Origin of the sequence: uncultured Limimaricola sp. (genome assembly GCF_964022235.1) — a bacterium.
Taxonomy (GTDB): domain Bacteria; phylum Pseudomonadota; class Alphaproteobacteria; order Rhodobacterales; family Rhodobacteraceae; genus Limimaricola.
Genome location: NZ_CAXHZL010000017.1, coordinates 1 through 55,829, shown reverse-complemented (window position 1 = coordinate 55,829; position 55,829 = coordinate 1). Strand labels below are relative to the sequence as shown.

The following is a 55,829-nucleotide window of genomic DNA, read 5'->3' as shown; positions in this document are numbered from 1 at the left end:
GGGCTATCAACCGGCGGCAGGGCTGATGGCCGACCGGATCATTCACGACTGGGCCGGGCTCGCGCCCGCGCTCGACGAGCTGACGGAGACGACCTCATGAGCGAATGGAAAGCCAAGCGCTTCTGGAAAGAGGCCACCACGGCCCCCGCGGATGGCGGCTGGCAGGTGTTGCTCGATGGGCGGCCGGTGCGCACACCCGCCAAGGCGCCGCTGATCCTGCCGACACAGGCGCTGGCGCAGGCCCTCGCCGCCGAATGGCAGGCGCAGGAAGAGCGGATCGATCCCGGCACCATGCCGATCACCCGCACCGCCAACTCCGCGCTCGACAAGGTGGCGGGGCAGCGCGCCGAGGTGGCGGCGATGCTGGCGGAATATGGCGGCTCGGAGCTGTTGTGCTACCGCGCCGAACGCCCGGTCGAGCTGATCGCACGTCAGGCGAGCGAATGGGACCCTTTGCTCGATTGGGCCGAGGAGCGCTATGGCGCGCGTCTCGTCACCGTGCAGGGCGTCATGCCCATCGCACAGGATGCGGCGGCGCTGGAGCGGTTGTCGGCCCCCGTCCATGCCATGGATCCCTTCGCGCTCGCGGCCTTCCACGATCTCGTGGCGCTCTCGGGCTCGCTGGTGTTGGCGCTGGCCGTCATCGAGGGCCGGATCGAGGCACAGGAGGCGTGGCGGCTGTCGCGCCTCGACGAGGATTGGCAGATCGAGCAATGGGGGGCCGACGAAGAGGCCGAGGCCATGGCCCGCGTCAAGCGCGCAGCCTTCGACGACGCGGCGCGGTTCTGGGCGCTGCTCGGCTGAGCGGGCGGGCAAAGGCGGTAATGATCGGGCAGCCTCTCGCGGGGCTGCCCTTTTTTTGTGTCGCGCTGCCTCTTTACCCGGCGTCCGCGCCGCTACGTGACGGGGACCGACCCTTGACCTGAAGTGAAATCATTGCCCAACTGCCTGCGTCGGGATCAATGATCCCTGCATACTGCCGCACCGCACCGCGGTCGGCCACAAGACTTCTGCCCCCGCCAAGAGGGGCCGATACTCAGGAAGAGGTAAACATGAAGAAATCCGTTATCTTCGGCGCGCTGACCGCCACCGGTCTTCTCGCCGGAGCGGCTCAGGCCGCCACGCTCGACGACGTCAAGGAGCGCGGCGAGCTGAACTGCGGTGTGGTGACCGGCCTCGCCGGCTTCGGTGCCCCCGACGCCAACGGCGTCTGGGAGGGCTTCGACGTCGCCGTCTGCCGTGCCGTCGCCGCTGCCGTGCTGGGCGATCCCACCGCCGTCAACTTCGTTCCCACCACCGGTCAGACCCGCTTCACCGCACTGGCCTCGGGCGAGATCGACGTCCTGGCGCGCAACACCACCTGGACCTTCTCGCGCGACACCGACCTCAAGTTCGATTTCATCGGCGTCAACTACTACGACGGTCAGGGCTTCATCGTTCCGACCGCTCTGGGCGTGTCCTCGGCCAAGGATCTGGACGGCGCAACCGTCTGCATCCAGACCGGCACCACCACCGAGCTGAACCTCGCGGACTTCTTCCGCAACAACAACATCAGCTACGAGCCCGTGCCCGTCGAAACCAACGCCGAGGCGCAGCAGCAGTACCTCGCCGGGGCCTGTGACGCCTACACCACCGACGCCTCCGGCCTCGCCGCGACCCGCGCCACCTTCGAGAACCCGGGCGATCACGTGATCCTGCCCGAGATCATCTCCAAGGAGCCGCTCGGTCCGCTCGTGCGCCACGGCGACAACGAGTGGGGCGACATCGTGCGCTGGACGCTCAACGCGCTGATCGCCGCCGAAGAGTTCGGCGTGACCTCGGCCAACGTCAGCGAGCTGGCCGCCGCTCCGGGCACCAACCCCGAAGTGAACCGTCTGCTCGGCACCGAAGGTGAACTCGGTGGCATGATCGGCCTCGACAACGACTGGGCCAAGAACGCCATCGCTGCCGGCGGCAACTATGGTGAGATCTTCGAGAAGAACATCGGTGAGAACACCCCGATCGGTCTGGCTCGTGGCCTCAACGCCCAGTGGACCAATGGCGGCCTGATCTACGCGCCGCCGTTCCGCTAAGCACATCGGAAGGGGCGCCGCGGCGCCCCTTTCCACCAACAAAGGACAAGGCGCGACGCGCCACCTGTCCCCGAAAGTAGGGCGCAGCCGGATCAACCGGCGCGCAACCGGCGCGGGGACCAACGGGGACCAAGACATGACAACGACCTCGGATGCTCCGAAGGCCGGGTTCCGCCCGAGCCAGCTGATCTACGATACCAGATACCGCTCCCTGACCATTCAGGTGATCGCCTTCATCGCACTGATGCTGGGGCTGAGCTGGCTGGTGTCGAACACGATCGCCAACCTCTCCGCGCTCGGCAAGGATTTCGATTTCGGCTTTCTGGGCCAGCGCGCCGGTTACGACATCAACCAGCGCCTGATCGAATACGACAGCGCCTCGAGCCATGGCCGCGCCGCTCTCGTGGGCATCCTCAACACACTGCTGATCGCGGTGCTGGGCTGCGCGCTTGCTACCATCGTGGGCGTTCTGGCGGGCGTGCTGCGCCTGTCGAAGAACTGGCTCATCGCCAATCTGATGGCGGTCTATGTCGAGGGCTTCCGCAACATCCCCGTGCTGCTGTGGATCCTGCTGATCTTCGCACTGATGACCGAGGCCACGCCGCAGCCGCGCGACTTCCGCGAGGGCGGGGACGCCGCGATGATCTTCGGCGACAGCATCGCCATCACCAACCGTGGCGTCTTCGTGCCGGCACCGTTCTGGGGCTCCGGCGCGGGGCTGCTGCTGGCGGTGCTGCTGGCGTCGCTGGTCGCGATTTTCTTCTGGCGCCGCTACGCGCACCGCACCCAGGAACAGACCGGCCGCATACTGCCGATCGGCTGGGGCACGCTGGGCCTTTTCGTCGTGCCGACCGCCGTGGTCTTTTTGGCGCTGAGCATGACCTCGGGCCGGGTGACGCAGCCGGTGCTGGCGACCGGCGCGACAGAGGGGATGACGTTGGCCGACTACGCCGGCAGCCAGCAGGCGATCAACGCCTGCGCGGTGCCGTTCTCGACCGAGTCGCTAAACCTGCGCCGCCTGATGCGCAGCCAAGAGATCCGCTTCACCTACGTCCCCGTCGAGGACGCCGCGGGCGCACTCGCGGCCCTCGAGGCCGGCACCTGCAACATCCTGTCGCTGCCGGCTTCGGTCGACCTCGCCACCGTGCCGGCCGGGGCCGTGGCGCTGTCGGACACGATCCGGCGCGGCATGCCGGTCGAGTTCGAGCGGCCGGTGCTTGGCGGCTTCAACTTCGAAGGCGGGCTGCAGCTGCGCAATTCGCTGATCGCGCTCTGGCTGGCGCTGTCGCTCTACACCGGTGCCTTCATCGCCGAGAACGTGCGCGGTGGCATCCTGTCGGTCTCCAAGGGCCAGACCGAGGCGGCCTTCGCGCTAGGCATCAAGCCCTCGCGCACCATGCGCCTCGTGATCCTGCCGCAGGCGCTGCGTGTCATCATCCCGCCGATGATCTCGCAATACCTAAACCTCACCAAGAACTCGTCACTGGCGATCGCCGTCGGCTATATGGACGCCCGCTCGACGCTGGGGGGCATCACCATCAACCAGACCGGCAAGGAGCTGGAGGGGATGCTGCTTCTGGGGTTGTTCTACCTCGTGACCAGCCTCGTCATCTCGAGCGCGATGAACCTCTACAATTCCCGCGTAAAGCTGAAGGAGCGCTGAGATGTCGGACACCCACGCACAGACCGTCTCCTTCGTGCGGGACACCATGCTGCCGGAGGCCGAGCCTCCGGTCGGCAATCGCGGCGCCATCCTGTGGATGCGCGAGAACCTGTTCTCGGGCTGGCTCAACATCCTGATGACGCTGGTCTCGCTCTACGTCATCTGGTGGGCGCTCTCGCACACCATGCCTTGGGTCTTCAACGGCATCTGGAACGCGGGCTCGCTCTCCGAATGCCGCGAGATCCGCAACGCCACCATCGGCGCAGACGCCTCGGCCGCCTGCTGGGCGGTGCTGGGCGATCGCTGGCAGCAGCTCATGTTCGGCTTCTACCCGCGAGAGCTTTACTGGCGCCCGATCCTGGCGCTGGTGATCTTCTTCGTGGCGATCGCACCGGTGCTGTTTTCGCGCGTGCCGCGCGGCATGCTGGCCTTCACCGCGCTTTCGCCCTTCGCGATGTTCTGGCTGCTCTGGGGCGGCAGCCTCTGGTTCCCGGTCTCCATCGCCCTGGGCTTCGTGCTGGGCTGGGCCGCATGGCGGGCGCTGGCCCCGATCGCGGGGACGCTGATCGCGATGATCGTCGCCGTGGCGTTGCCCCTCATCTACTGGTTCTACACCGCGGGCCCGCTCGCGCGCGAGCTCGAGCAGGTGATCGCGCTCAGCATCGAATACGTGCCGAGCCAAGATTTTGGTGGCTTCATGCTGTCGTTCATCATCGGCATCGCGGGCATCATCCTATCGCTGCCGCTCGGCATCCTGCTGGCGCTGGGCCGTCAGTCGGACCTGTTCATCATCAACAAGATCTCCGTGGGCTTCATCGAGATCATCCGCGGCGTGCCGCTGATCGTCTGGCTGTTCACCGCGTCGCTGCTGCTGAACTACTTCCTGCCGCCAGGCACGAACTTCGACTTGATGTTGCGCGTCATCATCATGGTGACGCTCTTTGCGGCGGCTTACATTGCCGAGGTGGTGCGCGGCGGTCTCGCCTCGCTTCCCAAGGGGCAGTACGAGGCGGCCGACGCGCTTGGCCTCGACTACTGGAAGTCGATGCGGCTGATCATCCTGCCGCAGGCGCTCAAGATCGCCATCCCGGGCATCGTCAACACCTTCATCGGCCTGTTCAAGGACACGACGCTGGTGGTGTTCATCGGCCTGCTCGATCCCATCGGCCTCTCGAACGCGATCCGCGCCTCGGCCGAGTGGAACGGCATCTACTGGGAGCTCTTCGTCTTCATCGGCCTGCTGTTCTTCATCTGCTGTTTCAGCATGTCCCGCTACTCGCTGTACCTGGAGAAAAAACTCCAGCGCGGCCATCACTGAGGAGGGTGCCATGACCGACACCGCCACCAATCCCGCCGATCGTGCCATCGACCGCAGCCATATGCGGGTCTCCGACGAGGTCGCGATCGAGATCTCGAACATGAACAAGTGGTACGGTTCGTTCCACGTGCTGCGCGACATCGACCTCACCGTCTATCGGGGTGAGCGGATCGTGATCTGCGGGCCCTCGGGCTCGGGCAAATCGACGCTGATCCGCTGCATCAACCGGCTCGAGGAGCACCAGTCGGGGCGCATCGTCGTCGACGGGACCGAGCTGTCATCGGACCTCAAGAACATCGACAAGATCCGCTCCGAGGTCGGCATGTGCTTTCAGCACTTCAACCTCTTCCCGCATCTGACGATCCTCGAGAACTGCACCTTGGCTCCGATCTGGGTGCGCAAGACGCCCAAGAAGGAAGCCGAGGAAATCGCGATGCATTTCCTGAAAAAAGTGAAGATCCCCGAGCAGGCGAACAAGTATCCCGGCCAGCTCTCGGGCGGTCAGCAGCAGCGCGTCGCCATCGCCCGCTCGCTGTGCATGAAGCCGCGCATCATGCTCTTCGACGAGCCGACCTCGGCGCTCGATCCGGAGATGATCAAGGAGGTGCTCGACACCATGATCGAGCTGGCCGAGGAGGGCATGACCATGCTCTGTGTAACCCACGAGATGGGCTTCGCGCGGCAGGTCGCCAACCGGGTGATTTTCATGGACCAAGGCCAGATCGTCGAGCAGAACGAGCCGGAGGCCTTCTTCAAGGCTCCCAAGTCCGACCGGACCAAGCTGTTCCTGAGCCAGATCCTCGGCCACTGAGGACAGCGCCGCGGCCCGAGGGCCGAGAAGATGAGTATTTGCAGAGTAAAGTCGGGGAGGGGGGCGCGAAAGCGGCCCCCTTTCGCGTTCAGAGGTCGGCGGGAACGGCGAAGGCGGCCACGCGGCCCTTTGCGATGTCCGACCAGTCTCCGGCATCGAACTCCAGCACGGTCACGGCGCAGGTGGGGTAGTCGGCGAAGCGCGGGTGATCGGGGATGGTGTCAGCCAGCTCGGCCGCGAGACGACCGATACCGGGGTTGTGCGCCACCAAGGCCACGCAGCGTTCGGTCACACCCTTGAGTGCCGCCAGTAACTGGCGCGGCGGGGCGGCATAGAGGCTGGGCTCGTGGCGGATCTCGGTGGTACCCGGCCATTCGGGGCGCATCAGCGCGACCGTCTCGCGGGTGCGCGCGGCGTCTGAGCAGAGCACCAGGTCCGGGGCATGCCCGCCTTGGGCCAGCCAGGTCCCCATGCGCGGCGCATCGCGGCGGCCACGCTCCGCCAGCGGGCGCTCGTGGTCGCGCTGACCGGCATCACCCCAGTCGGATTTGGCATGGCGGATAAGGACGAGCTTGAGGCTCATGTCTCGTTGCGCGGGCGCATCCGGCTCTCGCTCGAACGGATGATCGAGCCCGCGCCGTGCTCGGTGAACAGCTCCAGAAGCGAGGCATTGGGCAGGCGACCATCGAGGATCACCACGGCCCGCACGCCCTGTTCCAGCGCCGTGAGCGCGGTCTCGGTCTTGGGGATCATGCCGCCCGCGATCGTGCCCTCGGCGGTCATCTCGCGTACCTGTTCGGGGGACAGCTGCGTGACGACCTCGCCGCTGGCGTCCTTGACGCCGGACACATCCGTGAGCAGCAGCAGACGGTCGGCCTTGAGCGCGCCCGCGATGGCACCGGCGGCGGTGTCGCCGTTGACGTTGAAGGTCTCGTTTGGGTCCATGCCGGTGGCGACCGGGGCCACCACGGGGATGATACCGGCTGAAAACATGTCGCGCAGCACCTGTACGTTCATTTCGACGGGACGGCCCACGAAGCCGAGTTCGGGATCGTCGGCCACCGCGACCATCAGGTCGTCGTCCTTGCCAGACAGGCCAACGGCACGGCCACCCTCGTCCATGATGGCTTGCACGATGCGCTTGTTGACGAGGCCGGTGAGCACCATCTCGACCACCTCGACCGTGGCCTTGTCGGTGACGCGCTTGCCGCGCACGAACTCGGACTTGATTCCGAGCTTGGCCAGCATCTCGTTGATCATCGGTCCGCCGCCATGCACCACGACCGGGTTCACGCCCACCTGCCGCATCAGCACCACGTCGCGGGCGAATTCGGCCATCGCATCGGCGTCGCCCATGGCGTTGCCGCCGAACTTCACCACGACGATCGCACCCGAGTAGCGCTGCAGATAGGGCAGGGCCTCGGAGAGCGTCTTGGCGGTGGCGATCCAGTCTCGGTCCATCTTCTGCGTCCTCATGGGAGGCCCCTGTTCAGGTGGTCAGGCGAGCCCCGCGACGATGGCGCGGAGCGTCTCGATGCCGTCGCCCTTTTCGGAGCTGGTCAGCACCAGTTCGGGGTAGGCGGCGGGGTGCTTGGCCAAAGCCGCCCGCGTCAGCGCGAGACTCTGGTCGAGCTCGTCGCGGCGCACCTTGTCGATCTTGGTCAGCACGACCTGAAACGGCACGGCCGAGCGGTCGAGCAGGGTCATGATTTCCTCGTCGACCTTCTTGGCGCCGTGGCGTGCGTCGATCAGCACGAAGGCGCGGCGCAGGGTCGGGCGGCCAGAAAGATACTGCTTGAGCAGGCGCTGCCACTTCTCGACCACCGCCAGCGGCGCGTTGGCAAAGCCATAGCCCGGAAGGTCGACGATGTAATGGCTTTCGGCAGCGGTGAAGAAGTTGATCTCCTGCGTCCGGCCCGGCGTGTTCGACGCGCGCGCGATCGCCTTGCGACCGGTGAGCGCGTTGATCAAAGACGACTTGCCGACGTTCGAGCGGCCCGCAAAGCAGACCTCCAACCGGTCGGCGGGCGGAAGGCCCGACATGGCCACGACGCCCTTGAGGAACTCGACCTCGCCGGCGAAGAGAAGCCTACCCGCCTCGGCCGCGTCGGGCTCGGGCGGGGTGGCCTCGGGAAAGTTCATCTTCATGCCGGTCACTTCTTCGGTTTCCCGGGCGCGTTGGCGGCCTTGGCGGGTTTTGCCTCGGCGGCCTTCTTGCGGCTGAGGCCCGACTTGATGTTGCCGAACACGTCAGGCTTGGCCCCATGGCTGCGCATGATCGCGTATTGCTGCACGAAGGTCACGGTGTTGTTGGTGATCCAGTAGATGACCAGGCCGCTGGCAAAGTTACCGAGCATGAACATGAACACCCACGGCATCCAGGCGAAGACCATCTTCTGCGTCGGATCGGCGGGGGCCGGGTTCAGCTTTTGCTGCAGCCACATCGAGATGCCCAAGAGGATCGGCAGGATGCCCAGCGAGATGATCGCGAGGAAGCTCGACGGTTCGGGTGCCGCGAAAGGCAGCAGGCCGAACAGGTTCAGGATCGACGAGGGATCGGGGGCCGACAGGTCGCGGATCCAGCCGAACCACTCCGCGTGGCGCAGCTCGATGGTGACGAAGATCACCTTGTAGAGCGAGAAGAAGATCGGGATCTGGATCAGGATCGGCAGGCAACCCGAGGCCGGATTGACCTTGTTTTCCTTGTAAAGCTTCATCATGCCCTGCTGGAGTTTCTGGCGGTCGTCGCCTGACTGCTCCTTGAGCGCCTCCATCTGCGGCTGCAGTTCTTTCATCCGGGCCATCGACACGTAGGAGCGATAGGCCAGCGGGAACACGATCGCCTTGAGGATCAGCGTCAGCGCCACGATCGACCAGCCCATGTTGCCGATCAAGCCGTTCAGGAAGTGCAGCAGCATGAAGATCGGCTTGGTCAGGAAGAAGAACCAGCCCCAGTCGATGCTGTCGACGAAACCCTCGATGCCGCCGTCGTTCTGATACGAACGGATCGCCTCCCATTCCTTGGCGCCCGCAAAGAGGCGGGTGTCGGAGGAGACGGTGGCGCCGGGGGCGACTTCGAGCGCGGGCGACACGCTGTCGGTCTGATAGATCTCGGAGCCTTCGGTGTAGCGCACGACCGAACGGAACGGCGTGCCCGGCTCGGGGATCAGCGTCGTCATCCAGTATTTGTCGGTGAAGCCGGTCCAGCCATTCTCGGAGACCTCGGCCACGTCGACCCGGCCCGCGCCGCGCGGATCGGCATCGAGATCGTCCATGTTCTTGTACTTGATCTCTTCGAGCGTGCCGTCGGTCATCCGCACGAGGCCTTCGTGCAGGATGAAGAAGTTCTGCGTGTCGGGTTGACCGTGGCGCGCGACAAAGCCGTAGGGCGCGAGGCTCACGGTGGTGTCGCCGGTGTTCTCGACCGTCTGCTCGACATCGAACATGAACCTGTCGTCGACAGAGACGGTGCGGCGGAACACGAGGCCCTCGCCGTTGTCCCAGGCCAGGGTCACCGGGCTGTCGGGGGTCAGCGTCTCGCCGCTCTCCAACGTCCACAGCGTGTCGGGACCGGGCAGGGGGGTCGAGGTGCCGCCAACCGGGGCCCAGCCCCAGACCGCGTAATAGGGCGTGTCGGTGCCGACGGGCGACAGCAGCCGCACCAGCGGGCTCTCGGGGTCGAGCGTCTCGTTGTATTCGACCAGCGACAGATCGTCGATCCGGCCGCCGCGCAGCGACAGCGAACCGGTCAGCTCCGGCGTTTCGATGGCGACGCGGGGCGCTTCCTGCTCTTGGGGAGCGGCCTGTGCGGTGGTCCCGGGCAGGGGCGTGTCACCGGTGCCGGGCGCCTCGACGGCGGCTGTCGACACCTCGTCGAAATCGGGCGAGGGGGCCTGCTCCTCGGGGGGGAAGATCAGGAACCACCCCAGGATCACCACCAGGCTGAGCACTGTCGCCAGGATCAGGTTCTTGTTCTGATCGTCCATGAAAAACCGCCCTCGATCGCCGGAAAAGGTCAGTGGCGGTTCAACAGGGCGAGGGTCCGAAGGTCAAGCTCTTTCGCCTTGGCGGTGCCGTGCCGTGGGGGCCCAGTGGGCGGCGGGTGGCGCGGGGTATCTGTGCGAAGGCCTTCAGACCGCGCGACGCGACGGCTCTTTGGGGCAGAGGGTCGGGATGGCCCGGATCCAGGCCTCGGTCTCGGGGCGCGGCATTGGCCGACCTATGCCGAACCCCTGCCCGTGGCCGCAGCCCAAGCGTTGCAGCATGGCGCGCTCGCCGTCGGTCTCGACACCTTCGGCCAGCGTTTCGATGCCCAGCCCGTCCGCCATGGTCAGGATCGCCGAGACCATCTTCTGCTGCTCGCAATCGCTGTCGATGCGGGTGACGAAAGAGCGGTCGATCTTGATCCGCTGAATCGAGAACCGGCGGATCGAGGTGATCGCGGCGTGGCCCGTGCCGAAATCGTCGAGATCGAGCCTGCATCCAAGCCCCGACAGCCCCGACAGATTGCGGATCACCACGTCCTCGACCCGTTGCGCCACCACCGTCTCGAGCACCTCGACCGCAAGTCGGCCGGGCTGCAAGTCAAAACGGTCGAGTTCCCAAGCAAGGCGGTCGACCAGTCGCGGGTCCGCGAGTTCGGCCTGAGAGAAATTGATGGCGACATGCGGCACTTCGATTCCGGCCGCGTCCCAAAGGCGCAGGGCGTTGAGGCCATCCTGCACCATCACCTCGCCCAAGCGGCCCATCAGCCCGGCCTGTTCCATCACCGGCAGGAATTCGGCGGGCGGGATCAGGCCGCGTTCGGGATGGTGCCAGCGCGCGAGGGCCTCGACACCGGTGAGCCGACCGTTACACAAGGAGATCTGCGGTTGGAAATGGGCCACGACGTCGCCGCGGTCGAGCGCGGCGGCGACCTCGTCGGTCAGGCCATGGCGCAGGCTCACCCGATGGCGCATCGCCTCGGAATAGCACCGGATCGAACCCGGCCCGCCGCGTTGCGCCTCGATCAAGGCGAGCGTCGCGGCCTGCAGAAGATCGGCCCCGCCCGGCCGTGCCAGCCGCAGCGCCAGCGCGAAGCCCGCCGATACCGTGACGTGGATCTGCGCGCCATCTCGTTCGATGGGATCGGCCACCAAGGTCTGAAGCCTCTGGCCAAGCTGGATCGCCGCTTCGAGATCGAGTTTCCGGCGCGAGGACAGCGCAATGCCGAAGCAGGCCCCGTCGAGGCGGGCCAGCGCGTCGCCGTCGCGCAGGCCGTCCTGCAACCTCTCGCCCACGGCTTGCAGCAGGCGTTCGATCGTGGCGCGATCGTGCCGCTGTTCGAGCTGTTTGAAACCGTCGATCTCGAGCACCATCGCCGCCACCGATCGCGGTGAGCCGCCGCGCCGTGCAAGCATCCGGTCCAACCCGGCCGTGAGCGCGAGGCGGTCGCCCAGCCCGGTCAGCACGTCGCGCGTCTCGTCGCGTGTCAGGATCGGTCGTCCGATGGCGCTCGCCACCGTCAGCGGCAGCGCCAGCACGACAAGCGCCACGGCCAGCTTGCCCCCCAGCGCCAGAGCCGCGAGCAGCAGCATTGGCACCAAGGCGAGGCCCAATGGGCGGGTCAGGCGGCCAATCGACCCCGTGAGGGGGGCGATGACCCGTTGCAAGGGAAGGCTGGCCGTGCTGCGCATTCGTCTTCTCATCCCGCCGAAGATGGCCGATGCGCTACCGCAACGTGCCCTGACAGGGAGACAAACTAGAAACGCTATCTAAGCGGTTTCTTAATGTGGCAGGCTCTAATTATTAGAATTGCGGCTACCTTCGGTCGCTCCGCGTGCCAGCGCCGCGAAGTCGAACAAATCGGGATCGAGCATGTGGCTCGGTCGGACCTGATTCAGCGCTGTGAACATCTTCTGTCGCCGCCCCGGAGCGTTCTTTTCCCACTGATCGATCATCTGCTTGATCTGCTGCCGTTGCAGTCCGTCCTGGCTGCCGCACAGGTCGCAGGGAATGATCGGGTAGTTCATCGCCGTGGCAAACTTCTCGCAATCGGCTTCGGCCACATGGGCCAGCGGGCGATAGAGGAACAGGTCGCCCTCATCATTGAGCAGCTTGGGCGGCATGGTCGCGATCTTGCCCCCGTGGAACAGGTTCAAAAAGAAGGTTTCGAGCATGTCATCACGGTGATGGCCAAGCACGACAGCTGTACACCCTTCCTCTCGCGCGACGCGGTAGAGATTGGCCCGGCGCAGTGGCGAACACAGCGCGCACATGGTGCGCCCTTGGGGCACCTTGTCCATGACGATGGAATAGGTGTCCTGATATTCGATCCGGTGCGGCACGCCCATCCGCTCGAGAAACTCGGGCAGCACGGTCGCAGGGAACCCCGGCTGGCCCTGATCGAGGTTGCAGGCAAGGATCTCGACGGGGAGCAGTCCGCGCCACTGCAACTCGGTCAGCGCGGCTAGCAGCGTGTAGCTGTCCTTGCCGCCCGAGAGACAGACGAGCCAGCGTGCGCCGCGCTCGATCATGCCGTATTTCTCGATCGCCTCGCGGGTATCGCGGATGATCCGCTTGCGCAGCTTGCGAAACTCGGTGGTTTTCGGCGCGCCGGCGAACAGCGGGTGGATATCGTCGTGCGCGTCTTCGGGGGTCTCGTCGGCGAAATTGTCGAGCATGGGTCGAGCTCCTCTGGATCGGCCCGATATGCCATGCTGGCCAGTCCGGGGAAAGGTCACGGGGTCAGTCGGGGACGTTGTCGATGCCGCTGCCACCCAGCGGATGGCAGCGCGCGAGGCGTCGCAATGTGAGCCAGCCGCCTTTCAGCCCGCCGTGCCGCTCCAGCGCCTCGAGCGCATAGGCCGAACAGGTCGGGTGAAAGCGGCATCCATGGCCGACCATCGGGGAAAAGGTGAGCCGGTAGGCGCGCACCGGCAAGGCCAGCACACGCGCGAGCGGGCTCATGCCTGCGAATGGACGCGGCTCAGCGCCCATTCGAGATCGCGCGCCATCTGTTCGATGTCATGCGTGGCCGTGACCTCGGCCCGACCGATCAGCACATAGTCCCAGCCGGGCTGCCCCTGAATAGGGAGTACCTTGCGCGCGACCTCGCGCAGACGGCGCTTGGCGCGGTTGCGCGCAACCGAATTGCCGACCTTCTTGGAGCAGGTGAAGCCCACGCGCACGGCATCGTCGCCATCCCTGCGCGGGTTGCCCTGCAGGTGGAATCCGGTCGTGCCCTGCCGCAGCGCCCGGGCGGCGCGCAGGAAGTCGGGGCGTTTGCGCATCTTGTCGACGCCAACGCCGAAAGACCCCGACGCGGCGGCATCGCTGCCGACCACGGGGGTCTTTTCCGCTATCACCTGATCTGGGATCAGGCGCTCAGGACCTTGCGGCCCTGCGCGCGGCGGGCGTTGATGATCTTCCGGCCGGCCTTGGTGGCCATACGTGCGCGGAAGCCGTGACGCGCTTTGCGCACACGGTTCGAGGGTTGGAACGTGCGTTTCATTGCGCTTTCTCCGTCTCAAGGGGCCGCGCCGTCCGCCGTCCATGCCGGATTCGGGGCCTGCCATCATTCGAAGCCCGTGCCATAGAGAGGCATCGGCAGGCTGTCAACGCAAGCCGGACCTGAATCCCCATATCGCCTGCATTGTTACAGTCCGACCCCGCCGATCAAGAGCCTGCGAGGGGGGTGGGCGGCCCTCTCGGCGCGGTGCATGTCTGGTGCAAATCTTGCCCGGAAGGTCTGACATGCACGACGACACCGATGAAACGTCATCTTCTGGAACACGAAGCTGGCTGCGCCACCTGCCATTGATCGCGATCGGCCTCGTGGCGCTGACGGGCGCGTTCTTCCTGGGCGACCTGCTCAGCTTCGAGACGCTGCGCGACAATCGTGAGGCGCTGATCGCATGGCGCGATGGCAATTACGCGCTCGCCGTGGCGGGCTTCATGGCCGCTTATATCGTCATCGTCGCCTTTTCGCTGCCCGGCGCCACGGTGGCGACTCTGACGGGCGGCTTTCTGTTCGGCACCTTTCCGGGCGTGGTGTTCAACGTGGTCGCGGCGACGATCGGCGCAGTGCTGATCTTTCTCGCCGCGCGCGCCGGGCTCGGGCGGCGGCTGTCGAAGGGCATGGACACCTCCGAGGGGCGTCTCAAGAAGATCAAGGACGGCATCCGCGAGAATCAGTGGTCGATGCTGTTCCTGCTGCGGCTGTTGCCAGTGGTACCGTTCTTCGTGGCCAACCTGCTGCCGGCTATGGTCGGGGTAGGATTCGGCGCCTTCGCCGTCACCACGCTTCTGGGCATCGCGCCTGGTGCACTGGTCTACACCTCGGTGGGCGCCGGGCTCGGCGCCGTCTTTGCGGCGGGCGAAACGCCTGATCTTGGCCTTATCTTCGAACCGTACATCCTTTTGCCTTTGCTCGGCCTCGCCGCGCTCTCGGCGCTTCCTCTTGTCATCAAGGCCGTGAAGGGCCGGAAAGGCCTCACATGAGCCATATCGACTGCGACATCTGCATCATCGGCGCCGGTTCGGGCGGGCTTTCGGTCGCGGCGGGGGCGGCACAGATGGGCGCGCGCGTCGTGCTGATCGAAAAGGGCGAGATGGGCGGCGATTGTCTCAACAGCGGCTGCGTGCCCTCCAAGGCGCTGCTCGCGGCGGCCAAGCAAGCGCATGCGATGACCAAGGGCGCCGAGATGGGCATCACGCCGGTCACGCCAGAGATCGATTTCGCTGCCGTGAAGGACCACGTCGCGCGCACCATCGCCACCATCGCACCCGTCGATTCGCAGGAGCGGTTCGAGGGGTTCGGCATCACGGTGATCCGCGAGCACGCGCGCTTCACCTCGCCAGACGAGATGCAGGCGGGCGACACCACGATCAAGGCGCGTCGCTTCGTGCTCGCCACCGGCTCGCGGCCACTGGTGCCGCCGATCGACGGCATCGAGAATACGCCCTACCTCACCAATGAGACGATCTTCGCCCTGCGCGAGCGGCCGCGCCACCTGCTAGTGATCGGCGGCGGCCCGATCGGCATCGAGATGGCGCAGGCGCACCGCAGGCTCGGCTGCGAGGTCACGGTGATTGAGGGCGCGAAGGCGCTGGGCAAGGATGACCCGGAACTGGCCGGGCACCTCCTGACCCGGTTGCGCGCCGAGGGCATCCGCATCGAGGAGGACGCCAAGGTCACCGCCGTTTCGGGCCGCGAGGGTGCGATCACCGTGCGGACTGAAAAGGGCGACTTCGAAGGCACTCACCTGCTCATGGCAGTGGGACGACAGGTGGTGACGGATGGCCTCGGTCTCGACGTGGCACACGTGAAACATGACCGGCGCGGCATCACCGTGGGCGAGGATCTGCGCTCGGAGACGAATCGCCGGGTCTATGCGGTGGGCGACGCGGCGGGCGGGCTGATGTTCACCCATGTCGCGGGCTACCACGCGGGTGTCATCATCCGCTCCATGCTGTTCAGCCTGCCGTCCAAAGCCAAAACCGCGCATATCCCGTGGGCCACATACACCGATCCCGGTCTCGCGCAGGTCGGGCTGACCGAGGCGCAGGCCCGCGAGAAGCACGGCGACGCGCTCAAGGTGATCCGCATGGAGTATGACGAAAACGATCGCGCCATCGCTGAGGGCCGCACGCTCGGCATGCTCAAGCTGATGGCTGTGAAGGGCCGCCCCGTGGGAGCCACGATTCTCGGGGCGAACGCCGACGACCTTATCGGCGTCTGGGCCATCGCCATATCCTCCGGGCTGAAACTGTCGAAGATCGCGGGCGCGGTGCTGCCCTATCCGAGCCTGGGCGAAATCAATAAGCGCGCGGCAGGCAACTATTTCAGCGCCAGCCTGTTTGATAACGAATGGGTGAAGACAGCCGTCCGTGCGGTCCAACGCTGGATTCCCTGAGGGTCCGGCCGCCCGGCGGCGCAAAAGGGACCAGATGTTCAATACCCTCTCAGGACGCTTTCTTGCCCTGACCACGGTCTTCGTGATGCTGGCCGAGGTGCTGATCTTCGTGCCCTCGGTGGCACGGTTTCGTCAGGACTATCTGCAACTGCGGCTCGAACGGGCGCAGATCGCCTCGCTGGTGCTCTTGGCCACCGAGACGCTCGATGCCGAGCTCGAAGCCGAGCTTCTGGAGAACGCTGGCGTCTACAACGTCGTGCTTCGTCGCGACGAGGTGCGCCAGCTCGCGCTGTCGTCGCCGCTGCCCGAGCCGATCCATGCGACCTACGATTTGCGCGATGTGCCGGCGTTGACGCTGATCCGCGACGCGCTGGGCACCCTGCTCGACACGGATGAGCGGATCATTCGCGTGATCGGCGATCCGGTGCAGCAGGGCGGGCTGTTGATCGAGGTGACCATGGATGAGGCGCCGCTGCGCGCCGAGATGCTCGACTACGGTCTGCGCATTCTGATTCTTTCAGCGGTAATCTCCGTGGTGACGGCGGCGCTGCTTTTCGCGGCTGTCCAAGCCTTCCTCGTGATCCCGATCAAGCGGGTGGTGGCGCAAATCCAGAGCTATGCCGACGCGCCGGAAGATGCGCGCCGCATCATCTCGCCCCGCGCCAGCCTGCGCGAGCTTCGCGAGGCCGAGACGGCGCTGCAGGCGATGGAAACCCAACTCACCTCAGCGCTGCGCCAGAAGGACCGTCTAGCCCAGCTTGGCGGTGCGGTCGCCAAGGTCAGCCATGATCTGCGCAACATCCTCACGGCAGCCCAGCTCTTCGCCGACCGGCTGGAGGGCTCCGAAGACCCGCTGGTCAAGCGCATGGCACCCAAGCTCGTGGGCTCGATCACCCGCGCGGTGAACCTGTGCGAATCGACACTGGCCTTTGGTCGCGCCGAAGAGCCGCCGCCGCAGCTCGCTCGGTTCGAGCTGGCGCCTCTCGTGGCCGAGGCGATCGAGAACGAGCGGCTGGCGACAGGGGAGGGCGAAATCGACCTCGTGGAGAAGATTCCCGCGGGATTTGTGCTGCGCGCCGATTCCGAACAGCTCTTCAGGGTTCTGTCGAACCTCCTGCGCAACGCGCGGCAGGCGATCGCGGCGACTGGTAAGCCGGGGCGTGTCACCTTGTCGGCCCGCGAAGAGGATGACGCATGGTGGATCTTCGTGACGGACACCGGTCCCGGCCTGCCGCCACGGGCGCGCGAACACCTGTTTCGCGCGTTTCGCGGCGGTGTGGCCAAGGGGGGCTCGGGTCTGGGCCTTGCCATCGCCGCCGAGCTGGTGCGCGGCCATGGCGGTCGGCTTGAGCTGACCCGATCGGACGAGACCGGCACGGAGTTCGCGATCTGCCTGCCACGCAGCGCCCCCCGGCCTATCACTGCCGCCTGATACCCTCGGGCATGCGATCTCGCCTGCCGCCACGGCAGGCGAGATCGCATGCGAAATCCGGAAGTTTCCGAAAAACGGCCCTTGCATGTCCCGGCACCGGACGGTAGATCGGCCTCACTCTACAGCGGACTGGTAGCTCAGTTGGATAGAGTACTTGACTACGAATCAAGGGGTCGGGGGTTCGAATCCTCCCCAGTCCGCCACTTCATCTCAAATACTCAAAGTAAATCAGCCGCTTGCGGCTGATGCTTTGCGTCCAGTCCCACGTTTTTTCCCACTTTCGAATAGGGAATACCCCGGAACGTGCTGGAGCTATTTGGATGTGATGGCGGAGTTTTTTCGAGTAGTAGGCACCCAACATCTGCCCCTAGCCCACTCAAAAATAGGTCTGAGCCGAAAGCTGGGTCCGGACCCTGCCTGACAAGTGCCCGTGAGACCTAATGGTCTGAGGATGGGGGCGCCGGGGCGTGGAGCTTGGCGACACGGTGAGGGTGCCGCAAGATCGTCGCGTAGTTGCTCTCTTATTTCCCCCGACGCTCTGCCAGCGTCGCCGCCAGCATGGGGGCAAGTATGGCGAGAATGTGGCAATTTTATGAGGCTGAGTACCCACCGAGGTAACCGTTGTCCTGCCAACTATTTCAGTGCCGACGTTGCCCCCTCATTACGCTTGCAAACTATGTCGCCTTCGTGCCGCTGCGCCACCGCGCCGCATGACGTCAGACCTAACGGTCCTTATATGAAGGGGATGGTGAAAGACCGAGGCGTGCAATGCCTCGGTCCCACTCGCAAAGCGCACGCGCAGGGCCGCATTGGGGAACGGATGCAGGCGCGGGACTGGTTAAGGTGAGTTAACTCAACCGGTCCCTCCGCGTTCCCTTGATAGCAAAAAGCCCGGCGCTGGGCGGGGCTCCTCTCGGCTCAATAATCCCAACATTTCTCACCCTGCAGCCGAGCACGTCTCCGCCTCAATCAGATCCATCACGGCCCCGATAATGTCGCAGTCCTCGGGGTGTGGTCCTTGACGGCCCCGGCCTTCATAGCAAACCGTAGCAGCGCTGCAGCACCTGCGAGGGACTGGTTCCGCATGGCTCGGAGCGTGGCCCTGAGGCTCAGCAGGTGCTCCGCTTCCACCCCGACTGCGAAGCCCTGACAGCGCGCCGCCGTTCACCTCGGTCGCGACGGCCCGCCATTCTTTGACCGTGCTGGGCAGTGGGTCGGAGGCCTCGGGCAAAAAAGGCAACGTAATGCTGGGAAGGGCGTGACATATGCTCAGCTAGTTGAAAAGCTTGCTGATATCGAAATCAGCGAAAAGGAAGTGAACGTCAGGAACAAGCTCTCACGGGGCAAGTTCTCTGCTGCGTTCCTGTTGCAATGCCTGACAGCTATTGGAGAGGACCACTTGCGTTTGTAGCCCTAGGCATACTCATTGCTTCTGTAGCGGGACTATTTCTGCACGATTTCAGTCGCACCTCCCTAGAGCAAAGATTGCGCTATGTTGAGGCATCCAACCGCTATCAGGCCCAAGCCAAGCAGCGGGTAGATAGGGAGTGCCGGGACAGCCTTACCCCTGACGGGATGAGAGGCTGCATCCTTGAGATACTTGAATCCACCGAGGATCAGAAGAGATCCGAGCGCGATCTTGATGCCCAAGAAGCCATGTCCAGGTTCACCCGCCTTATGGTCTTTACCGGCCTGCTCAGCCTAATCCTCGGAATCTGCTCCATCTACCTCATCTGGGCAACCCTTAAGGCCACTCAGACCATGGCTGAAGACACGCGTGGTATCGGGAGAGCGCAAGCTCGGGCCTATCTTGCTATCGATGAGATGCGAGTCCGCCTCATCGATGGCCCTACCGATGAGGGGACGTACGAGTTCGCGATCTTCACGAGGGTCAAGAACTCTGGGCAATCTCCCGCCATAAGCGTTAGCGTCAAGGCGGCAGGGAATGCTGGGAAACTGAGCGATGTTAGTTCTCTCAATATCGGTGATGTTGGTTCGGGCGTAAAGGAGTGCGCTATTCACACGCACACTGAGCATGTCACGTCCCGATACGTGCAATCTGACCGTAGTATCGCTGGACTGTACGTCAGTGTTGAGGCTCAGTACCTTGATGTTTTCGGGGCACCCGACACCATTAGCGGGAAATTCTTCGCAGACTGCCCGCTTGATGTCGGACAGGAGGTTGCAATGAGACGAAGCAATACGAGAACTTACACCATCATTTCCCGCCCAATAGACGAGGCCTAGGGCCAAGGCCTTAATCATGCCGTCATCCCTGTGCGCACTTGGTGCGTTTGCTACCTAACACCGGGTAGGCGCAGTAAGGTCGCGCTGGGCAGAGTGCGCATCGGCCCAAGCCACGCACAGGCAGCGGGCCATCATGAAGCGGATGAAGCGATTGAACTGCATGTGTTGGCGCATCTTTGTCCAAGCGCGCCGCATGATGGTCGAAAGAATGAAGGGGGCACTCGAAACTCAGGCCGTCCAGTTTCTTAACGACGGCGCGGTCTTAGTCAGGCCGGGAGCCGCCATGAAGCATCAAAGATGCCGAGGGCTGAAGCCGAACTTTGGTTAATCTTAGGGTGTTAGCCAATGCGACAGCCTCGGCTGCGCTGGGCGGACAAAGAGGGTTTAAACGGCCACGATGCCCCGACTTCGGTCAGGGCTTTCCTCATTTGCAGATCAGGAAACGGCAGGCCGTTCGGGCGGGAAACGGACGCTTACCTATGTAGTCGGGGCTGAAAAGCAGGAAATTTAGTCGTAAGGAACACTGTTCACCTCAAGGAAACATGTCTCCTACTACGGAAGAACCCTTGACCATGCCCAACGTCTCGGGCGGTCTCAATGCCCCTGATCCGAGAAGGAGCGGTCCGCGGTGCAGGGTTGTACTTGCTCCCACGGAGGCCTCGGAGCGAGGTTGGTCTTAGGCTTAACATGACCCGCCGCCGTTCCATCCTACAAATTTAGGCCCGAAGAATTGAATCCAATCAGCACCACAGCCCCCATGCCAGCGACAAAGAAGATGTAAGAAAGAATGCGCAGGCCCGTCATGAGTAAGCTACTGTCAGTACGCCTAATGGCTGCCAGTGACAGCGTTGATCGAGATGAAACTCCGTTGAAAGGAGACACCACAGGCTAACCGATTTGTGCCTTTTATGCCTCCCCGCGATGGGCGGTCTGGATGTCAGGTTTTGACAGATTCGGGCAGAGTGGATGGCAGACGGTGCTAAAATTAAGAAATTGTCTCCATCTCGCACGGATGGGAAAATCACGACCGATACCGGTCCCGCTGTATGAGCTTCAGACTTTCGACCCCCGCCCCTCAAGCGTCGGGCACTGTTACGGTGATGACCAGCCCGCTCCCCTGCCATTCGCGTCGCACCTCTGCCCCCAACTGGGTCGCCATGGCCGCGATGAGCCGGCTTCCGAACCCGGCTTCGGTTAGCGCCGGGTCCGCGTCAGGCTTCAGGGGTGCCACCTCCCGCCAGCGCATGATGATTTCGGAACCCCGACTCGACCAATCGACCTGAACGTATCCGCCCTCGTGAGCCAGCGAGCCATACTTCGCCGCGTTCGTGGCGAACTCGTGCAGCATGATGCCTAGGGGAGTAGTGGCGCCGGCCGGCAGTTGCACATCCTGGGCGACGATGTCGACGGATCCGAGATACGGCGCCAGTATCTCCCGGGTCAGCGCTTCCGGATCGGACAGGTTGTTGCCGGAATTGGCCATGCCGATGCTGATACTGCTGGCGCGGGACAGCGCATTGATGCGCTGGCGGATCAAGTCGACCGGATCGCCCCCTTCCCGCTCCGCGTCGCGGCTGGAAAGGTTGATTAGGGCGCCAACCACCGCGAACAGGTTTTTCACCCGGTGATGCTGCTCCTCGATCAAAAGCGCCGCCCCCTCGCGCGCAGCGTCCAGTTCCTCCTCAATCCGGTGCCGATCAATCGCCGCACTGACGATGTTAGCCACGCCTTGCAGGAACGCGGTGTCCTCAAGCGTGAACCGTCCTTCGTCCGGGCTATCCACCTCGAGAACCCCGAATGGCTTATGGCAGTCTTGGATCGGCACGTTAAGCGCCCGCTTGACCCCATGGTCGGCCAGCAGGCGCGGCGTACGGAAGCGGCTCTCCGAGGTCAGGTGGTTCGAGATAACAGGCTGCCCGGTCTGAAAGGAATAGCCGGCCGCGCTCTCCATATCGATTCCGAGCGTCGCATGATTCACCTCACCAGCACGCCAGCCAATACCGGCCACCATCAACATGTCGTGCTCTTCGGGACGGTAGCGGAGCAGCTTGCAAAACCGGGCCTGCATGCCACTGGCGGCTAAGCGGGTCGCCTCCTGCAGAATGTCGTCTAAGGTGTGAGCTCGCAGGCTGAATAGCCCGAACTCTGAAACCAACTCCTGCTGCCGCAGGCGGTAGGCCAGCGTCTCATCAAGGGTCCGTTCCGAATTATGCCCCTCGGGGGGGTCAGAGATGGCATGCAGTCCGAGAAGGCGGGTCACCATGGGCAGGTCCACTACAACGGGCAATGCAACGGGAGCCTTGCCGGATTATCGGTTGACGATTCGGGGGTTCACGCTAGTGCGATCGCGTCGTGGTGCCTACAACCTATCATTGCGACGCCGCGTCACTTAGCGAAGCCGCACTGTCCGCTAGTACATTGGATCGGCTAAAATCCCTGTTTTGTGGATGCGCGCGCTGGCCTCCCACCGCCGGCCCCAAAGGAAAGGAGACTAGTCTTTCGAACCGTCCTCCTACCTAGCCATGCCTAATAGAAATGCGCTGTGCGGGATGGCGCTATGACGGGCGAGTCCCTTCTAACCTGCACTTCATAGACCATGCCCTCAATTTGCATTTCGACCATTTCGAATGCCCCGGAGGACGAGGCTGCACCAGTGCCAGCGCCAGCGTGAGAGACGAGGCCGAACTCGCCTACAGCTCCCGCGATAAGTGCGGCGCCAAGGGTTAGACCGAAGTGCTTCTTGCGCATGATGGACATTCTGCCTGCCTCCAATGTCAGCGTTTCTTCACTCGAATTGATTAATGCAGGCGGCAGAAATGTGGCGCTCGATCTTGGACGTTACGTCTTGGCCCTTTGGGACGTCACGTCCTACCCGCCATCAGCAGATCCACTACCACTTCGCCATACTCCGCACCCATCTCCTCGGCTTCGATGATGATCGCCTCATAGGATGGCCCCGGTTACATGCAGATGCGCCCGCCGTCCGCCTCGACGCTCTCCACGAAGAACCGCCATTCCCCGATGGTGTCGAACACCGGGCGGGCGCCACGCGCATTGCATTAGCTTTTGGCGGTCATGATGCCGCCCGTTATCTCGACGTAGGGTCCGGTCATTCCGGCAGCTCCTCTTGGCTGTGTGTCTGTCTCCCGGCTCGATACGCTGCCCAGCGCCGCCGCTGCGCCTCGGCTATCCTCGCGCGCCCCTCGGCTGTCTTGGGGCCGGTGCTGCGGCCCCCGTGGAACTTGCACCGCTTGCGGCTGGGTTCAGACTTGAGGCGGCAGGGCAGGCCCTTCCGGGTTATGGCACCGCAGGGCACCCGCAGCCGGGCGAGGCGCTGGGCTTCGCGCTTCTCGGCAGCGGCACGGGCCTGCTCTATCATCCGCCGTTCCATCGCGGCCCATGCCGGTAAGACCCCATCCCCCCGCGCGCGCATTAGTGGTTGGAAAACCGGCAGGATGCGGATGCCCAGCACCTTGAACATGCGCTGACAGGCCCAGCCGTTGCGGCACAGGGCGGGCTTGGCCTCCCAGTATCCGACAGCCCCTCGCCCTATGCCTGCCGCCTTCGCCAGCTGCACCTGAGACAGCCCGGCCGCCTTGCGCTTTGCCAGCAGCTCGGCCCCGGTCACGCGGGGGAACACCGGCCCGCTCATGCCGCGCCCCCGCCCTCGGGCCATTCCCATGAAGCCGTGCGGCCATCCCAGTGCCGCCCGTTCGGCCCGTGCCGGTCCCATGCGCTCAGCTTGCGCCATGCGTCGAGGGAGACGACGCGGCCCGTCCAAGTGCGCACCCGCCCAGCGCGGGTGGGGTCGGGCAGGGGGGCAGGTTCGGGCGCGGCTTTGCGCGACACCGGAAGGGGCACCACCGCCGCCGCCAGGGTCATCGCTGGTCTCTGTGCGGGGATGGTCTCGGTTCGGGCGAGGTAGTCGCGAACGCGCGGCTTCTCCGCTCGGATGCACTCGATAACCTCGGGCGTCACCCGGCCCCCGGAGTTGCGCCACAAGATGCGGTCGCCCTCTACCGCGAACTCGACACCGGCCCGCATGAGGGACTGCACGGTCTCTATCGCGCCCATTAGATGCCCCCTTCCCAACCGTCACCGTGGCACTTGTTTCCGTCACCCTCAGAAAATCCGTCACAAGCGTCACATCCGTCATGACCATTGTTTTCATTTGGTTTTCCAGTGACGCTTGCAAATAGCGTGACACTTGTGACGCTTGTGACGCTTTTTTCGGGGGTGTCGGAGAGATACCTCTTGAAGGCATCCGAGAAGTCGTGCGCGTGGTAGAATCGCAGGTTCCTGTCTCGGCTTGGGACGACGCCGAACGGCTTCAACAGCTTCGCGATACCCCGGGTCGAGATGGGGCGGCCGCCGCGCCATTCGGCCCATGGGCTTTCTTCAAGCGCGCACAGCGCCTCGCACAGATCGGTGCTGCCGATGCGGTCGCCGCGCCGGGCCGCCAGCACCTGTGCCACATCGCGCAGCAGCAGGACGCCAGCGGATTGCGGTTCGTCGTCGGCTTGTCCCGCGCAACCAATGAGCGCCGCTCGGATGGTCTCGGGCCAGTGGGCCCCGGCCGCATCGGCAATGGCGCAGATATGGCGAGCGTTGTCCTGCGCGCGGTCGTTCAAGGCGCTGGGCACCTCTGGCTCGGCATGGCGCAGGGTGATGGCGTTGTCCGCCGTCCAGCGCGCCGCCATCCGGCGCAGCGGCAGGAAGGCGTTCACCCGGTCGGCGCGGAATCTCTCGACGGTCTCGCCTAGCTGTTTCCGGCGCAGGCGCACCACAAGCGCGCGGTCCTCCAAGGTATCGGGCAGCTTCCCTATCATGGCGATGCACTTCGGAGACCAGACGTTGAACTGCCGGGGCTCGTGGTCGTCCCCGACGCTGCGCCAGACGAAGGCGGAGAGCCGGTTGTGTCCGCCGTTCAGGATGCCACGCAACTCGTCATTGTTCGCAAGGTAAGTGTCACCCTCGTCTATCAGTACGGTCGGGGTGTAGCGCTCGACCACGCGAAACAGCACGGCGGTCGAGATGTTGACGTTGTGCATGGCCTTGGGGGTCAGTGCCCCCATGACCGAAAGCGCGGTGGTTTTGCCGCAACGCTTCTCGGGCGAGACGAAGGCCAGCACCGGGGAAATGTCGGCGGTGTCATGCGACCATGCGTGAAGCGCCCAAGCGGCCATGAGCGGCGCGCTGTGCTCGGGTAGGATACAGAAGCGCAGGATGGCGGTTTGCAGGTCGTCCAGCAGCGCGGCCCCGCTCACTGGATCGGGCCACGCCTCTACATCCGCGAAAGGGGCGGCCTCCTCCTCGACCGGCCGGGGGCGCTGTGCGCTGACCATCTTGTCGAGAAACGATACGCGCAGGCCCAGCGCCTTCGCCTCGGTCTCGCGGGCCTGCTCATATTTGAGTGCCGGGAGTTTCGCCAACTCGGCAATGCGGGCCTCCGCCTGGGCATCGTCCGGGGTGTCAGTCTGTGCAGCGTCGAACGGCACCTCCTCGGGGTGCAGTGCGTCGTCCGGGGTGATGTCGTCCGGTCTGACAGCGGGTTGGGCATGGGTCATTCAGGTGCCCCTTTCCTAGTGAGAACATCGTTCCAATCGCGCCGTTCGGGCGCGGGCAGCAGGCTGACGGTCCAGCCCAGCGCGGCGGCGCGGGTGGCAAGCGCATGGCCCGCCTCGCGCCCGGCGGGGTCGCCATCCGTCGCCACGGTCAGGCGGCCGGGGCAGGGCGGCAGGGCGAGCGTCTGCATCCCCGAGGTGCTGAGCGCCGCCCAGATCGTCGCCGGGGTGCGCAGCAGGCCGCTGGCGAGGCTGAGGCCGGTCTCGATGCCCTCGCACGCCACCAGAGGGCCGATGCCGTGGGTTAGCCGCACAGCGCCGCCCTTCACCTGTCCCAGCATGGCCTTGGCGGGTTCGGCTGCCGCCTTGCCGGTGCCATCGGGGCGCAGGTAGGTGCGATGCACCGCGAAGCGTTCGGCCCCCTCGACCAGCGCGACCAGGGCGGGCAGGCGCTGGGCGCTGGGGTGCCACGCGGCGGGGTGAAAGCGCAGCGTGTCGGGCAGGGGGCAGGTGATGTCCCGGCCGCGCAGGTAGGCGGCCGCCGGGGTGCCCTCGATCGGTCGCGCCTCCTCCCATGCGGTGCGGGCCTGCCGCGCCCGCTTCTCGGCCTCCCGCCTCTCTTCTGCCTCGCGCTGAGCGAGCCGGGCCGGGTCGAGCCTAGGCACCCGGCCGGCGCCCTCGACCAGCCCGAGCCCGCGCAGGGCGTTGAGAATGGCGAGGAAGTCGCAGCCGGTGTGGCAGCGCAGCAGGAGCCGCCCATCGGGCGCGTTGCTAAGGCTCAGGCTCGGGGTGCGGTCGCCATGCGCCGGGCAGCAGGCTGTGCCGTAGCGGCCGTGCCAGCGGCCCTTGAGCGCCGCCGTGAGGGTCTGGGCATCCCTGATCATACGCGGCCCTCCCCATAGGCGAGAGCGGCCACCAACGCGGCTTGCGCGGGTGTGAGGCCATAGAGTCGGCGCAGGCGGGCGATGCGCAGCGCGGTCATGCCTCGCCCTCCTCGGCCAGCGCTTGGGCGGAAGGCGGGAAGCGCAGTGCCGCGCGGTCGAAGCCGGGGCGCAGGCGATAATAGGCCGTGTTATCGGGGCCGCGCGGCTCCGAGAGGATGGGCCAGCCGTATTCGGCCTTGAGCCGGTGGCAGATGGCGGCCAAGCGCCAGCCTTTCTCCTCACGGATTTCGGTCCTGTGGGAGATGATGCGTCCCGCTAGGAGTGCGCGACAGCACCAATAGATTTGCATTGGTCTGGAAAACCAGCGGTCAGATTTAAACATGGGGAGTTGCCCTTCGGCTTGAAATGGCCGGGGGGAACGGGCTATCTATCAGGTGTGAGCCGTGAGAGACATGCGCCGCCGCCCGGTTCCTCGGGTGGCGGTTTTTGTTAGGCAGCAGAGCGGCGGCTGTTCAGCCATTTGGAAATGGCACTCTCAGGCCATGCGACGGCTTTTGCGGTCAGGTGGACCGGCTTAGGGAACTCGCCGCGCGCCATCATCGCGTAAATGGAGCTGCGGCTGAGCCCGGTGATTTCCTCGACAGCGCGGCGGCGAAGGTGCTTCTCGATCATGGTAGATTCCTCAGGCATGTTCTGGACATGCTGGGAATATGCTGAAGCTCAGTTGTGTCTGTGGCCTATGGTGACACAACTATTTCGAATTATGCCTGTACCAAAGTGTGCGGTTTGCTTCAGGAGAAGCGCCAATCCCTCGATCAGCCACTACCCGCGCTGCCCATCTAACGCTGCTTTTTGACTTTTTCCGAAGCAATGTTCTCATAGCTATGAGGACAGACTGCCGTTTCCTCTTGTTCTCTTCCATACGTGCCCATGCAGCATTGCTCGCTCCTCGCCGTACTTTCACTCCGGTGCGCAGTGTAGGGAGGTGCAGTTGATGTTGCGCGGCTCGTGCGGTCAGTTCTCCCAGCTCGATCGCCCCCAAGAGGACCGCATCTGGTGTGGGCGCAGCCAAGATGCCCTGCAGGACTTTGACCTCATTTATCAGCCAATACTCAACCGAAAGGAGATCTATTCTTCTGTGAATGTAATCTAAGCCACGCTCGATCCGTACAGAGTGCGGGCGGAAGATTTCTGCTCGAGCATCCGCTCCCTCGGCAAGCAGAAACTCTTCAACTTCTGCTGAAACCGGCGACCAGTTTTCGTCGTCATCAATGAATACCCTTCCGCTGAAGGGGGGCCAGTCACTGTCTAAGAAGTCTTGCTCAATCGATTTTATCCGCCAGCGCCAAGCGGTTCTCATTGGAATGATGGGGTCAGGAAACATTTCATCGGGGAATGGAGTCTCGTACTGTTGCACAATAAACATTTCGTCCTGCAACGTTTTTAAAAGCTTGTCCAAGGTGTCACCTTTATTGTTCATCAGCCAATTTTCACCACTCGGCCGGGTTGCTCGCCTACAAAGGCTGCCCAAGCGTTCATCAGTTTCCGTCGCTTGGCGAACAGGTCGGATCGTGCATAGGCGGCCTCGGCCTTATCCTTAATGCTGTGGGCCAGAGCTGCCTCGGACACCTCGCGGGGCGTTGACGTGCGCTCCTGCGCCCATGTCTTGAAGGTCGTGCGGAAGCCGTGGACGTGGACGGCATGGCCCATGCCCTTCACCAGCTTAGTGAGCGTCATGTCCGACAGCGGGCGGCCGTGGCGGGCACCGGGGAACACCAGCGCGCTTCCGTCACTCAGCGCCTCGGCCTCGCGCAGTATCTCGACGGTACGAGGTGAAAGCGGCACCCGGTGCGCCTTCTTCGCCTTCATGCGCTCGGCCGGGATGGTCCATTCCGCGCGCTCAAGGTCGAATTCCGACCATTTCGCAAGACGCGTCTCTCCCGAACGTGTTGCGGTCAGTATCAGGAACTCCAGCGCAAGCTTCGTATGTGGGGCAGCGCCGGTCATGCCCAGCGCGATGACGAAGGCTGCTAGCTCGTCATAGGGCAGGGACTCGCGATGCTTCTGTACCCGTGCCTGACGCGGCAGTGCCTGGGCGATGTCCGAGGCCGGGTTGTCCTGTCGCCAGCCCTGCGCCACCGCCCATTTCATCACGGTGCCGATGCGCTGGCGCACCCGGCGCGCGGTCTCGGGCACTTTCAGCCATATCGGGTCCAGCACGGCCAGCACGTCCGCGGTGTCCACCTCGGCCACCTTCAGCGCGCCGATACGGGGGAAAACGTAGGTTTCTAAGGTCGCAAGGAACTGTGCCGCGTGTTTCTTGTTGCGCCAGCTGGGCTCGTGGATGGCATGGACCTTCCGAGCCGCCTCCTCGAAGGTGAGCGCCGCTTGGGCTTCGCGTTTAACCCTGAGCGGGTCGCCGCCCTCGCGGGCCAGCTTGCGGTTCGCCAGCGCCTTCTCGCGGGCTTCGGCCAGCGGCACCAGCGATACCGCCCCGAGTCCGAGGTCCGAGCGTTTGCCGCGAATGGCGATGCGCTGCACCCACCGCTTGGCGCCGCTCGGGTCCACATGCAGATAGAGCCCGTGCCCGTCCGCGTATCGGCCCGGCTCCTTCACCTGCCGCACGAAGGCGGCCGAAAGGGCCTTCTCCGGCCACTTCCCGCGCCGCACCGCCGTCCGCTCCTCCGCCATGAGCCCTCCGAACCGGCCCCACGGGCCATCCCACGTTACAGGCTGGAATATGTGGGACGACGCTAGAACGTGCAAGACACATAATGCAGCTAAGCCATTGCGCTAAAACACGTAATAGAACGTCCTGGAACAGGGTGAGGCAGATCCCCAGTCCGCCACTTCCTCCGAAGATCGAGGTTATCGCCGAAACCGGGCGCGTCGAACGACGCAGCACCCGGATTTTTGGCGTTTGCGTCCTGTTCCTGTATTCATTTCGTGTCCCGGTGACTCGCAATTGCCGCGCCGCGCGATACTTCCGGAAAAGAGCATGATTACAACTGGGAGGACCCCATGTCCGACGACAGGGAAGAACGGATCCGGCAGCGCGCTTATGATCTGTGGCAGCGCGAGGGAGCACCCGAGGGCCGTCATCAGGACCATTGGCACGATGCCACGGCGCAGATCGACGCCGAGGACGCGACCGGCAACGACATCGCACCGGGCACCGCCGCTGCCGCGGGTCTCGCGGGCCGCGACGAAGGCGCACCGCTGAGTGACGACGGTCTAGACGAGATGGGTCAGCGGCAGGCTAGGGAGGGGCTGACCGAGGCTCCGGGCGAGCAGATCGCCGACACCACCCCGGCCACCGGCGGGCGTCGCAAGGCTGCGGCCAAATCGACCGAACCGGGGGCTGCCCCCAAGCGGGGCCGTCCGAAAAAGGCCAAGCTGACCGATGGCGTCGATCCGGCCAAGCTTGGGGCGAAGAAAGGTGGCAACACCGTTGCTCCGGGCGAAAAGAAGGTCAGCCGCCGCGCCGTGCGCTCAGGGCCTGAAAAGACCGCGGACGATTATTCCGAAGGGCCGACCGAAACCAAGTGAGGCCACACCCTCGCCTGTCCCGGTACGGCAAAAGGGCCGCTTCCTGATAGGAAGCGGCCCTTGTTCGTTTCGACCCGTCCGGGAGGACAGGTCAGGGAGCGAGCTCTTCGGCCTCCCGCGCCTCGTCCTCGGTGATGGCGAGGCGGTGACGCAGCAGCGTCAGATAGGCACGGTTAGCCTCGGTTTCCGAATCGACCGCCGCGCGAGAAGCGAGATAGAACTCGATCGCCGTGTCGTGGTCGTCGATCTGCGTGAGCAGGGTATCGATCGGCTTGGGGTTCTCGATCTCGGTGCTGATCAGCCGCCGCTCATCGGCGCTGGCCTCGGCCTCGTCGAGCTGGCCGCTGATGCGGTGCCGCTCATCCATCGACAGGGTGCCGTCGGCATGGGCCGCCGCGATCATGCCGCGGATCAGCAAGAGCGCGCGGTCGTCGCTCATCGCCTCGGCGGCTTGTTGCGAGCGCGGGTCCGGCGTGTCCTGCGACGGGGTCTCCCCGCCCAGCGCGCCCGCGATCTGATCGAAGATCCCGCTGAGGCCGGAGCTGGTGCCGGTCGATGCGGTCTGCGCGGTCGAGCCGCTCACGCGCTGGCGCGACTGGTGATCGCGATAGGCCTGATAGGCCATGTAGCCCAGCGCCGCGACGCCGGCCTTGCCGCGCATGCCGCGTCCGCCAAGCCCCCCCAGAAGCGCTGCGTTGCCAAGGCCGCCCCGACGGCGACCGCGACCGGCCATGCGCGAGGCGAGCATGACACCGAGAATCCGTTTGAGGCTCATGGGAAGTCCTTTCCGCCTTGTGTGCCTCGATCAACGACGCGGGCGGCGGCTTCGTTCCGCCGCGGCCTGTCCCCGTGCGGCCCCGCACCGGAGGGACCACGCCCCTTGACCGGCCCGGAGCCGGGCGCAGCTTGTCCGGCAGACACGCGGTCCCACGCGCCGTCACGTACGCCCCCGGAGCCTCGCCCGTGAAGATCGCCCTGATGACCCATATCCGCCACCCCGTGCGCCCGCCTTTCATGGGGGGCATGGAGGCGCATGGCTGGCATCTGGCGCGCGAGCTTTCGGCGCGCGGCCACGAGATCACCTTGCTGGCCAGCGGCGACAGCAAGGCTCCGCCGGGGGTGCGGCTGCACCCGGTGGTGGTGGAGCATTACGACCGCCGCTACCCATGGCACGACTTTCACGGCACGCAGGTGCTCAACGACCATCTGGATGCGGCCTTTGCGGGGGCCTGCCACCATATCGCGACGGGCGGCTATGATGTGGTACACAACAACACGCTGCACCGGTTCGTGCCGCGTGTTTCGCGCGCGAACCGCTTGCCTATGGTCTCCTCGATGCACGTGCCGCCCTTCGAGGCGCTGCACCGCGCCATGAGCGACAGCGTCGCGCCGTGGCATCTCGTGACCACTTGCTCGGCCTTGCAGCTCGGTCGCTGGTGGCCTGTGCCCCCGGCCACGGCCCGCGTCGTTGGCAACGGCATCGCGCCGGACGATTGGCCGTTTTCGCCATCGGGCGACGGCGGGGCGGTCTGGGCCGGGCGGATCACCCCGACCAAGGGGACGCATCTGGCGGCACAGGCGGCGCGGATCGCGGGCGTGCCGCTAACGATCTTCGGGGTGATCGAACACCGCGATTACTACGAGACCGAGGTGAAACCGCATCTGGGGGGCGACATCCGCTATGGCGGGCATCTCGCCGGAGTTGATCTCGCGAGGGCCTTCGGGCGCGCCTCGGTGCTGCTGTTCACACCGCTTTGGGACGAGCCTTTCGGACTGGCGGCAATCGAGGCGATGGCCTGCGGATTGCCGGTCGCGGCGATCGATCAGGGTGCGGTGCGCGAGGTGATCGGCGACTGTGGGGCCTATGCGCCTCCGCATGACCCCGAGGCCCTGGCGTGGGCCTTGCTGGCGGCCATGTCGCTGCCGCGTGCGGCGGCACGCGCGCGGGTCGAGGAGCACTTCTCGATCCGCGCGATGGTGGATGGTTATGAGGCGCTCTATACCGAAGCAGTCGCCGCGCGCGGGGCGGAATGGCCCGAGATCGCCTACGCGCCGCATGAGCTGCGGATCGCCCCGGCGAATGTCACCGCCGAGGCGTGACGCCTATTCCGCCGCGACGGGGGCGGCAGACACAGCGGGCACGGTGGCACGGCGGCGCTCGATCTCGCGGATCACCTCGGCCGAGTTGCAGTAAGGCCGATGGCTCTGGTGCCGGGTCAGCTCCAGATCGGCCTCGGACGGTGCGCGCAGGATCCGGATCTCATCCTCGTCCTGCGCGATCAACCCCATCAGCGCGAAGGCGTGCAGCCAATGGCCCATGGTGCGATGGCCCCATTTCTCGCGAAAAAGCTCGGCATTGCGCACCACGCTTTCGAGGTGATGCACGGGGGGCATGTGGTGTGGGTGATACTGGTGGTAGACCCGCGCGCCCTTGGCCCAGCCGATCTTGACACCGGCGTCGTCGAGCACACGGCCGAAATCCGTGTCTTCGCCGCCGTAGCCGTGAAAGCGGGTGTCAAAGCCGCCGACCCTCTCGAAATCGGCACGGTGCATGGCAAAGTTGAGCGACCAGAAACAGCGGTAATCGTTGCAATCCCTCAGCCCCTCCGGCGGCGGGCCCTGCCGGTCGGAATGGCGCTCTGCCACCGCCTCGAAATCGGGATAATCCCAACCCTCGCGGTTCACCCCGTCAGGCAGATACATGACCTCGCCCATCACCAGCCCGTCGAAGACCGCGAGATGGCGGCGGTAATCGGCCACGAAGTCGGGGTCGGGGATGCAGTCCACGTCGAGGAACAGCAACTCGTCCCCCACCGCCTCCGCGACCGCGAGGTTGCGCGCTTCGGCAAGCGGCAGGCTATCGCGGATCAAAGCGATCTGGCGCACCGGAAAGGGGGCCTCGGGCAGATCGTAGGGCTCGGCCTGCATCCGCACGATCACGAACTCGGTCGGAAGCTCGGTCTGGCGCGAAAGGCCGCGCACGACATTGGCAAGATGGGTATCACGCCCGCGGGCGATGGTCAGGACTGAGGCGGTCATCGGGATCTCCGGTACATCATTCGGCAGCGAGGGCGAGGGGCGCTTCGACCCCCCAGGCGCGGTGGATCAGAGCTTCAAGCCACTGGGCGGCGGCATGGGCGGCCTCGGCGTCGACATGGTGCCGCATGCGTTCGGCGTCATGCCCCGCCAGCGCCGCCTGAACCGCCGTGCGCCAGGCATGGGCCGAGGCGGGCAGATGCGGCGTCACATGCGCGAGGCCTGCGGCTTCGAGCGCGCGGGCCTTCTCGTGTTGTTCGTCGAAATAGCGCCACTCGGGCACCGCGATCCACGGGCTTCCGGCGGCGAGCACCTGATGGCAGGTGGTGTTGCCGGTCGAAGCGACAACGAGATCGGCGGCCGCGATGCGGTCGGCGGCGTCGTCGACCCAGCCGTGATGCGTCAGGTTGCCGGGCTCGGTCGCGTGCCAGTCGCGCTCCACATGGCCGATGGTATGCCATTGCCAGTCGCTCAGAGCACGCGCGCCGACGCCGATCGGTGCCTGTGCAAAGCCCGACCCGCCGCCGCCCGACACGACGAGGGCGAACTTCTCCTCCGAACCAAGGCCGAGCCGCGCCCGCGCGGCATCCCGCGTGGGCATCGGCGCGATGCCGAGGCCGCCTGCGAAATGTGTCTTGGCGATCATCCATTCCGGCCAATCGGGCTGCGCCAGCGCCGCATGGCAGGGCGCGAGCAGGCCAAGCGCGCCGCGATAGGCCGCGACATGGCCGGGATCACTGCGGTCGCCATGCTGGACCACCTTCACATGCGGCACCGAGCAGATCCGCGCCAGCTGCGCGATTTCTGCAGACACGTCGCATATCATCAGAGCCGGGTCGGCCTCGCGGAACCACTGCGCGATGATCCCCATCGCCTCGCGGATGCCGGGCCAGCCCACGGGCGCGCAATGCAGCGTGTCCGGCGTGTCGAGATCGGCCAGCCCCGGTGCTTCGGCCCCCGTGGGCTGAAACAACGAGGGAACGACAACGATCCGGGCATGGGCGGGCAGGGGAGGAAAGATGTCGTCACGCGCGCAGAAGATGACGAGGGGCCTGTTGGCGGGCAGGGCATGGGCCAGCGCCGCGCAGCGTTCGGCATGGCCACGCCCCTGATGGTGGACAAAGTACCCGACCGGCCTCATTCGGCGGCCATCCGCAGCAGCGGTGCCTCCGTCTCGCCATGCAGCCCGGCCCAGATCAGCCCGTCGAGAAGGCCCGCGGCATGGGCCTTGGGGCTTCGGTAAAGGCCGGGCCGTCGCGGCAGGCGAGAGAGGTCGCCATCGGCGTTGCCCACGACGATGGCGCGACCGGCGGCGCGCAGCATGCACTCGTCATTGCCCGAATCGCCTGCCGCCACGCAGTGGTCGAGCGTCAGCCCATAGCTCTTGGCCAGATGCGCGACCGCCGCCCCCTTGCCGGCGCGCGTCGGCAACACGTCGATCAGCCGCCCGTGCGAGGCGATGACCCGCGCCGCGAGCCCCGCCATGTCGAGCCGGTTGCGAATGCGCATCGCCTGTCGCGCATCGCCCAGATACCCGAGCTTCCAGCGCCTTTGCTCGATCTCGGGTTGCGCGCGGATCGACGGACTGTCGAGCGCCTTGCGGATCGCCTCGACCTGCCAGTCCTTTTCGATCTCGTGCGCCCATGTTTCGTCGAAGCAAAGCCGCCCCGTCGCATCGCGCCGGTAGATCTCGGTGCCGACGGAGGTGATGAAGGCGTCCGGCTCGTCGATGTCCCACTCCGCGAGGATGCGTCGGGATTCGGTAATGGTCCGCCCCGTGGCCACGGCAAAGAGCGCGTGACCCTGAGCGCGCCAGTGCGCGAAACCGGCCAGCGCGTCGCGGTCGCCGGTCAGCGTATTGTCGATGTCGCTGGCAAGGATACGCGAGGGGGCGGGCACCGGGCGCGGTGCCGCGAGGCGCGACATGAGGTCGGCGATCCGCTTGGCCCAATTCTCCCAAGAATAGGCGAGGTCATGATCGGTCGCGGCGGCACGGCAGCGCGCGTGCAGATCGCTATCGCCCAAGAGCCGCGACAGCGCGGCCCCGAAACCCAGCGGATCGGTCGGCTCCGCCAGCAGCCCATGCCCGATCCGGGTCACGATGTCCGACGGCCCGCCATGACAGGTCGCCACCACCGGCAGGCCGGAGGCTGCGGCCTCCAGTATGGTCAGGCCAAAGGGCTCGGTCAGAGCGGGGTTGGCAAAGACGCCCCGCCTCTCGGCTGCAAAAGCATAAAGGCCAGCAAGGCCAGCGGCGTCATGCTCGGGCGGCAGGGCAACGCGGCCTTTGAGGCCATGCGCGCGCACGGCCTTCTCGATCCCGGCGATCACGCGGCGCTGTTCGGCGCTGCCCTTTCGCCCCGGTCCACGCAACCCGGCAAGAATGACGAGGTTGGCGCGCTGGCGCAGGCCCGGCACGCAGGCATAGGCTTCGACCAGCCCGACGAGGTTCTTCTTTTCGACGGGTCGCGCAACGGCGAGGATCATCGGCTTGTCGGGATCGGTCAGCCACGGCGCGATCAGCGCGCGGGCCGCGTCCCGGTCGGGAGCGCCGGGCAAGGTAGCGCCGGGCGCGATGCAATGGATACGGGCGGGGTCGGCCCCCGGATAGGCGCTGACCTGACGCTCAGCTTCGTCGCGCGAGGACACGACGGTGGCGCAGGCTCCGGCGATGGCGCGGGTCTCGGCCGCGATGCGGCGGGACAGGTCCGGGCCGGGGGCGGTCATGGCCCGCGCCTTGTCGAGCCCGAGCGAATGAGGCGTGTAGATCACCGGGATGCCGAACTTGGCGCGCGCGGCCAGAGCGACCTGCGCCGCATCGGCAAAATGCGCGTGGATCGCGTCGGGCTTGCGGATCAGGCCGTCGAGATGGGTCAGGAACGCTGCCGTGAAAGCCTCGATCTGGGCTTCGAGGGCTTCCTTGGACAGGTACTCCGGCACGCCGTCATCAATGCGCAGGATCGCGGACTTGGGCCCGAGCGGCTCGTGATGCATGGCGTGGATGGTCCCGAGATCGGCCCGCTCGAACCGTCGCGTGACGATCTCGACCCGGTCGATGTCGTCTCGGGCCTCGAGCGCGCGGGTGGCGGCGAGGACATATGCGATGTGACCCCCGGTATCATCGGTCAGGCCGTAGGAGATCGGCGGCGCCTTGAGGCAACCGCCGAGCGCAATTTGCATCACGAACATCGGGGGATCTTTCGACAGGGTCTTGTGGTTTCGGCGGTCCAATGCCGTGCTGTGCCTATCGGTTCCTCGCATGTTCTCATGCGTACCCAGATGGGATTTTGCGGCCTCGTGCCCTAGGTGCGCAGGACGTCCGAGCCTCAGGAGCCCGCAACCATGCGCCACCGCTATCTTTTCATCGGCGGGCTGCACCGGTCGGGCACCTCGCTGGCCTCAAGGATCGCAGCCTCGATCGACGGGATCGGCGCGATCGAAAATGCGCCCGTGCCCGAGAACGAAGGGGTCTACCTGCAGGGGGCGATTCCGCACGACGCGCTGTCGGGCACACCGGGAGCCTTCGCCTTCGATCCGGATCAGCACCATATCGAGGGTGGGCCGTATGACCGGCTCGAGGTGCGCACCCGAATCGAGGCCGATTGGGCGCCGTGGTTTCCCCAGACCCCCTGGCGGGTGGAGAAATCGCCGGTGAACCTTCTGCGCAGCCGTCTCTACCAACAGCTTTTCCCGCTGTCGCAGTTCGTGATCGTCACGCGGCACCCGCTGGCGGTGGCGCGGGCAACCGAGAAATGGAGCGATCTGAACGAGGCCGATCTGGTGGCGCATTGGGGGCAAGCCTATCGACTGGCTCTGAGCGATGCGCAGCGGCTGCACGCTCGGGTGATCCTGCGCTATGAGGATATCGTGGCGGACCCCGGCGCGGCGCTGGGCGCGCTGCGGGCTTTTTGCGACAGGCCGGACGGGGCAGTCGCGCCTGAGCCTGTTCGAGACGGCAATGCCGATTACGACCTGCGCGCGACGATGCCCTGTTCCGACAGCGCGAGGGCGGCGATGGCGGCACTGGGCTATGGTCCCGACGGCGCGGTTCTGCCTCTGGTCACAGAGGCCGTGACGCATCCGCTGCGCCGGGTGCGGGAGGCGGTGGCCGCGGTCTGGCCGCCGCGTATTTGAGGAATATTGCCAAGGGCGCGGAACCCGGCGCGCTTGCCTCGGTTGCATCTTGGCGACAAGAATGCGGCGCGCGTGACGCGCACGAGGGGAGATTTCACAACATGACCGATACAGCCGAACCCGCAAAGCGGCCCAAGACGTCACAATTCTGGATCGCGGTGGCCGCCGCGGTGATCGGCTGGATTCTGGTGCTGTGGTTGCTTATCGCGCGCTCCTCGATCGGTGGCGATCTCGAAGAATCGCAGGTCCGGGTCGTCGAACTCGAAGACCAGGTGGCGGTCCAGACCGAGACCATGGGCAGCATCGAGGCGCTGCGCGCCGAACTCGATCAGATGCGCGTGGAAGAGCAGGAGCTCGAAAACCGCCGCGCCACCATCGAAGCCGAGATCGCTCCCGCTGAAACCCGGCTGCAGGAGCTGTCGGGTCAGATCGCCACGGCCGAAACCGATCTTGGTCAGGTCGAGGCCCAGACGCAGGCACTCGAAGAGCGTCTCGCTCCACTGCGCTCCGAACTCGACAGCATCGAGAGCCGCCGTGCCGATGCGCTGGCACAGGCCGAAGCCTCCGCCGCCGAGCTGGCGGAAGTGACCGACCGGCTGGAACAGGCCCGCAACGAGGAGGCCGAACTGCGCCAACTCATTGCGACGCTGAGTGCCGAGGCGTCCGATTTGACCGATCAGGTCTCCACTGCCGAGACCAATCTTGGCAATCTGCGCGAGGAGAGCACCACGCTCGAGAAGCAGGTGGCCGAGGCCGAGGCGCGCACCGCCGAGCTGACCGAGCGCCGCGATGGGCTCGAGACCGAAGTGGCACGGCTGAGCGAAGAGCAGGAAGCTCTGAGCGGTGAGGTCGAGGCCGCACGCGATCAACAGCAGCTGCTGCAGCAGGAAGTGGCACGGCTGGCGCAGAACCTCGCCATGCGGGCCGAGGAGCTGGCGCAGGTCGAAAGCCGCATCGCCGCCGCGTCGTCGCAGCAGCGCACTGCTACGCGCCCCTCCGCCGAAGCGCGTCCGGTGATCACGGATCTGCCCGAGGACGAGGCCGCTGCCTCGGACACTCCGCAAGATGTGTCCGAGCAAGACGCGGCGCAGGAAGAGGCGGCCGCACCGATCGTGCCGACTGCCCCCGCAGCCGAAGCGACGCGTCCGCAGGTCACCGATCTGCCGCAGGAGGAAGCGCAGGCCGCCGAAACCCCGGGCGCGACCGAGGCGGAAGCGACTGTCCCCGAGACCGCTGCGACCGAAGCCGCCGCTTCTGAGGCTGATGCGACCGAAGCTGCCAGCCCTGAAGCGGACACTGCCGAAGCCGTTGCACCTTCGATCGACGCCTCCGATCCTGCCTTGGATGAGCAGGCGAACGCCGCCCCCGCCGGTCCCGCCGTGGCATCGGCCAACAGCGACACCGAGGTCGACGCCGTGCCTGCCACTGCCATCGAGCCGGGCCTCTACACCCTTGGCCCCATTGCGGTGAAGTTCTCCGAAGACGGCCGCTTCTCCATGGCCGGTAGCGATCAGCTGGGCCGGGTCAACGGAGTCTATACGGTCGAAAACGGCCTTCTGACCCTCGACAAGGCACAGGGCGACACCGGCTCGGCGATCTTCCCGATGCGCTGCGACATCTCGCAAAGCGACACCGGCTTCGCGATTGGCGACAGCGACGGCTCCTGCGCGCTGTTCGAGGGCCGTGAGTTCACTGCCGCTGAATAACCGGACATGACGTGAGTTCGGAAGGGCATGCCCTTCGGGCCGCCACTGCCACCTTCGGGACGGCCGTGGCGGCCTTTTTCATGTTCGATGAACGGGATTTGCACGGATGCGGCGGGTGTCGCGTCTCGAATAACACCGCTCGATTTGGAAAAAGGCGCTCTTGTCAGGCGACTTGATCCGGCCTCGCAGCGTGGCGTCGATGCGTCTTTGCCAGCCCGTTTGGGAACAATGCGTTGCGCCGCTTGCGCAAAAGCGCCACAGAGCCGCACCGTGATTATCTGGTGTGACAGGGGAGACAGGACCGCATGACACAGTTGCAGACGCTATTTGGCTGGATCGGAGACGCCACCTGGGGGTGGGCGCTGATCCCGTTCCTCGTTGTTCTCGGCGGGACCTTCACCTTGATGTCGGGCTTTGTTCAGCTACGCTACTTCGGGCGCATGTGGGGCGTGCTCTCGGACGGCGGTGACCGCGCCGGTGGCGTGTCTTCGCGCGAGGCGCTGCTCGTCTCGCTCGGCGGTCGCGTCGGCGGCGGTAATATCGCGGGCGTCGCGGTGGCGATCACGCTGGGCGGGCCGGGCGCGGTGTTCTGGATGTGGGTCGTGGCCCTCATCGGCATGGCGACCTCGCTGTTCGAATGTTCGCTGGCACAGCTCTACAAACGGACCGAAGAGGACGGCACATTCCGCGGCGGTCCGGCGCAATACATCATCCACGGGCTGGGCAAGCGGTTCACCTGGCTCGCGATGCTCTACGCCGCCTGCCTGCTGGCCTCCTTTGGCCTCGGTTTCTCGGCGTTTCAGGGCAACACCGTCGCCGTGGCCGCGCAGGACAGCCTCGGTCTCGATCCGATCTGGGTCGGTGGCGGGCTGGCACTCGTCACGCTGATCATCGTCTTTGGCGGCATCAAGCGGATCGCGCAGGTCTCCGACGTGGTGATCCCTGTGATGGCGCTGGGCTACATCGTGCTGGCTTTGGCGGTGATCGTGCTCAACATCACGGAAGTGCCGGCGGCGCTGTGGACCATCGTCGCCAATGCGGTGGGCCTCGAAGAAGCGGTCGGCGGCGGCGTCGGTGCAGCGGTGGCACAGGGCATGCGGCGCGGCCTGTTCTCGAACGAGGCGGGTCTCGGCTCGGCCCCGAACGTGGCGGCGGCGGCCTCCGTGCCGCACCCGATCAGCCAGGGCATCGTACAATCTCTGTCGGTGTTTATCGACACCATCATCATCTGCACCTGCACCGCGATGGTGATCCTGCTGGGCGACGTCTATGTGCCTGGCTCCGAGGATGTGAACGGCGTTGCGCTGACGCAGCAGAGCCTTGTCGGTCACTTGGGCGACTGGTCGCAGTACTTCCTGACTGGTGCGGTGCTGCTCTTCGCCTTCAGCTCGATCATCTACAACTACTACTTGGGCGAGACCGCCCTCACCGTGCTGTCGGACACCAAGATTGCCCGGCTACTGCTGCGTCTCGCGGTGCCGGTGGTGGTGTTCCTCGGGGCGGCCGCTCCCGGTGCCACAGCAGTGTTCTTCTTCTCGGATCCGCTGATGGGCCTTCTGGCGCTGGTCAACCTGTTGGCGCTGGCGATGCTGTTCCCGGTGGGGCTGCGGCTCCTGTCGGACTACCGCCGCCAGCTGCGCGCGGGCGCGGTGGAGCCGGTGCTCGTGATCGACGATTATGCCGATCTCGATATCGACCGTGGCGCATGGGCCAACCCGGCGCAGACCCGGCCTCTGGGCTGAGCGACGCGCGGGGGATGACGGGAAAGGGGGGCTTTGCGCCCCCCTTTTTCATGTCACGGATTGGTCTCGAAGCCGGTGGGCGGGTTCTTGCGACCCGGTCGCGACCGGTAGGCCGGCATCGACCAGCCGCGCCAGAGCGCCAGCATCCGCAGCACGAAAGCCGCCCCGAAGCCCGCCAGTGCCGCCGTTTCGCGCCCCGCTCCCATGACCTCGAGCGCTGCGCAGGCGGCCGCCCCCAGCATCGAGGCCGCGACATAGATCTCGCGGCGCAGGATCACCGACGGCTCTTGACCCAACGTGTCGCGGATGATGCCGCCGACGTTAGCGGTGATCACGCCCATGGCGATCGCCACCGTCACGCCCGCGCCGGCATCGAGCGCCTTGAGCGTGCCGACCACGCTCACCAGCGCCATGCCGAAAGCGTCGAGCCAAAGGATGTAGCGGTAGCGATATTCGATCAGATGCGCCACGAAATGCACTGCAATGGCGGTGACGAGGCAGACCAGCACCGTGCTCGGGTCTTCGACCCAGAACACCGGCAGACCGAGCAGCAGGTCGCGCAGCGTGCCGCCGCCGACGCCGGTGAGGACGCCGAACCAGACAAAACCGAGGATATCGAGTTCCTTGCGCGAGGCGACGAGCGCGCCGGTTGCGGCAAAGGAAACGGCAGCGATAAGATCGAGCGCCGCGAGAAACGGCGCGAGAGACAGGTCCATGGCGGGAGGCTCCGGCGGAGGGGCAAGAGCGCCCTCCTATCCGTCAGCGCGGGTCTGTCAACTGGCGCGAGCCCCGGAACGGATCAGGCGGCGAGGGGTGCGTAGTGGTCGCGCAGCCGCACCAGATCCTCGATCCGGCCCGACATCATCATCTGCAGCGGGCTGCGATCGCCGAGCTGCGGCTGGCGCGCGCGGATCCAGTCGGCAGCCCCGAGACCGGCGGAGGCCGGACGGGTGGCGATGTGGATATCGCGCAAGAGAGCCATGCGGCGCAGACGTTCGCGATCGACGATTTCGACCCGGCCCGCGCACCAGCGACGCCAGCTTTCGGGCTGCATGCCGCCTAGAATTGCCACCATCTGCGCGTCGCGCAGCTCCCAGACGCGGGCCAAGAGAACGGTGGTGCGCACCAGCGGGCCGGTTTCGGCGGGGCTAACGGATCGTTCCGGGGCTTGGACGGGCTGAGCAGCTACGAACAAGGGCGATCTCCTTTGGCTCTTGCCCTCGATATAGCAGAGTCGCCTTAAAGGATCAGAAACGGTTCCCCAAAAGACGCACCATCAGCAATTTTCTGCCGATCGGATCTCGCTGGCCTGTGCTTCGGCGGCGGCGACGGCGGTCGCCACACGGCCAGAGACATGATCCATGAAGATGCGGATCTTGGGGTCCTGCAACCGCCGGTGGGTATAAAGACAAGCCATCTGTACCGGCAGCGGCGGTGTCGCGGCGCAGACCGGAATCAGCCGCCCGGTCGCGAGATGCTCGGCAATTTCGAACACTGGCTTCATCGCGATGCCTGCCCCTTCGAGCGCCCAACCGGTGAGCACGTCGCCGTCGTCGCATTCAAGACGGCCCCTGACCGGGTAGGGCTGTGGACCATGCGGCGTCATCAGCGTCCAGCGAAACTCCGTTGCGCCGGGGAATCGCAGATTGAGACACGCGTGCCCAGCCGCCACCAGATCGTCACCGTCGCGCGGCGCGCCGAAGCGGTCGATATAGCCGGGTGCGGCGCAAAGCACGCGTGCGCAGCTCGCGATCTGGCGAATCGTCAGGTCGCTGTCGACCGGGTGGCCCAGAAAGAACCGCAGGTCGATCGCCTCGGCGGCCAGGTCGATCATCCGGTCCGACAGCCGCAGCCGCAGGTCGATGCGCGGATAGGCCTGCGCAAAGCCCGGAAGCTGCGGCGCGATCAGCCGTCGACCCACCCCCAAGGGGGCCGCGACGTGAATCGTGCCGCGCGGTGTTTCGGTGATCTCGGAGACCAGCGCCTCGGCCTCATCGACCTTTTCGAGGACGGCGCGCGCGCCGTCGTAGAAGCTGCGGCCCTGTTCGGTCGGGGCGAGGCTGCGGGTGGTGCGCTGGAACAGGCGCACGCCCAAGTGTGCTTCGAGTTGAGCGATGCGGGCCGAGGCGACGGCGGCCGAGATCCGCATGTCGCGCCCGGCGGCGGACATCGAGCCCAGCTCATAAACCCGGACGAAGGTGCGGATGTTGTCGAGATAGGCCAAGGGGGCTCCGTCGCTTCCGTCCCCTCGTTATCCTGCCGCGACGCGTGGAGCCAGAGCCGGGGTTGCCAGACCGCCCATCCGGCGCAGGTGGTCCAGCACCTCGTCGACCCCGCGCCCATGGCGCAGCGCGCAGAAGACGAAGGGCCGGTCGCCGCGCATCCGCCCCGCGTCGCGGTCCATCACCTCGAGCGACGCGCCGACGTGCGGCGCGAGGTCGGTCTTGTTGATCACCAGAAGGTCCGAGCGGGTGATCGCGGGCCCGCCCTTGCGCGGGATCTCCTCGCCCGCCGCTACGTCGATGACATAGACGGTGAGGTCGGCGAGCTCGGGCGAGAAGGTGGCCGAGAGGTTGTCGCCGCCCGATTCGATCAGCACTACCTCGATTCCGGGATGCCGTCGCTCCAACTCGGCCACGGCGGCGAGGTTGAGGCTTGCGTCCTCGCGAATCGCGGTGTGGGGGCAGCCCCCCGTCTCGACGCCGATCACCCGGTCGCCGGGCAGGATCTGCATCCGCATCAGGGCTTCGGCGTCCTCTTGGGTGTAGATGTCGTTGGTGATGACGCCGACCGAGCGGTCGGACGACAAGGCGCGGGCCAGCGCGGCGGTCAGCGTGGTCTTGCCCGCGCCGACGGGGCCGCCGATGCCGATGCGCAGGGGGCCATTCATGCTCATGTGGCGAAAATCCTCGGTTGCAGGGTCTCGTGGCGCATCGATGCGATGTCGCCCATGAAGGTGGTGGAGGTGAGGTCGTCGAGGGTGCCGCGCTCGGCCTGCGCTCCGATCTCGGCGCAAAGCGGTGCGAGGGCGGATTGCAGCCGCTGCGCCTCGGTCTGGCCCAGCGGCATCAGACGCTGCGCCGCCGAGACGAGATTGGCGGCAAAGGCCTGCAGGTAGAGCGCGCAAGCGGGCTGCAGCGGCAAGGCATGGCGCGCCGCCGCGGCCCCGATGGCGACGGCATAAGCGAGCGGCGCTGCGGATGCGCCGGAAACCACGGCTTCGGTGCGCGCGAAGGCCGCCCCCTGCCGCTCGGTCTCGATCACACGCTCGCGGCTGGCGGCAAAGGCGCGGGCGGTGGCGTCGATCTCCCCGGTGTTCTCCGGTGCGTGGTAGGCGGCGGCGAGCAGCAGCGCATCGTTGCGGCCTGCACCATGCTCCAAGGTGTCGCGCAGCCAAGCCTCCAGCGTCGCGCTGTCTTGTACCAGCCCGTCCGCGATGGCCTGCTCCAGCCCGTGCGAATAGGCGAAGGCCCCGACCGGGTAGCCCGGCGAGAGCCAGCGCATCAGCGTCAGGGCCTGGTGATCAGTGAGCATGAGCGGTAGCGACATGTTCGTGGGCATGCGTGCGGCCATGGCCATAGGCCCCGCCTTCGGGGGTGAACGGCCCGGTCACGTCGCGCATCTCCGCACCCAGATGCGCCAGCATATGCGCGATCACATGGTCGCGGCGGATCACCAGCCGGTCCGGCCTGATCTCGCACGGCGTGTGCCGGTTGCCGACGTGCCAAGCGAGGCGCACCAAGTCGCCGCGCGCTTCGGTCAGTGGCTCGGGTGCGGCTTCGATGGCAACAAGTCTGCCGTCCGACAGCTCCAGCGCGTCGCCCGCATCAAGCGAGGTGGTCTGCGCCAGATCGACGAGAAAGGCGCGGCCAAGGGCGGTTTCGAGCAGCTTGCGGCGCAGAAACCGGCCCTCGTAATCAAGCGCGCAGACCTCATGCGGGCCGGACCAATGGCCCTTGCGGTGCAGGGTGCGGGCGGTGGGGAGATCGGTCATGACGGTCCCTCAGAACAGGAAATAGCGCTGCGCCATCGGCAGCACCTCGGCGGGCTCGCAGGTCAACAAGATGCCGTCGGCGCGCACCTCGTAGGTCTCGGGATGCACTTCGATCCTGGGCAGCGCGTCGTTGAGCTTCAGGTCGCGCTTGGTGACCGAGCGGGTGTCGTCCACCGCTACGGTCTGCTTGGCCAGTCCGATCCTCTCGCGCAGCCCGTCGTCCTGCGCCGCCTTGGAGACAAAGGTGACGCCCGCATGCTCGACCGCGCGGCCATAGGCGCCGAACATCGGGCGCAGATGCACCGGCTGCGGCGTCGGGATCGAGGCGTTGGGGTCGCCCATCTGCGCCATGACGATCTGGCCGCCCAAGAGCACCATCTCGGGCTTCACCCCGAAGAAGGCAGGGTGCCACAGCACCAGATCCGCGCGCTTGCCTGGCTCGATCGAGCCGATTTCGCGCGAAAGCCCGTGTGCCAGCGCCGGGTTGATCGTGTATTTGGCGACATAGCGGCGGGCGCGGAAGTTGTCGTTCTCGCCCGACTCCTCGGGCAGACGCCCGCGCTGGCGCTTCATCTTGTCGGCGGTCTGCCACGTGCGGATCAGCACTTCGCCGACGCGGCCCATGGCCTGACTGTCGCTCGCGATGATCGAAAACGCGCCCATGTCGTGCAGGATGTCCTCGGCGGCAATGGTTTCGCGCCGGATCCGGCTCTCGGCAAAGGCGATGTCCTCGGGCACACGCTTGTCGAGGTGATGGCAGACCATCAGCATGTCGAGATGCTCTTCGACCGTGTTGACGGTGAAGGGTCGCGTCGGGTTGGTCGAGGCGGGGAGCACGTTCATCTCGCCGCAGATCTTGATGATGTCGGGCGCATGGCCGCCGCCCGCACCCTCGGTGTGAAAGGCGTGGATCGTGCGCCCGGCGATGGCCGCGACGGTGTTCTCGACGAAGCCTGACTCATTGAGAGTGTCGGTGTGGATCATCACCTGCACGCCGGTCTCGTCCGCCACGCTCAGGCAGCAGTCGATGGCGGCGGGTGTGGTGCCCCAATCCTCGTGCAGCTTGAGCGCGCAGGCCCCGGCGAGGATCTGCTCGTAAAGGGCCTCTGGGCGCGAGGCGTTGCCCTTGCCCGCAAAGGCGAGGTTCATCGGAAAGGCATCGGCCGATTGCAGCATCCGCGCAAGGTGCCACGGCCCCGGCGTGCAGGTCGTGGCCAGCGTGCCATGCGCAGGCCCGGTGCCGCCGCCGAGCATGGTGGTGACGCCCGAGGCGAGCGCCTCCTCGATCTGCTGCGGGCAGATGTAGTGGATGTGGCTATCGAAGCCGCCCGCCGTGAGGATGCGACCCTCGCCCGCGATGACTTCGGTGCCGGGGCCCGCGATAATGTCGACGCCGGTTTGGGTGTCAGGGTTGCCCGCCTTGCCGATGGCCGCGATGCGCCCGTCCTTCAGGCCGACATCGGCCTTGTAGATGCCGGTGTGGTCGAGGATCAGCGCGTTGGTGATCAACGTGTCGACCGCGCCTTCGGCGCGGCTGCGCTGGCTTTGGCCCATGCCGTCGCGGATCGTCTTGCCGCCGCCGAACTTCACCTCCTCGCCATAGGTGGTGAGATCGCGCTCGACCTCGATCACGAGGTCGGTGTCGGCGAGCCGGACCCGGTCGCCGGTCGTGGGGCCATACATGTTGGCGTAATCGCCGCGAGGAATGCGCGTGGCCATTACAGATCCCCCATCACATTGCCCTGAAAGCCGAACACCCGCCGGTCGCCGCCGATCTCGATCAGCCGCACCTCGCGGCGCTGGCCCGGCTCGAAGCGCACGGCGGTGCCGCTGGCGATGTCGAGCCTGCGGCCATGAGCGGCGGTGCGGTCGAAATCGAGGCCGGGGTTGGCTTCGGCGAAATGATAATGGCTGCCGACCTGTACGGGACGGTCGCCGGTGTTGGCGACCATCAGGGCGATCGCCTCGCAGCCTGCGTTCAACTCGATCTCGCCATCTCGTGGCATCAGCTCGCCGGGGATCATGCGCGCATTCCCCAGATGGCAGCGACCGCTACCAGTGCGAGGCCGAGGAGCGGCCCGGTCCAGCCGACATGCAAATGCGCGGTGCCGGCATGGGCAAGCGCCGGGGCGGGGAGGACGAGCGGGGTGGCAAAGAGGATGCGGGTCATCATCGGTCCTTTCGGCAGATCGGGTCAGCGGATCGGGTCATGCACGGTCACGAGCTTGGTGCCATCGGGGAAGGTGGCCTCGACCTGCACCTCCGCGATCATCTCGGGCACGCCCTCCATGCATTGCGCTCGGGTGATCACCTCGGCGCCCGCCTGCATCATGTCGGCGACCGAGCGTCCGTCGCGCGCGCCCTCGACCACCGCGTCGGTGATCAGCGCGATCGCCTCGGGGTGGTTGAGCTTGACGCCGCGCGCGAGGCGACGGCGGGCCACTTCGGCGGCCATGGACACGAGAAGCTTGTCCTTTTCGCGGGGGGTGAGGTTCATGTCAGAGTCTCCATGAGGCAGGCAGCGTGCCGCCGGTGAGCCGGTCGAGCACGGGTAGCAGCGTGGCGCGCAGCTCGAACCCGTCGGCGGCGAGCAGGCGCAGAACGAGAAGATCGGGGGCCAGCAGCGTGGCCCCGGCGCTGGCGGGCAGGGCGGCGCGCAACGGGGCGAGATGGCTCTCGGCCTCGGGGGCGGCGAGGATCACGCTCGCCATCGCGCCGGCGCCATTGGCCACCGCCGGGCGGGCGAGGTGGGCGGTGATGTCGCCCGAGAAGGACTGCGCGTCGAGATAGAGCAGCGCGCCGTGGCGGCGGATCTCGATCCGGTCTCGGAACCGCGCATAGCGCAGGCTCTCGCCCATCAGGGCGCGGCCGAAGATCACAGGTTCGACGATCAGTGCCCGTGCACCGGGGGCGAGGTCGAGCGTCAGGCTGCGGTCGAGATGGCAGCCTTCATAGAGGATCGTCTCCTGCGGCAACCAGTCGAGCCGGGCACCGGTCGCCACGGTGAGGCGATTGCGGATCAGCGCCGGATCCTGACCCGTGGCCTGATAAGCGCGCTCGGCGGCCTGGGTGGTAAGGCGCAGATGCGCGCCCTGTCCGGCTTCGGCCTCGATGCGGAGCCGGTCTCCGCCGGTCGCACCGCCGGAGGTGTTGAGCACGACCGCCTCGACGCGGCCCGTCCGGCGCGGGAACAGCGCCCGCAAGGCCCCTTCCTGTCGCAGAACACCGAGGCGCGCACGGCCGCCAGCCTCCGCCTCTGCGGTGATCCGCAGCAACCCGCGCGCGCGGGGGGGCGTGGAAGATGCGGTGTCGAGAGCAGGGCGGGGCAACTGCTGCAGCATGGGGTCTCCGGCGGCGGTCTGCCGGAAGCTTTGGCGCGGCGGTGCGGCAAGGGCCACTTTTGCAGGCAGTTGTTGCCAGGCGTTTCGCCGTTTGCCTCAAAAGCGAACTCGTTCGAAGTGCGGTTGCGCGAAAATAAGGCGCAGACGGGTCAGTCGAGGATGCTCGGCCCGATGATCATCACCAACAGAGGTACCGGGGAGGTGGCGAGCAAGAGGGTGAGCAGCAAGAGGAAGGGCTTGAACAATCGGCTCAGCCCGGCAGCGAGCAGGATACCGCCACCCCCGCCGATCAGCGAGTTGCCCGGCAGGTTGATCAACAGCGCCAGCAGGAGGTGCCGCCGCCGTAGCGCCCATGAGCGGGCCCAGCGCGGCACGCTGTCTTCGAGCTTGCGCAGCCGGGTTTCGGGATCGGTCTCACGCAGCCGGCCCAAGGCCGCCGCGGCGCGGGCAAAGCCGTTTCGCTCCAGCGCGGCGCAGATGCGCGGCCCCGACAGCGCGAGACCCGCCCCGTAGGCAAGGCTCAGACCCAGCGCCGTCGCCCCCCAGACGAAGGGGGCGGCGGAGGCCCCGTGCGTCATCAGCAGCGCCAGCCCGATCTCGGCCCCCGGGACGAAGGGGATCGCTAGCAGCACGGCATAAAGCAGCAAGAGCCCCGCCACGGTCGCACCGAACAGCTCGATCCGGCCTTGTGCGGCCATCTCGGCGGCAAAGTCGCGTAGCCACAGCGCCAGCCACAGGTTGCCTGCGATCAGCAGGGCAATCAGCACCAGCCGCAAGGCCAGTCTGGGCAGGGCGGATCGCATGGGGCCTCCGGGCACGGGGGTGGGGTTCGGGCCCCATCTAGGTGCTGCGGCGCGGATGCGCCAGTGCGGGGCCTCCCCTTCGGGGCCGATCAGCTTCCGGCGGGATCGGCGGGGGCGATGACGATTCGCGTGCCCCAGTCGGCGCAGCGCTGCGCCAGCGCGGCGGGCGGCGGCGCGTCGGTGTAGAAGGCGTCGATCTCGCGCAGCGAAGCGATGCGCGCGGGCGCCGAGCGCGAGAACTTGGAGCGGTCGGCCACAAGCACGGTGCGCCGCGAGCGGCCCAGCAGGCTCTGGTTCACGCCGACCTCTTCGATGTCGAAGTCGAGCAGATCGCCGGTCTCGTCGAGCGCCGAGCAGCCGATCACTGCGAGGTCGAACTTGAACTGCTGGATCGTCTGCGTGGTCAGGGCCCCCACCAATCCGCCATCCGAACGCCTGAGCGCGCCGCCGGTGACAATGACCTGCGCCTCGGCGTTCTCGGCGAGGATATGGGCCACGTTGATATTGTTGGTCACCACCATCAGCCCTCGATGTCGCAAAAGCGCGCGGGCCACGGCTTCGGTCGAGGTGCCGATGTTGAGAAAGATCGACGCGTTGTCCGAGATGTCGGCGGCGCAGGCGGCGGCGATCGCGGCCTTGGGGCCGGGGTTGAGGGTGCGGCGATGCTCGTAGCCGATGTTGACGGTGCCCGAGGGCAGCACCGCGCCGCCATGCACCCGGTCGAGCCGGCCCGCCTCGGCCAGTTCGGTCAGGTCGCGGCGAATCGTCTGCAGCGTGACGGCGAAATGCTCGGCCAGCCCCTCGACCGTGACGCGGCCCTCCCGGCGCGCGATCTCGAGGATCTCGGGTTGGCGAAAGCTCTGTGACATCGGCGCGGTTCCCATCGTGAATGTTCCATAATGCGCGGTATTGCGCGGAATGCAATGGAATCGCGGAATTGCGACACCTTGGCGAGCAGAAGGCTTTTGGGGTTCGCGCCGTGATTCCCCATCCTGAAAAGGCCATTCCTCGCATGGGGTGATCTCGCAAAAGCGAACATAAACGAAAAATCACACTTGCCAGACGCATCCGGAAAGGTCAGTGTTGCCCTCGAACCGAACACCGGGCAGGGGGTCCACGTGTCGTCTTCTCAGGCAGCAGAGCCGGTCTCGGACCTCTTCGTGATCGGCGGAGGCATCAACGGCTGCGGCATCGCGCGCGACGCCGCCGGGCGCGGCCTGTCGGTGGTGCTGGCGGAGATGGACGATCTGGCGCAGGCCACCTCCTCCTCCTCGACCAAGCTGTTTCACGGCGGGCTGCGCTATCTCGAATATTTCGAGTTCCGGCTGGTGCGCGAGGCGCTGATCGAGCGCGAGACGCTGCTGCGTGCCATGCCGCATATCTCGTGGCCGATGCGCTTCGTGCTGCCTTATCACCCGTCAATGCGCTTCGAGAGCGACACGCCGACGTCGAAACTTCTCGGGACGGTGATGCCATGGGTGCGGGGGCGTCGTCCGGCTTGGCTGATCCGGCTCGGGCTTTTCATGTACGATCATCTGGGTGGTCGAAAGATCCTGCCCGGCACCCGCACGCTCGATCTCGCGCGCGACCCGGCTGGCGCGGCGCTCAACCCCAGGTTCGAGACGGCCTACGAATACTCCGACTGCTGGGTCGAGGATTCGCGCCTCGTGGTGCTGAACGCCCGCGATGCCGAGGCGCGCGGTGCGAAGATCATGACGCGCACGCGTGTGCTGCATGCCGCACGGGAGGGCGATCTCTGGGCCGTTGAGGTCGAGGACCGCGAGACCGGCGCGCGTCGCACCCACCGCGCAAGGATGCTGGTCAACGCCGGTGGCCCTTGGGTCGGCAAGCTGCTGAAGGGCGCGATCGAGGTGGAAACGCGCGAGGGCGTGCGCCTCGTGCGGGGCAGCCACATCGTCACCGAGCGGCTCTATGACCACGACAAGTGCTATTTCTTTCAGGGCACCGACGGGCGGATCATTTTCGCGATCCCCTACGAGACCGATTTCACGCTGATCGGCACCACCGATGCCGATCACCCAGACCCGTCCGAGCCCGCCGTCTGCACGCCCGAGGAGCAGGAGTATCTGTGCCGCTTCGCGAGCCAGTATTTCGAACGCGAGGTGACTCGCGACGATATCGTCTGGACCTATTCCGGCGTGCGCCCGCTCTATGACGATGGGGCCAGCTCGGCCACGGCGGCAACGCGCGACTATACGCTAAAAGTGAACGCCGAAGGCGGCGCGCCGGTGCTCAACGTCTTTGGTGGCAAGATCACCACCTATCGCCGCCTCGCCGAGAGCGCGATGGAGAAGATCGCGCCGTTCTTCGACATCAAGAAGGGCAAGTGGACCGCCGGTGTGGCGCTGCCGGGCGGGGATTTCCCGGTCGACGGGGTCGAGGATCAGATCATTCGGCTTGAGGCGGACTATCCATTCCTCGACCGGCGCTGGGCGCGCCGACTTGTGCGGGCCTATGGCACCGAAGCGCGGCTGATCCTCGGGCAGGCGAAGAGTGCCGCGGATCTGGGTCGAGATTTCGGCGCGACGCTGACCGAGGCCGAGGTCGCTTGGCTGATGGAAAAGGAATACGCTCGGAGCGCGGATGACGTGCTTTGGAGGCGATCGAAGCTGGGGCTGCGACTGACGGGAGATCAGGCCGCCGCTCTCGAGGATTGGATGCAAAGCGGGAGGGCCGCGCGGCACGGCTGAGGCCGTTGTTCGGCAGGGAGGAATGACATGACACTGACGCTGGAGGGCGTGTCGAAGCGGGTGGAGGGCCAGACCCATATCCACCCCACCGATCTCACGTTGCAAAACGGCACGATGAACGTGCTGCTCGGCCCGACCCTGTCGGGCAAAACCTCATTGATGCGGCTGATGGCGGGGCTGGATCAGCCCTCCACGGGACGCATCTTGTGGAACGGCAAGGACGTGACCGGGGTGCGGGTGCAGGACCGCAAGGTGGCGATGGTCTACCAGCAGTTCATCAACTACCCCTCGATGACCGTCTACGACAACATCGCCTCGCCAATGCGAATCTCGGGCAAATCCAAGGACGAGATTGACACGGCGGTGCGCAATTCGGCCGAGATGATGAAGCTCACGCCGTTCCTCGACCGCAAGCCGCTCGAGCTGTCGGGCGGCCAGCAGCAGCGCTGCGCGCTGGCCCGCGCGCTGGTCAAGGATGCGGGGCTCGTGCTGCTCGACGAGCCTTTGGCCAACCTCGACTACAAGCTGCGCGAGGAGTTGCGCGCCGAGATCCCCAAGATCTTCGAGGAGGCGGGCTCGATCTTCGTCTACGCCACCACCGAGCCGGAGGAGGCGTTGCTTCTGGGCGGCCATGTCGCCACCCTCTGGCAGGGGCGGGTGACGCAGTTCGGGGCGACGCCGCAGGTCTACCGCCATCCGGTGGATGCGACCACGGCGCGGGTGTTTTCCGACCCGCCGATGAACTTCCTGCCCTTCGAGAAGCGCGGAGGCGTCCTGCGGCTCGACGGCGGCCGCGAGGTCGCGGCGGTGGGCGCACTGTCCGGATTGCGCGATGGGCGCTACTTGGGCGGGTTCCGCCCCAACCACGTCGAGCTCGAGCGCGGCCACGAGGGGGACATCGCCTTCGAGACACGGCTCGCGGTGACCGAGATCACCGGCTCAGAGACCTTCGTGCATCTCGATCATCACGGCACCCGTTGGGTCGGGCTGATCCACGGCGTGCGCAACCTTTCGCCCGGTCAGGTGCTCACCGCCTATCTCGACCCGGCGCATATCTACGTCTTTTCCGAGGACGGGCCGCTCGTCGCCCCGGCCGCCTATGTGGAGGCTGCCTGACATGGCCAAGATCACGCTCGACAACCTCGCGCATTCCTATCTCAAGCAACCCAAATCCGACGAGGACTGGGCGCTCAAGCAGCTCGACCACGATTGGGTCGACGGCGAGGCCTATGCGCTTTTGGGCTCTTCGGGATGTGGCAAGTCCACGCTGCTCAACATCATCTCGGGCCTGCTGCAGCCAAGCCAAGGACGCATCCTGTTCGACGGGGTCGACGTGACCCACGCCCCCACGGCCGAGCGCAATATCGCGCAGGTGTTCCAGTTTCCGGTGGTCTACGACACGATGACCGTGGGCGAGAACCTCGCCTTTCCGCTCAAGAACCGCGGCGCGGACCCCAAGTATATCGCCGAGCGGGTCAACGCCATCGCCGCGATGATCGGCATGGAGGACAACCTCAAGCGCAAGGCGCGCGGCCTCACCGCCGACGCCAAGCAGAAGATTTCGCTGGGACGTGGCATGGTGCGCGAGGACGTGAATGCGCTCTTGTTCGACGAGCCGCTCACCGTGATCGACCCGCATATGAAGTGGGAACTGCGCACACAGCTCAAGCAGCTGCACCACGATTTCGGCCACACGATGATCTACGTCACCCACGATCAGACCGAGGCGCTTACCTTCGCCGACAAGGTGGTGGTGATGTATGACGGCCGGGTCGTGCAGATCGGCACGCCGCAGGAGCTGTTCGAGCGGCCTGCGCATACCTTCGTAGGCTTTTTCATCGGCTCGCCCGGCATGAATCTATTTAATGCTGAAATCTCCGGCGCGACTGCCACGGTGCAGGGTGTCGCCCTGCCGCTCGGCGCCAGCTACGCGCCCGTATCGGGTCACACCCAGATCGGGGTGCGTCCCGAGTTCGTGCGGCTGCATGCGGGCGGCGAAGGGTTGCCTGCGCGTATCCTGAGGGTCGAGGACGTGGGCCGCCACAAGATCCTTCGGCTCGACGTCGGCGGTGTGATGACCAACGCGATCCTCGACGAGGGCACGCCGGTGCCGGCGGGGGCCGACCGGGTCTCCTTCGATCCGGAGGCGATCAACGTCTACTCCGATGATTGGCGCGTCGCGCCGCAAGGCGCGCAGGGAAGCGGGCCGCAAACAGCACAGGGGAGGGCCGCGTGATGAACAAGACCGTCAATCAGAAGGCCTGGCTTCTCGTGCTGCCGGTGCTGATCCTCGTCGGCTTCTCGGCGGTGATCCCGCTGATGACCGTGGTGAATTACTCGGTTCAGGACACCTTTGGCAGCAACGTGTTCTTCTGGGCCGGAATCGACTGGTTCCGCGACATGCTCCAGAGCGAGCGGATGTGGAACGCGCTGGGCCGCCAGCTGGTGTTCTCGGGCATCATCCTCGCGATCGAGGTGCCCTTGGGCATCTTCGTGGCCCTCAACATGCCCAAGAAGGGTTTCTGGGCCTCGTTCTGCCTCGTGGTGATGTCGCTGCCGCTGTTGATCCCGTGGAACGTGGTCGGCACGATCTGGCAGATCTTCGGCCGGGTCGACATCGGCCTCTTGGGCTACGTGCTCGCGAAAATGGGCGTGAACTACAACTACACCCAGAACGTGATCGACGCCTGGGCCACGGTCATCGTCATGGATGTCTGGCACTGGACCTCGCTGGTGGCGCTTCTGGCCTATGCCGGCCTGCAGTCGATCCCCGACGCCTACTATCAAGCCGCCAAGATCGATCAGGCCAGCCGTTGGAAGGTGTTTCGGTTCATCGAACTGCCCAAGATGGCCGGCGTGCTGATGATCGCGATCCTGCTGCGGTTCATGGACAGCTTCATGATCTATACCGAGCCCTTCGTCGTAACCGGCGGTGGCCCCGGCAATGCCACCACCTTCTTGTCGATCGACCTCGTGAAGATGGCTCTGGGTCAGTTCGATCTCGGACCGGCCGCGGCCTTCAGCCTGATGTACTTTCTCGTCATCCTGCTGATCTCATGGGTGTTCTACACCGTGATGACCAACCTCGACAAAAGGGATGGTGTGTGATGACCGATGTGACCTCCGCCCCCGGCGCCGCCTCGATCCCCGGTGACGTCGCCACCGCGCGACCGGGCACCCGGACCCGCCGCCGCTTCCGGCCCAAGGGCTCGGTGATCGTGATGGTGCTCTACCTGCTGTTCCTGATGCTGCCGATCTACTGGCTCTTGAACATGAGCCTGAAGACCAACGCCGAGATCCTCTCGGGCTTTTCGATGTGGCCGCGCAACCTGACGCTGGCCAATTACGAAAAGATCCTGACCGATCCGTCGTGGTACATGGGCTACGTCAACTCGATCATCTACGTGACGATGAACACCGTCATCTCGATCGCGGTGGCGCTGCCTGCGGCCTATGCCTTCTCGCGCTACAGCTTCATGGGCGACAAGCACCTGTTCTTCTGGCTGCTGACCAACCGCATGGCGCCGCCGGCCGTCTTCGCGCTGCCGTTCTTCCAGCTCTATTCCTCGGTGGGTCTGTTCGACACCCACATCGCGGTCGCGCTGGCGCACACGCTGTTCAACGTGCCGCTGGCGGTGTGGATCCTCGAGGGCTTCATGCGCGGCGTGCCGCGTGAGATCGACGAGACCGCCTATCTCGACGGCTATTCCTTCCCGCGGTTCTTCATCAAGATATTCATGCCGTTGGTGGCAAGCGGTGTCGGTGTCGCGGCGTTCTTCTGCTTCATGTTCTCTTGGGTCGAGCTGCTGTTGTCGCGTACGCTCACGAGCGTCGATGCCAAGCCGATCGCGGCGACGATGACGCGGACGGTCTCGGCCTCGGGTCTCGACTGGGGCGTGCTGGCGGCGGCGGGGATGCTGACGATCCTGCCCGGCGCGCTCGTGATCTGGTTCGTGCGCAATTACATCGCCAAGGGCTTTGCCCTGGGCCGCGTCTGAAAGAGGGAGAAACGACATGGCATGGATGGCTTGGACCGTTCCCACGGCAATCTTCTTCGGCTCGATAGCGGTGCTTTTGATGATCTTCACCGTGCTGGCAATCCGCTACCCCGAGACGCCGCGCACCGGGGTGCTGGGAATCGAGACCACGCGGGGGGATCGGCTGTTTATCACCCTGCTGGGCTCTGCCTTCATAAATCTCGCCTGGCTGGGGCTCGTCGAAGCGCCGCAGCCCTGGGCGATGCTGGTTTGCCTGATCTACGCCGCAGCGGTGTTTCGCTGGGTCTGACAGGTTCGTTTGGCGCCGTTCTGGGAGGCGGCGTCTGTTTACGGTTCGATAAATGGGAGGAAACCATATGAACCCGCTTTTGAAGTCCACCACCGCGCTGGGCTTGGCGCTCGGCCTGCTGGCCGGGCCCGCGATGGCCGACATGGCCGCCGCGACCAAGTTTCTCGACGACACGATCGAGCGTTCGGCCCTCACCCGTGAGGAGCAGGAGGCCGAGATGCAGTGGTTCGTCGACGCCGCTGAGCCGTTCTCGGGCATGTCGATCAACGTGGTCTCCGAAACCATCACCACGCATGAATACGAGGCCAACGTGCTGGCCCCGGCCTTCACCGCGATCACCGGCATCAACGTCACCCACGACCTGATCGGCGAAGGCGACGTGGTCGAGAAGCTGCAGACGCAGATGCAGTCGGGCGAGAACATCTACGACGCCTACATCAACGACAGCGACCTGATCGGCACGCATTGGCGCTACCAGCAGGCGCGCAACTTGACCGACTGGATGGCGGGCGAGGGCGCGGACGTCACCAGCCCGACCCTGAACCTCGATGATTTCATCGGGATCGAGTTCACCACCGGCCCGGACGGCAAGCTCTACCAGCTGCCCGACCAGCAGTTCGCCAACCTCTACTGGTTCCG

Annotated in this window: 57 protein-coding genes, 1 tRNA gene and 1 pseudogene (1 of these 59 running past the window's edge); 24 read left to right on the top strand and 35 right to left on the bottom strand. The window is 65.8% G+C overall.

From position 1 onward, the window contains the following. The 6 genes from AADJ02_RS17225 to AADJ02_RS17200 form a co-directional block, all read left to right on the top strand. Positions 1–100, top strand: partial view of an HAD-IA family hydrolase gene (locus AADJ02_RS17225; protein WP_341214240.1) — the 3' end only. The gene continues 575 nt to the left of window position 1, outside the view; 100 of the gene's 675 nt are visible here — the last part of the coding sequence; its start codon lies beyond the left edge, outside the window; it ends in the stop codon at positions 98–100. Then, positions 97–804, top strand: a complete 708-nt coding sequence (locus AADJ02_RS17220) for an ATP12 family protein (protein WP_341214239.1) — start codon at positions 97–99, stop codon at positions 802–804. Before AADJ02_RS17225 ends, AADJ02_RS17220 begins: the two co-directional genes overlap by 4 nt. Before the next feature lie 248 nt (positions 805–1,052). Then, a complete protein-coding gene (locus AADJ02_RS17215; protein ID WP_341214238.1) occupies positions 1,053–2,072 on the top strand; it encodes an amino acid ABC transporter substrate-binding protein in 1,020 nt (339 codons plus the stop codon). Between the two features lie 136 nt (positions 2,073–2,208). Next, positions 2,209–3,735, top strand: a complete 1,527-nt coding sequence (locus AADJ02_RS17210) for an ABC transporter permease subunit (protein WP_341214237.1) — start codon at positions 2,209–2,211, stop codon at positions 3,733–3,735. 1 nt (position 3,736) lies between these two features. Further along, entirely contained in the window at positions 3,737–5,053 is a 1,317-nt protein-coding gene (locus AADJ02_RS17205) for an amino acid ABC transporter permease (protein WP_341214236.1), read from the top strand. Between the two features lie 10 nt (positions 5,054–5,063). Further along, positions 5,064–5,864, top strand: a complete 801-nt coding sequence (locus AADJ02_RS17200; protein ID WP_341214235.1) for an amino acid ABC transporter ATP-binding protein — start codon at positions 5,064–5,066, stop codon at positions 5,862–5,864. An 88-nt stretch (positions 5,865–5,952) separates the two neighbouring features. Here AADJ02_RS17200 and AADJ02_RS17195 read toward each other — a convergent pair whose 3' ends face one another. The 9 genes from AADJ02_RS17195 to rpmH all read right to left on the bottom strand — a co-directional run bounded on the left by AADJ02_RS17195 (position 5,953) and on the right by rpmH (position 13,356). Continuing rightward, positions 5,953–6,447: a histidine phosphatase family protein gene (locus AADJ02_RS17195; protein WP_341214234.1), complete on the bottom strand. Its 495-nt coding sequence runs from the start codon at positions 6,445–6,447 to the stop codon at positions 5,953–5,955. Next, positions 6,444–7,340 carry an acetylglutamate kinase gene (argB, locus tag AADJ02_RS17190; protein ID WP_341214233.1) on the bottom strand — a complete coding sequence of 299 codons (897 nt, stop codon included), beginning with the start codon at positions 7,338–7,340 and terminating at the stop codon, positions 6,444–6,446. The genes AADJ02_RS17195 and argB overlap by 4 nt, the downstream gene beginning before the upstream one ends. Positions 7,341–7,361: 21 nt before the next feature. Then, complete coding sequence (gene yihA, locus AADJ02_RS17185; protein WP_341214232.1) at positions 7,362–8,012, bottom strand: ribosome biogenesis GTP-binding protein YihA/YsxC; 651 nt, start codon at positions 8,010–8,012, stop codon at positions 7,362–7,364. Between the two features lie 5 nt (positions 8,013–8,017). Then, positions 8,018–9,850 carry a membrane protein insertase YidC gene (yidC, locus tag AADJ02_RS17180; protein WP_341214231.1) on the bottom strand — a complete coding sequence of 611 codons (1,833 nt, stop codon included), beginning with the start codon at positions 9,848–9,850 and terminating at the stop codon, positions 8,018–8,020. A 144-nt stretch (positions 9,851–9,994) separates the two neighbouring features. Further along, positions 9,995–11,539 carry a bifunctional diguanylate cyclase/phosphodiesterase gene (locus AADJ02_RS17175; RefSeq protein ID WP_341214230.1) on the bottom strand — a complete coding sequence of 515 codons (1,545 nt, stop codon included), beginning with the start codon at positions 11,537–11,539 and terminating at the stop codon, positions 9,995–9,997. Between the two features lie 105 nt (positions 11,540–11,644). Beyond that, a complete protein-coding gene (gene ttcA / locus AADJ02_RS17170) occupies positions 11,645–12,526 on the bottom strand; it encodes a tRNA 2-thiocytidine(32) synthetase TtcA (RefSeq protein WP_341214229.1) in 882 nt (293 codons plus the stop codon). A gap of 64 nt (positions 12,527–12,590) precedes the next feature. Next, complete coding sequence (gene yidD, locus AADJ02_RS17165) at positions 12,591–12,812, bottom strand: membrane protein insertion efficiency factor YidD (RefSeq protein ID WP_341214228.1); 222 nt, start codon at positions 12,810–12,812, stop codon at positions 12,591–12,593. Further along, positions 12,809–13,135, bottom strand: a complete 327-nt coding sequence (gene rnpA / locus AADJ02_RS17160) for a ribonuclease P protein component (protein WP_341214261.1) — start codon at positions 13,133–13,135, stop codon at positions 12,809–12,811. Before rnpA ends, yidD begins: the two co-directional genes overlap by 4 nt. 86 nt (positions 13,136–13,221) lie before the next feature. Next, positions 13,222–13,356, bottom strand: coding sequence for a 50S ribosomal protein L34 (gene rpmH / locus AADJ02_RS17155; RefSeq protein WP_021693320.1), 135 nt, complete (start codon positions 13,354–13,356; stop codon positions 13,222–13,224). A 242-nt stretch (positions 13,357–13,598) separates the two neighbouring features. On the opposite strand from rpmH, the gene AADJ02_RS17150 reads away from it, so the two are divergent. From AADJ02_RS17150 to AADJ02_RS17125, 6 genes are all read left to right on the top strand, one after another. Beyond that, on the top strand, positions 13,599–14,345 hold the full coding sequence (locus AADJ02_RS17150; RefSeq protein WP_341214227.1) for a VTT domain-containing protein: 747 nt from the start codon (positions 13,599–13,601) through the stop codon (positions 14,343–14,345). Further along, positions 14,342–15,760, top strand: a complete 1,419-nt coding sequence (locus tag AADJ02_RS17145; RefSeq protein ID WP_341214226.1) for an FAD-dependent oxidoreductase — start codon at positions 14,342–14,344, stop codon at positions 15,758–15,760. The genes AADJ02_RS17150 and AADJ02_RS17145 overlap by 4 nt, the downstream gene beginning before the upstream one ends. A 34-nt stretch (positions 15,761–15,794) precedes the next feature. Then, positions 15,795–17,192: a HAMP domain-containing sensor histidine kinase gene (locus tag AADJ02_RS17140; protein ID WP_341214225.1), complete on the top strand. Its 1,398-nt coding sequence runs from the start codon at positions 15,795–15,797 to the stop codon at positions 17,190–17,192. Positions 17,193–17,318: 126 nt separating this feature from the next. Beyond that, a tRNA-Arg gene (locus tag AADJ02_RS17135) sits at positions 17,319–17,395 on the top strand. Between the two features lie 1,055 nt (positions 17,396–18,450). Next, complete coding sequence (locus AADJ02_RS17130; protein ID WP_341214224.1) at positions 18,451–18,603, top strand: DUF6471 domain-containing protein; 153 nt, start codon at positions 18,451–18,453, stop codon at positions 18,601–18,603. 74 nt (positions 18,604–18,677) lie between these two features. Further along, on the top strand, positions 18,678–19,439 hold the full coding sequence (locus AADJ02_RS17125; protein ID WP_341214223.1) for a hypothetical protein: 762 nt from the start codon (positions 18,678–18,680) through the stop codon (positions 19,437–19,439). Positions 19,440–20,514: 1,075 nt separating this feature from the next. Here AADJ02_RS17125 and AADJ02_RS17120 read toward each other — a convergent pair. The 9 genes from AADJ02_RS17120 to AADJ02_RS17080 all read right to left on the bottom strand — a co-directional run bounded on the left by AADJ02_RS17120 (position 20,515) and on the right by AADJ02_RS17080 (position 28,578). After that, a complete protein-coding gene (locus tag AADJ02_RS17120) occupies positions 20,515–21,702 on the bottom strand; it encodes a GAF domain-containing protein (protein WP_341214222.1) in 1,188 nt (395 codons plus the stop codon). Positions 21,703–22,548: 846 nt separating this feature from the next. Then, positions 22,549–23,079 (bottom strand): HGGxSTG domain-containing protein, encoded by a 531-nt coding sequence (locus AADJ02_RS17115; RefSeq protein WP_341214221.1) that lies wholly within the window; start codon positions 23,077–23,079, stop codon positions 22,549–22,551. Positions 23,080–23,087: 8 nt separating this feature from the next. Beyond that, a complete protein-coding gene (locus tag AADJ02_RS17110) occupies positions 23,088–23,513 on the bottom strand; it encodes a hypothetical protein (RefSeq protein ID WP_341214220.1) in 426 nt (141 codons plus the stop codon). After that, on the bottom strand, positions 23,513–24,937 hold the full coding sequence (locus AADJ02_RS17105; RefSeq protein WP_341214219.1) for a DUF3631 domain-containing protein: 1,425 nt from the start codon (positions 24,935–24,937) through the stop codon (positions 23,513–23,515). Before AADJ02_RS17105 ends, AADJ02_RS17110 begins: the two co-directional genes overlap by 1 nt. A 65-nt stretch (positions 24,938–25,002) precedes the next feature. Next, positions 25,003–25,887, bottom strand: a complete 885-nt coding sequence (locus AADJ02_RS17100) for a toprim domain-containing protein (protein ID WP_341214218.1) — start codon at positions 25,885–25,887, stop codon at positions 25,003–25,005. 94 nt (positions 25,888–25,981) lie between these two features. Continuing rightward, entirely contained in the window at positions 25,982–26,149 is a 168-nt protein-coding gene (locus AADJ02_RS17095; RefSeq protein WP_341214217.1) for a hypothetical protein, read from the bottom strand. 227 nt (positions 26,150–26,376) lie between these two features. Next, complete coding sequence (locus tag AADJ02_RS17090) at positions 26,377–26,559, bottom strand: AlpA family phage regulatory protein (protein ID WP_341214216.1); 183 nt, start codon at positions 26,557–26,559, stop codon at positions 26,377–26,379. Positions 26,560–26,638: 79 nt separating this feature from the next. Next, positions 26,639–27,346, bottom strand: a complete 708-nt coding sequence (locus AADJ02_RS17085) for a hypothetical protein (protein ID WP_341214215.1) — start codon at positions 27,344–27,346, stop codon at positions 26,639–26,641. Between the two features lie 20 nt (positions 27,347–27,366). Beyond that, positions 27,367–28,578, bottom strand: a complete 1,212-nt coding sequence (locus AADJ02_RS17080; protein WP_341214214.1) for an integrase arm-type DNA-binding domain-containing protein — start codon at positions 28,576–28,578, stop codon at positions 27,367–27,369. A 330-nt stretch (positions 28,579–28,908) separates the two neighbouring features. On the opposite strand from AADJ02_RS17080, the gene AADJ02_RS17075 reads away from it, so the two are divergent. Then, positions 28,909–29,436, top strand: coding sequence for a DUF2934 domain-containing protein (locus tag AADJ02_RS17075; RefSeq protein ID WP_341214213.1), 528 nt, complete (start codon positions 28,909–28,911; stop codon positions 29,434–29,436). 91 nt (positions 29,437–29,527) lie between these two features. Here AADJ02_RS17075 and AADJ02_RS17070 read toward each other — a convergent pair whose 3' ends face one another. Next, entirely contained in the window at positions 29,528–30,211 is a 684-nt protein-coding gene (locus AADJ02_RS17070; protein ID WP_341214212.1) for a DUF533 domain-containing protein, read from the bottom strand. Between the two features lie 188 nt (positions 30,212–30,399). On the opposite strand from AADJ02_RS17070, the gene AADJ02_RS17065 reads away from it, so the two are divergent. Beyond that, entirely contained in the window at positions 30,400–31,536 is a 1,137-nt protein-coding gene (locus AADJ02_RS17065; protein WP_341214211.1) for a glycosyltransferase, read from the top strand. A 3-nt stretch (positions 31,537–31,539) separates the two neighbouring features. Here the strand turns inward: AADJ02_RS17065 and AADJ02_RS17060 are convergent, their stop codons facing one another. Genes AADJ02_RS17060 through AADJ02_RS17050 form a run of 3 tightly spaced genes read right to left on the bottom strand, consistent with a single transcriptional unit; the run spans position 31,540 to position 35,661 of the window. Then, positions 31,540–32,475, bottom strand: coding sequence for a galactosyltransferase-related protein (locus AADJ02_RS17060; RefSeq protein ID WP_341214210.1), 936 nt, complete (start codon positions 32,473–32,475; stop codon positions 31,540–31,542). Positions 32,476–32,491: 16 nt separating this feature from the next. Continuing rightward, positions 32,492–33,613, bottom strand: coding sequence for a glycosyltransferase (locus AADJ02_RS17055; protein ID WP_341214209.1), 1,122 nt, complete (start codon positions 33,611–33,613; stop codon positions 32,492–32,494). Then, entirely contained in the window at positions 33,610–35,661 is a 2,052-nt protein-coding gene (locus tag AADJ02_RS17050; protein ID WP_341214208.1) for an HAD-IIB family hydrolase, read from the bottom strand. The genes AADJ02_RS17055 and AADJ02_RS17050 overlap by 4 nt, the downstream gene beginning before the upstream one ends. Before the next feature lie 153 nt (positions 35,662–35,814). Here AADJ02_RS17050 and AADJ02_RS17045 point away from each other — a divergent pair, with 153 nt between their 5' ends. From AADJ02_RS17045 to AADJ02_RS17035, 3 genes are all read left to right on the top strand, one after another. Then, positions 35,815–36,606, top strand: a complete 792-nt coding sequence (locus tag AADJ02_RS17045; protein WP_341214207.1) for a sulfotransferase — start codon at positions 35,815–35,817, stop codon at positions 36,604–36,606. 101 nt (positions 36,607–36,707) lie between these two features. Continuing rightward, entirely contained in the window at positions 36,708–38,312 is a 1,605-nt protein-coding gene (locus AADJ02_RS17040) for a hypothetical protein (RefSeq protein ID WP_341214206.1), read from the top strand. 305 nt (positions 38,313–38,617) lie between these two features. Then, positions 38,618–40,054 (top strand): alanine/glycine:cation symporter family protein, encoded by a 1,437-nt coding sequence (locus tag AADJ02_RS17035; RefSeq protein WP_341214205.1) that lies wholly within the window; start codon positions 38,618–38,620, stop codon positions 40,052–40,054. Between the two features lie 53 nt (positions 40,055–40,107). Here the strand turns inward: AADJ02_RS17035 and AADJ02_RS17030 are convergent, their stop codons facing one another. The 13 genes from AADJ02_RS17030 to AADJ02_RS16970 form a co-directional block, all read right to left on the bottom strand. After that, positions 40,108–40,770, bottom strand: a complete 663-nt coding sequence (locus AADJ02_RS17030) for a trimeric intracellular cation channel family protein (RefSeq protein ID WP_341214204.1) — start codon at positions 40,768–40,770, stop codon at positions 40,108–40,110. Positions 40,771–40,853: 83 nt separating this feature from the next. Then, entirely contained in the window at positions 40,854–41,249 is a 396-nt protein-coding gene (locus AADJ02_RS17025; RefSeq protein ID WP_341214203.1) for a hypothetical protein, read from the bottom strand. 81 nt (positions 41,250–41,330) lie between these two features. Further along, positions 41,331–42,278 carry a LysR family transcriptional regulator gene (locus tag AADJ02_RS17020; protein WP_341214202.1) on the bottom strand — a complete coding sequence of 316 codons (948 nt, stop codon included), beginning with the start codon at positions 42,276–42,278 and terminating at the stop codon, positions 41,331–41,333. A 27-nt stretch (positions 42,279–42,305) separates the two neighbouring features. Beyond that, positions 42,306–42,950: an urease accessory protein UreG gene (gene ureG / locus AADJ02_RS17015; RefSeq protein WP_341214201.1), complete on the bottom strand. Its 645-nt coding sequence runs from the start codon at positions 42,948–42,950 to the stop codon at positions 42,306–42,308. Further along, the gene (locus AADJ02_RS17010) at positions 42,947–43,603 is read right to left on the bottom strand and encodes an urease accessory UreF family protein (protein ID WP_341214200.1); all 657 of its coding nucleotides are present in this window, start codon (positions 43,601–43,603) and stop codon (positions 42,947–42,949) included. Before AADJ02_RS17010 ends, ureG begins: the two co-directional genes overlap by 4 nt. Continuing rightward, complete coding sequence (locus tag AADJ02_RS17005; RefSeq protein ID WP_341214199.1) at positions 43,578–44,048, bottom strand: urease accessory protein UreE; 471 nt, start codon at positions 44,046–44,048, stop codon at positions 43,578–43,580. The genes AADJ02_RS17010 and AADJ02_RS17005 overlap by 26 nt, the downstream gene beginning before the upstream one ends. A 9-nt stretch (positions 44,049–44,057) precedes the next feature. Continuing rightward, positions 44,058–45,767 (bottom strand): urease subunit alpha, encoded by a 1,710-nt coding sequence (gene ureC / locus AADJ02_RS17000; protein ID WP_341214198.1) that lies wholly within the window; start codon positions 45,765–45,767, stop codon positions 44,058–44,060. Continuing rightward, entirely contained in the window at positions 45,767–46,072 is a 306-nt protein-coding gene (locus AADJ02_RS16995; protein ID WP_341214197.1) for an urease subunit beta, read from the bottom strand. Before AADJ02_RS16995 ends, ureC begins: the two co-directional genes overlap by 1 nt. Further along, on the bottom strand, positions 46,069–46,218 hold the full coding sequence (locus AADJ02_RS16990; protein ID WP_341214196.1) for a hypothetical protein: 150 nt from the start codon (positions 46,216–46,218) through the stop codon (positions 46,069–46,071). The genes AADJ02_RS16995 and AADJ02_RS16990 overlap by 4 nt, the downstream gene beginning before the upstream one ends. 24 nt (positions 46,219–46,242) lie before the next feature. Further along, positions 46,243–46,545: an urease subunit gamma gene (locus tag AADJ02_RS16985; protein ID WP_021693297.1), complete on the bottom strand. Its 303-nt coding sequence runs from the start codon at positions 46,543–46,545 to the stop codon at positions 46,243–46,245. Position 46,546: 1 nt separating this feature from the next. Further along, complete coding sequence (locus tag AADJ02_RS16980; RefSeq protein WP_341214195.1) at positions 46,547–47,389, bottom strand: urease accessory protein UreD; 843 nt, start codon at positions 47,387–47,389, stop codon at positions 46,547–46,549. Positions 47,390–47,538: 149 nt separating this feature from the next. Continuing rightward, a complete protein-coding gene (locus tag AADJ02_RS16975; protein WP_341214194.1) occupies positions 47,539–48,192 on the bottom strand; it encodes a hypothetical protein in 654 nt (217 codons plus the stop codon). A gap of 89 nt (positions 48,193–48,281) precedes the next feature. Then, positions 48,282–49,061, bottom strand: coding sequence for a DeoR/GlpR family DNA-binding transcription regulator (locus tag AADJ02_RS16970; RefSeq protein WP_341214193.1), 780 nt, complete (start codon positions 49,059–49,061; stop codon positions 48,282–48,284). Between the two features lie 249 nt (positions 49,062–49,310). Here AADJ02_RS16970 and glpD point away from each other — a divergent pair, with 249 nt between their 5' ends. The 7 genes and pseudogenes from glpD to AADJ02_RS16935 form a co-directional block, all read left to right on the top strand. Then, a complete protein-coding gene (gene glpD, locus AADJ02_RS16965; protein WP_341214192.1) occupies positions 49,311–50,903 on the top strand; it encodes a glycerol-3-phosphate dehydrogenase in 1,593 nt (530 codons plus the stop codon). Between the two features lie 27 nt (positions 50,904–50,930). Further along, positions 50,931–52,019 (top strand): ABC transporter ATP-binding protein, encoded by a 1,089-nt coding sequence (locus AADJ02_RS16960; protein WP_341214191.1) that lies wholly within the window; start codon positions 50,931–50,933, stop codon positions 52,017–52,019. Between the two features lies 1 nt (position 52,020). After that, entirely contained in the window at positions 52,021–53,139 is a 1,119-nt protein-coding gene (locus AADJ02_RS16955; protein ID WP_341214190.1) for an ABC transporter ATP-binding protein, read from the top strand. Further along, complete coding sequence (locus tag AADJ02_RS16950; protein ID WP_341214189.1) at positions 53,139–54,011, top strand: sugar ABC transporter permease; 873 nt, start codon at positions 53,139–53,141, stop codon at positions 54,009–54,011. Before AADJ02_RS16955 ends, AADJ02_RS16950 begins: the two co-directional genes overlap by 1 nt. After that, the gene (locus AADJ02_RS16945) at positions 54,011–54,901 is read left to right on the top strand and encodes a carbohydrate ABC transporter permease (protein WP_341214188.1); all 891 of its coding nucleotides are present in this window, start codon (positions 54,011–54,013) and stop codon (positions 54,899–54,901) included. Before AADJ02_RS16950 ends, AADJ02_RS16945 begins: the two co-directional genes overlap by 1 nt. A 16-nt stretch (positions 54,902–54,917) precedes the next feature. Next, complete coding sequence (locus tag AADJ02_RS16940) at positions 54,918–55,190, top strand: DUF2160 domain-containing protein (protein ID WP_341214187.1); 273 nt, start codon at positions 54,918–54,920, stop codon at positions 55,188–55,190. Positions 55,191–55,257: 67 nt separating this feature from the next. Beyond that, a pseudogene (locus tag AADJ02_RS16935) lies at positions 55,258–55,829 on the top strand (carbohydrate ABC transporter substrate-binding protein); the annotation flags it as partial.

Bases quoted from the DNA above. Each gene is read 5' to 3' on its own strand.
- AADJ02_RS17220 (WP_341214239.1), top strand. From the start codon at position 97: ATGAGCGAATGGAAAGCCAAGCGCTTCTGGAAAGAGGCCACCACGGCC.
- AADJ02_RS17215 (WP_341214238.1), top strand. From the start codon at position 1,053: ATGAAGAAATCCGTTATCTTCGGCGCGCTGACCGCCACCGGTCTTCTC.
- AADJ02_RS17210 (WP_341214237.1), top strand. From the start codon at position 2,209: ATGACAACGACCTCGGATGCTCCGAAGGCCGGGTTCCGCCCGAGCCAG.
- AADJ02_RS17205 (WP_341214236.1), top strand. From the start codon at position 3,737: ATGTCGGACACCCACGCACAGACCGTCTCCTTCGTGCGGGACACCATG.
- AADJ02_RS17200 (WP_341214235.1), top strand. From the start codon at position 5,064: ATGACCGACACCGCCACCAATCCCGCCGATCGTGCCATCGACCGCAGC.
- AADJ02_RS17195 (WP_341214234.1), bottom strand. From the start codon at position 6,447: ATGAGCCTCAAGCTCGTCCTTATCCGCCATGCCAAATCCGACTGGGGT.
- argB (WP_341214233.1), bottom strand. From the start codon at position 7,340: ATGAGGACGCAGAAGATGGACCGAGACTGGATCGCCACCGCCAAGACG.
- yihA (WP_341214232.1), bottom strand. From the start codon at position 8,012: ATGAAGATGAACTTTCCCGAGGCCACCCCGCCCGAGCCCGACGCGGCC.
- yidC (WP_341214231.1), bottom strand. From the start codon at position 9,850: ATGGACGATCAGAACAAGAACCTGATCCTGGCGACAGTGCTCAGCCTG.
- AADJ02_RS17175 (WP_341214230.1), bottom strand. From the start codon at position 11,539: ATGCGCAGCACGGCCAGCCTTCCCTTGCAACGGGTCATCGCCCCCCTC.
- ttcA (WP_341214229.1), bottom strand. From the start codon at position 12,526: ATGCTCGACAATTTCGCCGACGAGACCCCCGAAGACGCGCACGACGAT.
- yidD (WP_341214228.1), bottom strand. From the start codon at position 12,812: ATGAGCCCGCTCGCGCGTGTGCTGGCCTTGCCGGTGCGCGCCTACCGG.
- rnpA (WP_341214261.1), bottom strand. From the start codon at position 13,135: ATGCGCAAACGCCCCGACTTCCTGCGCGCCGCCCGGGCGCTGCGGCAG.
- rpmH (WP_021693320.1), bottom strand. From the start codon at position 13,356: ATGAAACGCACGTTCCAACCCTCGAACCGTGTGCGCAAAGCGCGTCAC.
- AADJ02_RS17150 (WP_341214227.1), top strand. From the start codon at position 13,599: ATGCACGACGACACCGATGAAACGTCATCTTCTGGAACACGAAGCTGG.
- AADJ02_RS17145 (WP_341214226.1), top strand. From the start codon at position 14,342: ATGAGCCATATCGACTGCGACATCTGCATCATCGGCGCCGGTTCGGGC.
- AADJ02_RS17140 (WP_341214225.1), top strand. From the start codon at position 15,795: ATGTTCAATACCCTCTCAGGACGCTTTCTTGCCCTGACCACGGTCTTC.
- AADJ02_RS17120 (WP_341214222.1), bottom strand. From the start codon at position 21,702: ATGGTGACCCGCCTTCTCGGACTGCATGCCATCTCTGACCCCCCCGAG.
- AADJ02_RS17110 (WP_341214220.1), bottom strand. From the start codon at position 23,513: ATGGGCGCGATAGAGACCGTGCAGTCCCTCATGCGGGCCGGTGTCGAG.
- AADJ02_RS17100 (WP_341214218.1), bottom strand. From the start codon at position 25,887: ATGATCAGGGATGCCCAGACCCTCACGGCGGCGCTCAAGGGCCGCTGG.
- AADJ02_RS17090 (WP_341214216.1), bottom strand. From the start codon at position 26,559: ATGATCGAGAAGCACCTTCGCCGCCGCGCTGTCGAGGAAATCACCGGG.
- AADJ02_RS17080 (WP_341214214.1), bottom strand. From the start codon at position 28,578: ATGGCGGAGGAGCGGACGGCGGTGCGGCGCGGGAAGTGGCCGGAGAAG.
- AADJ02_RS17075 (WP_341214213.1), top strand. From the start codon at position 28,909: ATGTCCGACGACAGGGAAGAACGGATCCGGCAGCGCGCTTATGATCTG.
- AADJ02_RS17070 (WP_341214212.1), bottom strand. From the start codon at position 30,211: ATGAGCCTCAAACGGATTCTCGGTGTCATGCTCGCCTCGCGCATGGCC.
- AADJ02_RS17060 (WP_341214210.1), bottom strand. From the start codon at position 32,475: ATGACCGCCTCAGTCCTGACCATCGCCCGCGGGCGTGATACCCATCTT.
- AADJ02_RS17055 (WP_341214209.1), bottom strand. From the start codon at position 33,613: ATGAGGCCGGTCGGGTACTTTGTCCACCATCAGGGGCGTGGCCATGCC.
- AADJ02_RS17050 (WP_341214208.1), bottom strand. From the start codon at position 35,661: ATGTTCGTGATGCAAATTGCGCTCGGCGGTTGCCTCAAGGCGCCGCCG.
- AADJ02_RS17045 (WP_341214207.1), top strand. From the start codon at position 35,815: ATGCGCCACCGCTATCTTTTCATCGGCGGGCTGCACCGGTCGGGCACC.
- AADJ02_RS17040 (WP_341214206.1), top strand. From the start codon at position 36,708: ATGACCGATACAGCCGAACCCGCAAAGCGGCCCAAGACGTCACAATTC.
- AADJ02_RS17035 (WP_341214205.1), top strand. From the start codon at position 38,618: ATGACACAGTTGCAGACGCTATTTGGCTGGATCGGAGACGCCACCTGG.
- AADJ02_RS17030 (WP_341214204.1), bottom strand. From the start codon at position 40,770: ATGGACCTGTCTCTCGCGCCGTTTCTCGCGGCGCTCGATCTTATCGCT.
- ureG (WP_341214201.1), bottom strand. From the start codon at position 42,950: ATGAGCATGAATGGCCCCCTGCGCATCGGCATCGGCGGCCCCGTCGGC.
- AADJ02_RS17010 (WP_341214200.1), bottom strand. From the start codon at position 43,603: ATGTCGCTACCGCTCATGCTCACTGATCACCAGGCCCTGACGCTGATG.
- AADJ02_RS17005 (WP_341214199.1), bottom strand. From the start codon at position 44,048: ATGACCGATCTCCCCACCGCCCGCACCCTGCACCGCAAGGGCCATTGG.
- ureC (WP_341214198.1), bottom strand. From the start codon at position 45,767: ATGGCCACGCGCATTCCTCGCGGCGATTACGCCAACATGTATGGCCCC.
- AADJ02_RS16995 (WP_341214197.1), bottom strand. From the start codon at position 46,072: ATGATCCCCGGCGAGCTGATGCCACGAGATGGCGAGATCGAGTTGAAC.
- AADJ02_RS16990 (WP_341214196.1), bottom strand. From the start codon at position 46,218: ATGACCCGCATCCTCTTTGCCACCCCGCTCGTCCTCCCCGCCCCGGCG.
- AADJ02_RS16985 (WP_021693297.1), bottom strand. From the start codon at position 46,545: ATGAACCTCACCCCCCGCGAAAAGGACAAGCTTCTCGTGTCCATGGCC.
- AADJ02_RS16980 (WP_341214195.1), bottom strand. From the start codon at position 47,389: ATGCTGCAGCAGTTGCCCCGCCCTGCTCTCGACACCGCATCTTCCACG.
- AADJ02_RS16975 (WP_341214194.1), bottom strand. From the start codon at position 48,192: ATGCGATCCGCCCTGCCCAGACTGGCCTTGCGGCTGGTGCTGATTGCC.
- AADJ02_RS16970 (WP_341214193.1), bottom strand. From the start codon at position 49,061: ATGTCACAGAGCTTTCGCCAACCCGAGATCCTCGAGATCGCGCGCCGG.
- AADJ02_RS16960 (WP_341214191.1), top strand. From the start codon at position 50,931: ATGACACTGACGCTGGAGGGCGTGTCGAAGCGGGTGGAGGGCCAGACC.
- AADJ02_RS16955 (WP_341214190.1), top strand. From the start codon at position 52,021: ATGGCCAAGATCACGCTCGACAACCTCGCGCATTCCTATCTCAAGCAA.
- AADJ02_RS16950 (WP_341214189.1), top strand. From the start codon at position 53,139: ATGAACAAGACCGTCAATCAGAAGGCCTGGCTTCTCGTGCTGCCGGTG.
- AADJ02_RS16945 (WP_341214188.1), top strand. From the start codon at position 54,011: ATGACCGATGTGACCTCCGCCCCCGGCGCCGCCTCGATCCCCGGTGAC.
- AADJ02_RS16940 (WP_341214187.1), top strand. From the start codon at position 54,918: ATGGCATGGATGGCTTGGACCGTTCCCACGGCAATCTTCTTCGGCTCG.